The sequence below is a fragment of the Micrococcus sp. GPGPB33 genome, assembly GCF_037853785.1.
Lineage (GTDB): Bacteria > Actinomycetota > Actinomycetes > Actinomycetales > Micrococcaceae > Micrococcus > Micrococcus luteus.
On sequence record NZ_JAQMWO010000002.1, the window covers coordinates 113,569 to 169,540 of the forward strand.

Below are 55,972 nucleotides of genomic sequence, written 5' to 3' on the forward strand. Positions count from 1 at the left end.
GTGTCCAGGTAACCGCCGGCCCGTAGCGCCACGGTGGGCACGCCCCACGCGCTCGCCTCGAGCGGGGTGATGCCGAAGTCCTCGTGGCTCGCTGCGATCAGTGCCGTCGCGTGCGCGTACGCCCAGCGCAGCTGCGCGTCGGTGAGGTCCTGGCCAAACACCACGTCCTCCCCCGCCATCGCGCGCAGCCGTGCCTCCTCCGGGCCCTTGCCGATCACCACGAGCGGCCGCCCCGCGCGGGCCGCTGCCTCGATCGCCACGTCCACGTGCTTGTACGGCATGAGTCGCGCGACCGACAGCAGGAAGCCGTCCTCCGCCAGCCGCTCCGCACCGGGGATCGGCTCCTGCGGGCCGTCCGTGCTCACGGAGTGCGGCGGGAACACGAGGTCCACGCCCTCGAGCCTGTAGACGTCTTCGATCCGCTTCTTCACCACCGTGGAGTTGGCCACATAGCGCGATCGACGCCGGACGGCCGCGCGGTCCCACCTGCGCAGACCCGGGCGCAGCACGCGGGCGATCCGCCCCTTGATGCTGTTCCGACCGTCCTCGCCCAGGTAGTCCTCCAGCAGGTAGACCCAGCGCGCCGGGGTGTGGCAGTAGACGAGCGTGGCGCCGTCGTAACGGAATCCGTGCGCCCAGCCCGAGGTCGAGACGACGGCGATCGGCTCCTTCACGTGCATCAGCGAGGAGGCCAGGGGCAGCAGCGGCAGTGCCCGCCGCGGGTCCTTCCGCAGCAGCCCCACCCGGTTCAGGGGTGAGGTGATGATGCGTGCGTCCTTGAACTCCGGGAAGGTTCCCTCGGGGTCGTAGAACGTCGTGTAGATGGGCGCGTCCGGCCACATCCGGTGCAGGGCGAGCACCACCCGCTCCGCCCCGCCCTTCTGGGTGAGGTAGTCGTGGGCGATGGCGATCTTTGCGGGGGTCTGTTCCGACATCGTGTCTCCTCAGATGGCCCGTTGCGCACGGTGGGGGTGGGCCCGTCCTGCCTCGGCCGCACCCTCCACCTGGAGGGCGATGAGTCGACGGGCGAGCCCCCGAGGCAGGTGGTCCGCGACGGCGTCGATCAGCGCACTGGAGCGCGTGAGAGTGGCTTCGGTGGCGCCCAACGCCACCAGGCGCACGGCAGCACCCCACACGCCTCGCGGAGCACCGATAGTGCCGAGCGGTGCCGCCCCGTGCTTGCTCACGAACAGGTTCCGCGCGGCCGTGCCGTGCAAGGCCCGCACCGCCTTCGAGTGCGTTGTCACGGCGGCAGCGTGGTGCCGCGTCTCCAGCTCGGGACGGATCACCACCGGGTAGCCTGCCGCGTGCAGCCGGTAGCCGTAGTCGATGTCCTCCCACCCGTACTGTCGGTAGTCCGGGTCGTAGCCGCCGATCTGCTGGTGCAGGGCACGGGGAACGGACACGTTGCCTGCCCAGTGTCGCCACTGTTGATCCGCCGGCAGCGCATACGCGTGCTCGCGGTGCAGGACGTCCTGGGTGTCACCGTAGGCGCGCTGATACGGGGTGGGCTCCAGGACGTTCAGACAGAGTCCGATCGCTCCGCCGGGCTCCCCCGAGTGCGCGGCCACGTGGTCCCGGATGTAGTGGGGTCCGGGCTCCAGATCGTCGTCGGTGCGGATGAGGATGCGGCCGGACGTCGCGTCGGCGCCGGCGTTGAGCCCGGCGACCCGTCCGCGGTTCTCGCCGAAGACGGTCCAACTCAGGTCCAGGCCCGGATGTTCCGCGGCCAACTGGGCGAGCACCGCCTCCGACCCGTCCACATCCCCGTCCACGACCACGTGGACCTCGAACGGCGGGGCGTCCTCCTGCGCGGCGAGGGCGCCGATCAGGCGCGGCAGCCGCTGGGCTCCGCCCCGGCTGGGGACGATCACGCTGGCCTCGGGGGTCAGGGGCGTCTCGGTCATGAGTCCTCCGCGGGGATCATAGGGACAGGTCATTCAGGAGCTCGGCGACGGCGGCGCGGCCGGCCTCGGGTGAGAACAGCGACGCCCAGCGGCGCCGCTGGGAGTGGGCCACCGCCCCCAGATCGACCGCGCGTACCGCCCGCAAGCAATTCGCGAGTGCGGCGGCGTCGCGCTGCGGAACAACGAAGGGGTGATCGCTGCCGACCACCTCGGGAACGGCCCCCGCATCGGAAGCCACCACCGGAACGCCCGCCGCCATCGCCTCGGCCGTCACCAGGCCGAAGACCTCGGCGCACTGCGACGGCACGGCCAGCACGTCCACGGTGGCCAGGAACTGGGCGGTGTCCTGCCAGCCGAGCACCTGGACGTCCTCACCGGCTGCCTTCAGGGCGGTGGCGAGCCGCTCGGCCTCGTCCTCCGCCACGAATCGACTCTCCCCCGCGACCCGGAACACGAAGGCGCGCGGGTCGGTCCTCCGCAGCAGCGCCGCGGCCTCCAGCAGGGTGAGGATGCCCTTGTCCTCGGACAGGCGGCCAAGGAATCCCACGGTCACCGGCTCATCGGCACCGCGGGCCCGCCGTGTCTGTGGCGCCGTCGGGCCCGGAACCCAGTTGTGGAGCACGCGGGCCCCGCGGATGCGGTCCGCCGCGAACCGGGAGGGCACGAGAACCGCGAGCGCACCGGGACGCGCCAGGGCGGAGAACACGCGCAGAACCGGCTTCTCGGGCACCTGGTGCAGGTGAACGATCCGGCGCGGCCGACCGGCCAGCGCCGCGGCCGGCAGCAGCCCGTTGCACCACGCGACATCGTCCTTGCCTCGGCCACGGTCCCAGGCCCGGAGAGCACGCATGTACCCCAGTCGTCCGGGCCCACCCACGCGGACCACGTCGAAACCGTCCGCGTCGAGGCGATCGGCGGTCTCGGCCGGGTGCGCCGGGGCGACGACGCCCACGTCCCGCCCCAGCTCGCGCAGGGCCGTGGCGAGGTGGTGCAGCATCACCTCGCCGCCGCCCACTTCGCCCTGGTTCGCCAGGATCCAGATGCGTCCGGTCATCGGGCCGGCTCCAGGGATCGGGGTTGTCCGGTCCGCGCTTCCACGACGGAGCGGACGCGGGTCAGCCCCCGCTTGGCCGCACGGCCGAGGTGCTCCTCGCCGTACTTCTGCAGGGCCCAGGCGAGCACGGAGACCACGGCCAAGGCCACGAGCATGGCCATGTTTCGGCCCACGTATGGCCATAGAGCATGGATGACCAGATAACCGGGAATGACGTGGATGATGTACAGGGAGTAGCTGATCCGGCCGTAGAACTGGAAGGGCGGCGTTGTGAGGAGCCACGTCCTTCGTCGGAGGGCCACAGCAGTGAACAGGGTCGCTGCTGCCAGCACCCAGAGACCAAGGGTCATGTCGCGCAGGACGAAGGGGCTCACGACAGCCGATGCATAGGCTGCGGCCACCGCTCGTCGGTGGCGACCCGTCTCCCGTGCCAGGAACACCACCATGCCCAGGACGAACATGGGCGCATACTCGGCAACAGTGATGTTGTTGACGAGTTTGACCCACGTGGGGTCCCCCGCTGGGCGTGGCGCCGCGGCCTGTGACGTCACAGCCACCACCGTCCAGGACAACACAGACCAACCCAGGCATGCCCACAGGACCAGACGGCCCGACAGGCGACACCGGCTGAGGATGAGGAGGGTCAAGACGAGTGCGTAGAACTGCATCTCGACCGCCAGGGTCCAGTAGACGTCGACCACATCGTCGACCAGCAACCATCGTTGGACCATCGTGAGGTTGACGATGATCTGCCCCGGACTCAGCGAGTACCCCGGCACCTGAACGAGGGCGAGGATCACCACGGCGAATGCAAGCGAGAGCCAGTACGGCGGGTACAGCCGGGCGGCTCGGGAGATGACGAAATCGCTGGGACGCGAGGCCCGGCGCGCGGTCATGAGGATCACGAAACCGCTGATCATGAAGAACAGCTGGACCCCCGTGCCACCCCAGACGAAGTCATGAAAAGCGGGGGGATCGTCGCGGTAGTGGAAATTGTGCGTACCGCCGAAGTGCGAGAACACCACGGCCAGCGCGGCAAGGCCGCGGAGACCGTCCAGCTCCCGGAACCGGGGTCCCGGCACTCGCTTCTCAGCCGGGGCCACCGAGGCCGCCCCCGGCTCGTTCGGGCTCGCCGCGGTCATCGGGTACCCACCTTCCCCACCCGGCGCCCGAGCACCTCGAGGGTCGCCTCGGCGGTCGCCCGGGCCATCGTCTCCACGTCGCCCACGCGCACCTCGCCCGGGCCCTCGGCGGCGGCACGCATGACGGCGTCGGCGATGGCCGCCGGCGTGGTCTCGTGGACCAGCCGCTCGGGGAGCAGGATCTCCCCGTTGCCGCCCACGTCCGTGGCGACGGCGGGCAGGCCCGCGGCCGCGGCGTCGAGCAGGGTGTAGCTGAGGTTCTCCCACGCGGAGAGCTGCACCAGCACGTCGTGCTCGGCCATGGTGCCCCACGGCTCCACGAAGCCGGGCAGGTCGACCGCATCCGCGACACCGAGCGCCTCGGCCTGGGCGCGCAGCTCCCCCTCCAGGGGGCCAGCGCCGGCCAGCGTCAACCGCGTCCCGGGGTCCCGCTCCAGCAGGGCCGGCAGCGCGGCGATCAGCCGGTCGAGGTTCTTCTCGGGCGCCAGCCGGGACAGGGAGAGGATCCGCAGCCCCTCCCCCGGTGCGCGCCGCTGCCCCGCGGCCGCGGCCCGCACCGCGGGCACGTCCACCCCGTTGCGCACCACGGTGAGAGGCGCCCCCGCACCCCACTTGCGCCGGAGCACGTCCGCGGTGGACTGCGCCACCGCGATCACGAGGTCCGTGCCGCGCAACCGGGCCCGGTGCGCGGCGTTCTTCACCCGGGCCGCCGCGGCGCGGTTGTACAGCCCGTCGTCCGGGGCGATCCCATGCTCGGTGCTGAGCAGCGCCGGCGCACCGGCCCGCTGCCGGGCCCGCCCCGGGCCGAGCGCGGTGAACGCCGCGAGGTCGGCGTAGGCCAGGTGCGTGTGGACCGCGGCCGGACGCAGGGTGCGCACCGCCGTCCGGAGCGTGCGCACCGAGGCGGCCAGGCCGGCGTCGGGACCGACGTCCCCGGTGAACACCGCCGCACCCTGCTCGCGCAGGCGCTCGGCGAGCGGTCCCTCGGGGCACAGCACCGCCAGACGCAGACCGGGCAGGCCCACGCGCGCGACGTCGAGGACGTGCCGGGCCACGCCGCCGAGGTCGGCGACGGGCACCACCCAGAGCGTCAGCGGGGCCGGGGTGCTCGTCGCCGCCTCGGGGATCACAGCCACTGCTCCAAGCGGTCCAGGGCCGTCCAGAAGCCCTCACCGTTGTTGATGTGGCCCTGCCAGATCTCCGGGATGAAGCTCACCCCGGGGGCCAGGCGGTCCAGCTGCTCGCACAGCACGGGCCAGTCCACGTCACCCTCTCCGATCTGCGGCCCCTCCCCGTCCACACCGGTGGCGTCCACCAGGTGCAGGTGGATGGTGTGCGGGGCCAGCTTCTCCACCATCTCCGAGAAGGGGATCCCCAGGAACGTGGCCGAGAGCTTGGAGTGGGAGATGTCCAGGCACAGGGGCACGCCCGTGGCCTCCACGAAGGCCACGGTGTCGTCCGGGTCCATGAAGAGGTTGTGGTACTGCTGACCGCCCATCAGCCACGGGAACGGCGGCAGCGTCTGCGCGGCGATCCGGATGCCGGAGGTGTCCAGACGCTGCACGGCCTCGGCGATGCGCTCGTACTTCGGCCGCCGCTCCTCCGGGCGGATGTGCCGGTCCAGGGTGAACCCGCCCATGGTGATGACCATGATGGGCGCCTCCTCGGACGGGAACCAGCGCTTCAGGTCCCGGGTGATGTCGATCGTGCGCTGCACCTCGGCGATCGAGCGCTCCCACACGGCGTCGTCGTCGCTGGCCAGGTCCACAAGGAAGTCGCCGGAGAAGATGTCCGGCAGGTGGGTGGTGAAGCCCATCGGCATGGGCTCGGTGAACACCGAGTCGATGTCGATCTCGAGGTCCTTGTAGGAGAAGTGGAACTCCAGGAAGTCCGGGGTGCAGTCCTTCGTCAGCGCCTCGACGTCGTGGTAGCGCACCGGCAGGCCCCAGGGGCGCCGGAACTGGAACTGGCGCCCGGTGGGCACCGTGTCCGTGAGGTCACCGGCGAAGAAGAAGTCGCCCTCGGCCATCTCGCGGTGCAGCGTGCGGCCGACCAGGCGCGGCAGCTCGTTGGGCTGCAGGCCACGGCCCGGGGACTTCACGGTCACGTCGTCGGCGGTGATCGTGGCGCCGGCCCGCAGCGGACGGGCCGCCACCAGGGACTTGGCCAGGTTGATGCGGTTCATCGCCTCACCGGTGGAGACCACGCGCTCGGTCCCGACGCCGATCGACTCCTCGATGTCCCGGGTCTGCCGGACCATCTGCGTGAACTCCTCCGGCAGCAGGGAGACCTTGTGGTCGTTGCCCTCGAGCCCGCGGTCCACGGTGAAGTGCTTCTCGATGATCGCAGCGCCCCGGGCCACCGCGGCCAGCGCCACGTGGAAGCCGCGCTCGTGGCCCGAGTAGCCCACCGGCGTCTGCGCGATCTCCGCGAGCCGGTCCAGGTAGGCCAGGTTCACGTCCTTGTAGGGGGCGGGGTACGTGGACTGGGCGTGCAGCATCGCGAAGGGGACGCCGAAGGAGCGCACCAAGGCCACCGACTCGCGGATCTCCTCCTCCCGGGACATGCCGGTGGAGAGCACCATCGGCAGGCCGGAGGCGGCCGCGTCCCGCAGCAGACCGTGGTTCGTCAGGTCCGCCGAGGCGATCTTCACGCCGTCCACCGGGTACTCGCGCAGCACCCGCATGGACGGGGCGTCCCACGGGGTGCACATCAGGGCGACGCCGGCGTCCCGGACGTGGTCGAACACCCGCACCATGTCCTCGGCGGAGAGCGAGAACTTGGCCAGCTCGTCCAGGGTGCGCTGGGCCCCCAGGTCCTCGCCGGCGGTGGCCGCGCCGGACTGCCGGTACAGGGCGTCCATGTCCCGCAGCTGGAACTTCACGGCGTCCGCGCCCGCCTCGACGGCCAGGTCCACGAGACGGCGGGCCAGGTCCACATCGCCCTGGTGGTTGTTGCCGATCTCCGCGATCAGGAACGCCGGGTGGCCCTCCCCGATCCGGTGCCCGCCGATCCGCAGCTCCGCCTCCCGGTTGATCGCCAGGGCCGTCAGGCGGCCGCGCTCGTCCAACAGCGGCAGGTGCAGCGCCCCGGCGGGCAGGGCCTCGCGCATCTCGGCCGGGGAGGCGCCCAGGGGCGCCGTCGCCGGGTCGCGATGGGCGACGTCGACCGCGGCCACGTCCAGCGACGCCTCCGGATGCGCCACGAGCCAGCGGCGCACGTCCCCGTCCGTCAGCGAGCCGACGAGGAAGCCGTGGGAGTCCACCACGAACACGGTGCGCTCGCGGTTGTCGGTCATCTTCTGCAGGGCGGCCAGGAGCGAGTCCTCGGGGAAGACGAGGTAGGGGGTGAGCCTGCGTTCGATGATCACTGCGCGCCTCCGGGGGTGCGGTTCGGGCCGGTGGTGGGGGGCTCGTCGGTGCGCGGGGCACCGAGGTCGGGGCGGTGCTGGAGCACCTTCTGGACCGCCAGGTACTGGTCCATCTGCTGCTCGGCCAGGGCGAAGTCCAGCTCGGTGTCGATGTCCACGCCCTCGAGGTCGTCGAGCTCCAGCAGGCCGATCCGGCCGCCGAGCCGGTTGTGCAGCCGGTCGTAGACCCAGGGGCGCGTCACGTACAGCGAGCCGTTCTCGCGAAACCGCAGGTCGGTACGCGTCATGTCCTGCCGGCGCTTGCGCGCCGTGACGTCGAAGTCCGGGATCGGCTCCCCGTCGGGGTCCTCGGCGTGGCGCCACAGGAACGGGGACACCGGGACGACGCCGACCAGCGAGTCCATCCCCGTGTCCCGGAACTGCCGCACGGCGCGGTCCAGGGTGCCGGGCAGGCGCAGCGGGCTGGTGGCCTGGAGCAGCATCACGCCCTCCGGTTCGACGCCGGCGGCCCGCTCGGCCGCGAGCACGTGCTCGATCACGGGCTCGGTGGGGGTCGAGTCCTGGGCCAGGTGGGCCGGGCGCAGGCCCGGCACGTCCGCGCCGTAGCGGAGGGCGACCTCGGCGATCTCGGCCGAGTCCGTGGAGACCACCACGTGCAGGTCCTCCTCCGCTTCGAGGGCGGCCTGGATGGTCCAGGCGACGAGCGGGTGGCCGCCCAGGAGGCGGATGTTCTTGCCGGGCAGCCCCCGGGACCCGCCGCGCACGGGGATGACGCACAGGATGCTCACGCGGTCTCCTTCCAGACGTGCTCGGCGATCGCGGCCGCGGGGTCCGCGGTCGGCGAGGCAAGGGGCGGGGTGGGCTCCGGGGTGCGGCCGGGCCGCCATCGGGTCATGCCGTAGCGCCGCCAGAACCCCTCGAGCCAGGCGGGCGGGTCCGGGTGGACGGCCCACGCGGGTCTGCCGGCCTGTGCGGCCTCGAGGATCCCGGTGGAGAAGACGGCGGCCACGGGCCCGCGCGTGGCGACGAGGGGCGCCCCGGCGTCGTCGATCCGCACACCGGCCCTGCGCCAGGCCGCGTGCTGGCCGCGGGAGAGGCGGTCCCGCTCGGCCGGGTGGGGGCGGTAGCCGGCGCCGGTGGCCCGCACGTACTGTTCGGCGGCCGCGGCGAAGTCCCGGCGGGGCAGCTCGGCGCCGTGCAGCTGACCGAGGAACACCCCGGGGCCGTCGTCCCCGGCACCCGAGAGCGCGGGCGCGGCCCGGCGGGCCTGCTCGAGCAGGGCCGAGCCCACCGCGACGGCCTCCACATCGGCGCGGCCCTGGGTCCACCAGTCCGCGTCCGCGCTCGTGAAGGCGTACAGGGTGGCGTCCCGCGGGACGGGCGGCGTGGACACGGCCAGCAGCCCGTGCTGGACAACGCCGATCCGCGCCCCCCGCTGCCGGGCCCAGCGCACGGCGGCGCGACCCGAGGGCAGGTACTCCCCCGCCACCAGGACGCGGCGGAGCCCGGACAGGCGATCCCTCACGACGTCGGCGGTGGCGGCGTGCTCCCGGTGGCCCGCGGCCCCGGGCAGGGCGGGTGCGTCACCGGCGGGCAGCACCCAGCCGACCCCGGCGGCTGCCTCCGGCCGCACCGTGGCCAGGGCGGCCACGGGCGAGGCCAGCGCGGCCAGCTGCGTGGGGCCGAAGGACTCCAGGGCGACGAGGGTGTGCACGTCCCCCGCCGGCAGGAGCAGGCGCGGGACGTCGTCGCCGGTGAACCGGCGGCGTGTCAGGGCGCCGGCCACGCCGCGCACGGTCGAGCGCGCGGTGTCCGCGGCCCGCCGGGTCAGTGGCCACTGGGCGCGCTGCCACGCGTGCCAGCGCGGCAGGTCCTCGGAGCGCCAGAAGAGGGGCGCGTCGGTCATGCCCACCACCCCTGGGCCATGGCCGCCCGGTGCGCGAACGTGTGCTCCGCGTGCGACCGGCGGCGGCCGGCCTCCCGGATGCGCGCTCCCCAGGCGGGATCCGCGACGACCCGGCGGCCCAGCTCGATGAGGTGGTCCGCGTCCTCGAAGACGAGCACCTCCTCGTCCGGGACGTAGAACTCGGCCACGTCGGCCCGATCGACCAGCTGGAGACCGCCCATGCCGGGCACCTCGAAGGTCCGCATCGCGTGGCCGGCCTGCAACCCGTGGATGTTGATGGCGCCCGCGGCGGCCGCCTGCACGGCGTACGCCTCCTCGAGGGGGATGTCCCGTTCGGCCGGCAGGTCCGGCCGGGTCAGCTCCCACGTGCGCAGGCGGTCCACCGGGTGGTGGCTCCACTGACGCCCGTAGGCGCGCACCGGCACCCCGGCCGCGGCCAGGCGGGTGAGCAGTTCCACGCGATTCGGGTAGCGCGAGCCCACGAAGACGAGTTCGTCGCGCCGCGGCACCTGGGGCAGCACCATCGCCGGGTCGAAACCATTGGGCATGTAGTGGGCGTCCACGCCCTCGCCGGCCAGCAGCTCGGCCTCGGAGCGGGCGTAGCTGAGCACCGGCCCGACGGAGCGCAGGAACTCCATCGAGTAGTCGTGCCGCGCGAGGTCGTCGTACAGCCAGAGCATGCGGGGCAGGCCCGCTTCGAGGATCTCGGACCAGAAGGCCTCGCCCAGCGAGTCCCCCTTGATGACGAGCACGCGGTCCGGCCGGGCCTCCCGCAGCGCGGCCACGGCCCGCCCGGTGTCCCAGACGACCCGCGCGGCCGTGCGGTCCACGCCCGCCTTCTGCGGCAGCTCGAGCAGCCCCTTGTTCCGCAGCTTCATGCCGAGCGTGGCGTAGGCGTCGTAGCAGTGCACCGTGACGTCGAAGCACTGGGCCGCCCACGCCGCCGCGATGGAGCGGTGGTAGCCGTGGAACGCCGGCGAGACGAGGAACAGCCGTTCCGGTGAGCGGCCGCCCCGCGCGTCGGGCGGCGCGGGCACGGTGTAGCCGGTGGCGCTCATCGGCGCTGCCCCTTCCAGACCAGCGCGTGCTCGTCCCGGAGCACGGCGCGGGCGTCCACGTCCACACCCCGGGCCTGCCGGAGCGCGTTCACGGCGAAGTTCGCCCCCGTCGCCGCGGTGAGCGCGGCCTTGAGGACCCGGGGGTGACCGAACTTCCGGGCGTAGCGGTACCGGGAGTCCACCAGCCAGCCGCGCCGGCGCAGCGGGTCCGAGGAGCCGTGCAGCCCATGCGGCACACGGACGGCCGGGACCACGATCGACGGCACGCCGCGCTCGCGCAGGCGGCGCTGCAGGTCGACCTCCTCGGAGTTCATGAAGTACTCCTCGTCGAACCCGCCGACGGCGCGGACCTGCGCCATCGGCAGGAGCAGCACGGCGCCCATCACCCAGTCGACCGCCACGGGCGAGGCGGACCGGGCCGCCGCGACGTCGTGCCCCACGGCCTCGTGAAGCACGTCCAGGTGACGGAAGCGGGCCAGCGGAGTCAGCCACTCGACGGTCTGGTGCAGGACCGTGGGGAAGTGCCGCCCGGACCACTGCGGCGTGCCGTCCTCGTTGACGACCTGCGGACTGACCACGGCCGGCTGGTACGGAGCGGCCGCAACCACCAGCGCGTCGATCTGCGCCCCCGTGATCTCGGCGTCCGAGTTGAGGACCAGGGCCAGCTCGGTGGTGACCGCGGCCAGGCCGGTGTTCACGTTCGCCCCGAAGCCGCCGTTGCGCTCGCGGCGCACGACGGTCAGACGCGGATCGTGCGCCTCGGGGTACGGGGTGGGCGAGGCGTCGTCCGAGACCACGACGGCGGCCAGCGCGTCTCCGGGATCGGTCAGCAGGCGGTCGACGAGGGCGAGGGTGGGGGCCGCATCGCCGTAGTGCGGGATCACCACGGTCACCGCCGCCGTGGGCGACTGGGCTGCCATGCGGGCTCCTCCCTCGGCTCGGATGGAGGGCGCACCCAGCGCCCGAGAACCTGTGACGAGTATAGAGAGCGTCTGGCGAGGACCCGTGCCAGCCGGTGGGGCGGCCTCGTGGCCGTCGGCACGGCGCTCAGTACACTGACCGGACGGCCACGGGACGGAAAGGGTGAGCCATGCCCGGCGCCCAGGGGGAGGACGAAGCCATGAGCGAGACCACCGCGTTGCGCATCGGCACCGGTCTCGATGCCGTGACGGTGAGCGGCCTCACAGGAGACGAGCGCGCGGAGGTCATCGCGTCCTGGGCCCGGTGCGGTGTGGAGGTCGTGCAGCCGCCCGCCCACACCGATGCGCACCGGGGCGCCGACACCGCGTCTCCGTGGCTCCAGTGGCACGAGGACCTGGTGTTCCTGGCGACCTCACGGACGATCGAGTCCGCCCGCGGCACCCACCTGCTGTTCCATGCCGCGTGCCTCGCCGCACCGGACTCTGGGGCGGCGATGGTCCTGGTGGCGGCGTCCGGGACGGGCAAGACGACGGCCACGCGCCGGCTGGGACCCCATTTCGCCTACCTCACCGACGAGACGGCGATCATCGCACCAGACGGCCTGACCGTCACGCCCTACCCCAAACCGCTGTCCCTGCTGGGGTCACGGGGGGTGCGCCCGAAGACCCAGCGAGGCCCGGACGACCTGGGTCTCGGTCCGACCCTCCCCGACGCCCGGCTGGCCCGGATCGCCGTGCTGGACCGCGTGCGGGATCCGGCAGGCCCGGTGACGCCGCGGGCGGAGGCCATGGAGCTCGTGGCCGCGCTCGAGGCGCTCGTCCCCCAGACCTCCTCCCTCTCCCTGCTCCCCCGCGGTCTCGTGACGCTCTGCCGCGTCCTCGACGCGGTCGGCGGCGCCCAACGCCTGGTCTACGCCGAAGCCGAGGACCTGCGGGGCGTCGTCGACGGCCTGCTGGCGGCCCCGCCCACGCCCGTCACCCCCGCCTGGGAGGCACTCACCGAGGAAGAGCTCTCGGCCTCCGTCGGAGTGGCAACCCCGGGCGCGGTGTCCCGCTGCGCCGTCGACGACGGCATCCTGACCGACCACGGCCGCCTGGTCCTGCTCGCCTCGGACCGCCTGGTCGTGCTCGAAGGTCTGGGCCCGTCCGTCTGGCTCCTGCTGGACGAGCCGCGGACGGCCGCCGACGTGGTGGCCTGCCTCCGCACCGAAGGACCCGTGCCCGAGGACGCCGAGGCCCGGGTGCAGGAGGCGATGGAGGCCCTGATCGCCGTGCAGCTGGCCACGACCGGCTGAGCCGGCACGGGCCGCCGTCGCCCAGGAGGCCCCGCGCCTCAGGAGATCAGTGCCCGCCCCAGTGCGTGGGCGGCCACACCGTCACGAAGACCTCGCCCACGATGTCCTCGCGGGTGACGAAGCGCGCGCAGTCCCCGGCCTGGTCGGCGGGGATGCCGCGGCACGCGATCACGGAGTCGGCCGAGTTCGAGCGGTGGTCGCCGAGCACGAGCATCGAGTCGTCCGGCACGGTGACCGGGCCGAAGCAGCGCGCGGACATCACCTCGGACTCGCAGTCCAGCTCGTCCCGGATGAACGGCAGATCGTTGTGGATGTACGGCTCGTCCACGGGCTCCCCGTCCACCGTCACCGCGCCCTCGGCGGTGCAGCACTCCACGGTCTGCCCCGCGGTGCCGACCACGCGCTTGACCAACGCCTGCTCGTGCGAGCGGCCGATGCCGGTGAGGTCGCCGAACGTGCGGACGGCGTTCTCCACGGCCCCCTCCGACGACGCGGGAGTCGCCCAATCCTCGTTCGCCGTGAAGACCACCACGTCCTGGGAGTCGGCCATCCCGTCCGGATAGGCGGTGCGGTTGACCAGCATGCGGTCCCCCACCTCGAGGGTGTTCTCCATCGAGCCGGACGGCACCGAATACACCTTCACCCACAGGGCCTGCACCACGGCGACGACCGCGATGGCCACCACCACATTCACCAGCAGGGAGGCCCAGAACGGCAGGCGCGGACGGCGAGGCTGCGGCGCGGCCACCGCGCCGCCGTCGTCCCCGTGGGCCGGCTCGACGCGCTCGGCCATGGTCAGGCGACGCCGTCGAACAGGCTGGTGACCGAGCCGTCCTCGAAGACCTCGCGGATCGCGCGGGCGATCAGCGGGGCGATCGACAGCACCGTGAGGGTCTCGAAGCGCTTCTCCTCCGGGATGGGCAGGGTGTTGGTCACCACGACCTCACGGGCGCCGCACTCGCCGAGCCGCTGGGCGGCCGGATCCGAGAACACCGCGTGCGTGGCGGCGATGATGACGTCCTTCGCGCCGGCGTCCTTGAGGATCTGCACGGCGCCGGCGATGGTGCCGCCGGTGTCGATCATGTCGTCGATCAGCACGCAGACGCGGCCCTCGACGTCCCCGACCACGGTCTTGGACTCGGCCTTGTTCGGAACGGTCAGGTCCCGGCTCTTGTGCACGAAGCCCAGCGGCACGCCGCCCAGGCGGTCCGCCCACTGCTCCGCCACGCGCACGCGACCGGTGTCCGGGGAGACGACCGTGACCTCCTCGCCCGCCACGCTGGAGCGGATGTGGTCCGCCAGCAGCGGGATGGCGAACAGGTGGTCCACCGGGCCGTCGAAGAAGCCCTGGATCTGGGCGGTGTGCAGGTCCACGCTCATCACGCGGGAGGCGCCGGCGGTCTTGTACAGGTCCGCCACGAGACGGGCCGAGATCGGCTCGCGGCCGCGGCCCTTCTTGTCCTGGCGGGCGTACGGGTAGAACGGCGAGACCACCGTGATGCGGCGGGCGGAGGCGCGCTTCATGGAGTCCACCATGATCAGCTGCTCCATGAGGTGGTTGTTCAGCGGCGCCGGGTGCGACTGGATGATGAACACGTCCTTGCCGCGCACCGACTCGCCCGAGCGCACGTAGATCTCGCCGTTGGCGAAGTCGTAGGCGCTCATGGGGAGCAGCTCGGTGCCCAGCTCCTCGGCGATCTCCTGCGCGAGCTCGGGGTGGGCGCGGCCCGTGGCCAGCACCAGTCGCTTGTCCTCGCTGCGGCTCAGCTCCGTCATGACGTCCTCAACATCCTTCGTGGTCTCGCGTTCCAGGGCCGACGGCGTCCGGCGTCGGTGTCGGCCGCCCGGGGCGGCCCGGTCCTCACACCCATCCTAGGGCGCGAGGGATCAGCCCTCGGCGTCCGCGACCGTCGCCCCGGCCGCCTCAGCGGCCTGCGCGGACGTGCTGCCGGGGCGCTTGGCGGGCACCCAGCCCTCGATGGTGCGCTGCGCCACGGCGTTCAGCGCCAGGGCGCCGGCCGGGACGTCGTCGCGGACCACCGCGCCGGCACCGGTGTAGGCGCCATCGCCCACCGAGACCGGGGCCGTGAACACCGTGTTCGAGCCGGTGCGCACGTGGGCCCCGATCACGGTGCGGTGCTTGGCGACGCCGTCGTAGTTGGCGGTGATGTTGCCGCAGCCGATGTTGGTGTACTCGCCGATCTCGGCGTCCCCGGCGTAGCCCAGGTGGGAGAGCTTGGCGCCGCGGCCCACGGTCACGTTCTTGGTCTCGTAGAACGCGCCGATCTTGCCGTCCTCCCCCAGCACCGTGCCCGGGCGCAGGTAGGTGAACGGGCCGACGGTCGCGCCCGCGCCGATCACGGCCTCCGTGGCGTCGGTGCGCTTCACCACGGCGCCCTCCCCCACCTGCGTGTCCGTGAGCGTGGAGTCCGGGCCGACGACGGCGCCCGTGGCCACCGACGTCACCCCATGCAGCTGGGTGCCGGGCTTGAGCCTGACGTCCGAGGCGAGGGAGACGGTGACGTCCACCCACGTGGAGGACGGGTCGACGACCGTGACACCCTCCTTCATCCAGCCGCGCAGCACGCGGTCGTTGAGCTGGCGGCCCAGGTCGGAGAGCTGCCGGCGGTCATTGGCACCCTCGACCTCCCACACGTCGTCCGTGCCCACCGAGGCGACGCGGCCGCCCTCGGCACGGGCCATGCCGAGCACGTCCGTGAGGTACTTCTCACCCTGCACGTTGTCCGTGGAGATCTCCGGCAGGGTGCGGCGCAGCAGGGCGGCGTCGAAGGCGTAGATGCCGGAGTTGACCTCGCGGATCGCCACGAAGGAGTCATCCCCCGTGGCCTCGGCGTGGGCGAGGGCGTCCTTGTGCTCCATGATCCGCTCCACGAGGCCCTCGGCGTCGCGGACGATGCGGCCGTAGCCCGTGGCGTCCTCGAGGGTGGCGGTGAGCACGGTGACGGCGTTGCCGCCCGCCTCGTGGTCCGCGACGAGGCGGGCGAGGGTCTCCGGGGTCAGCAGCGGGACGTCGCCGTAGGTCACCACGACGGTGCCCTCCAGGTCCGCGGGCAGGGCGGCCAGGCCCAGCTCGACGGCGCGGCCGGTGCCCGGCACGTCGTCCTGGTCGGCGATCGCCAGCGCGTCGATGCCCAGCTGGTCCGCCACCGTCTCGATGTGCTCGGCCACGCGGGCCCGCTCGTGCCGGACCACGGCCACGAGGTGCTCCGGCGCGAGCGACCAGGCCGCCGCGAGCGCGTGGCCCACGAGGGAGCGCCCCCCGATCGCGTGCATGATCTTCGGCGTCGTCGACTTCATGCGGGTGCCCTGGCCCGCGGCCAGGACGATCACGGCGGAGGGACGGGCGGACGGCTGGGACATGGGGACTCCTGCACCGGTGGGGGTCAGCGGACGGGGGTTCCGCCCCTAGGATTCGAACCTAGACCGCACGGCTCCAAAGGCCGGCGTGCTGCCATTACACCAGGGCGGAGCGCCGGACCCCAGGGGGCGGCGACGACGGCCCATTCTTCCACACAGGTCGCGCGGATCCGGGGTCAATAGGCGCCGTCGGCGGCGATCACGGCCTTGACGGTCCGGCCCAGGATCACGAGGTCGCCCAGGATGGACCAGTTCTCCACGTAGTAGAGGTCCAGGCGGACCGCCTCCTCCCACGGGAGGTCGGAGCGGCCGGAGACCTGCCACAGGCCCGTGATGCCGGGCTGCACCAGGAAGCGGCGGTGCACGTACTGCCCGTAGGCTTCGACCTCGTGCGGCAGGTGGGGCCGCGGACCCACGAGGGACATGTCCCCCCGCAGCACGTTCACGAGCTGGGGCAGCTCGTCGATGCTGGTGCGGCGGATGAGCCTGCCGACCCGGGTGATGCGCGGGTCGTCCTTCATCTTGAACAGCACGTCCGCATCCCCGCCGTCCGAGACGAGCCGCTGCCGGATCTCCTCGGCGTCCACCACCATGGAACGGAACTTGAGCATGGTGAACGGCCTGCCGCCGAGACCGATGCGCTCCTGCCGGAACAGCACCGGCCCGCCGTCCGTGGCCTTGACCGCGATCGCGACGGCGATCAGCAGCGGCGAGATGGCGATCAGGCCCAGCCCCGACGCGACGACGTCGAACGCCCGCTTGGCGAACGCCTTGCCCTCGGAGAGGCGCGGGGTGGAGAGGTGGATGAGCGGCAGACCCGCGAGGGGCTGCGTGTGGAGGCGGGGTCCGGCGACGTCCACGAGGGCGGGTGCCATGATCAGGGAGACGCCGCGCTCCTGCAGCTCCCAGCCCAGCCGGCGGACGTCCGAGGGGACGAACGAGTGGCCCGAGGTGATCACCACGGCTTCGACGTCGCGCTCCTCCACGTGGGCGACCACGTCCTCCACGGTGTCCAGGTCCGTGGAGACCGGTATCGGGAGGTAGTCCTCCTGCCGGGTCTTGTATCCGGGGAGGGCCGCGGCCACGGGGGCGTAGCCGGCGCCGGCCTCGGAGTCGAGGGCCTCGAAGATGTGCCGGACGGCCTTCGGGCCGCCGACGAGCAGGAGCCGCCGCCGGAACCTGCCGCGGTGTCGCTGCCGCGCCACCCACCCGCGCACGAGGAACCGGCCCAGCAGGAGCAGGAGCACGCCCAGCGGCAGAGCCAGGCCCACGTAGCCGCGCGCCACTTCGAGACCTGCCGCATAGGCGAGGATCGCGACGGTGCCGAAGAGGTACAGGGTGGCCTGCAGGACCCGCTTGTACTCCTCGGTGCCCACCCCCAAGATCCGGATGTCCCGGGAGCCTTGGATGGTCAGCGCGAGCACCCAGGCCGCGCTCAGCGCGAGGCTGATGACGCTGTAGTCGACGAGTGCGGCGCCCGGGAGGGTGGTGCGCCGCGGTCCGCCGAAGCGGAGCTGGGCCGACACGAAGGTGGCGAGCAGGACCGCGACCACGTCCACGACCAGGACGAGTCGTGGAAGGCCTCGCTCCCAGGGCCGGCCCAGGACACGACCGCGGGCGGTCGAGCCCATGCGAAGCGTGGTCGACTCGTCACCGGGGCTCGCGAACACGCTCTGCTCCTCCGTCCTGACGCGGGGGGATGGTCCACGTCATGTGGGCCGGGCATGGTGCTGTGCCCCAACCCTCGATTATAGGGCGGAGACAGCAGCCGGCTGTGACACCTGCCGCATTCTCCTGTGAGCCCCCGCCGGTCAGTCCCCTTCGGCGAGTTCGGCAGCCTGCAGCCACTCCTCCTCCAGGACGTCCAGCTGTGCGTCGAGGTCCTTCAGGTCGGCGGAGGCCGCGGTGAGGGCGTCGAAGTCCTGCGCCTGCCCCAGCTCGGCCATCCGCGCCTCGAGGCCGGACCTGCGGTCCCGGAGCCGGGTCATCTGCTTCTCGAGCCGGGCCATCTCCTTGCGGGCCAGCCGACGCTCCGCCTCGGTGGGCCCGGTGTCCTCCTCCGGCCCGCCCATGCCCGCGCACGTCCCGACGACGTCGTTGCGGCCCCGGGCTGCGCCGGCTCCCCGGGCCGGGCCGCCGGCGTCGTCCATCGCGGCGCGCAGCTCGAGATACTGGCCCACCCCGCCGGGCAGGCCGCGGACCTTGCCGTCCCCGAGCAGGGCGACCTGGTGGTCGGTGACGCGCTCGAGCAGGTAACGGTCATGGGAGACCACCACGAGGGTCCCGGGCCACCCGTCCAGCACGTCCTCGACGGCAGCCAGGGTGTCCGTGTCCAGGTCGTTGGTCGGCTCGTCGAGCATGAGGACGTTGGGCTCGCCCACGAGCAGGCGCAGCAGCTGCAGGCGCCGGCGCTCGCCGCCCGAGAGCTCGGAGACCTGAGTCCACTGCCGGGAGGTGCCGAAGCCGAGCATCTCGAGCAGCTGGCCGGAGGACATCTCGCGGCCACCGACCTGGAAGGACGAGCCTTCGCGGGCCATGACTTCGGCGACGCGCAGGTGGGTGACGTCGTCGAGCTCCTTCACGTCCTGGGTGAGGGTGGCCGAGACCACCGTCTTGCCGCGCTTCACCCGCCCCGAGTCCGGGGCGATGCGGCCGTCGAGCAGGCGCAGCAGGGTCGACTTGCCCGCACCGTTGACGCCGACCACGCCGAGCCGCTCGCCGGGCGCCAGGCGCAGGGTGACGTCGTCGAGGATCGGCTTCTCCCCCAGCGTCAGGCTCACGTGCTCGAGGTCGAGGACGTCCTTGCCCAGCCGGGCCGTGGCCATCTTCGCCAGGGACACCGAGTCACGCGGGGCGGGGACGTCCTCGATGATGGCGTTGGCCGCCTCGATGCGGAACTTCGGCTTCGACGTGCGCGCCGGGGCGCCACGGCGCAGCCAGGCGAGTTCCTTCTTCACCAGCTGCTGACGCTTCTGCTCCGTCACCGCCGCCTGCCGGGAGCGCTCCGCGCGCGCGAGCACCCACGCCGCGTAGCCGCCGTCGAACGGGTCCACCGTGGCGTCGTGCACCTCCCACGTGCGCGTGCAGACCTCGTCGAGGAACCACCGGTCGTGGGTGACCACCACGAGGCCGCCGTCGGTGGGGCGCCAGCGCTGCTTCAGGTGGCGGGCGAGCCACGCGACGCCCTCGACGTCCAGGTGGTTGGTGGGCTCGTCGAGGAAGAGGACGTCGTCGTCCCCGGCGAGCAGACGGGCCAGGGCCACGCGACGGCGCTGGCCGCCGGAGAGGCCCCGCACGGACTGCTCCAGGTCGAAGCCGTCGAGGAGACCGCCCAGGACGTCCCGGACCTTGGGGTCTGAGGCCCACACGTGGTCGTCCACGTCCCCGACCACGGCCTGACGCACGGTGTGCTCCGGGTCGAGCCGGTCCTGCTGGTCCAGCACGCCCACGCGGACGCCGCCGCGGCGGGTGACGCGGCCCGTGTCGGGCTCCTGGAGGCCGGCGAGGATGCGCATGAGCGTGGATTTGCCGTCGCCGTTGCGGCCCACGAGTCCGATCCGGTCCCCCTCATCCACACCGAGGGAGAGGCCCTCGAGGACGGTGCGGGTTCCGAAGGCGATGCCGATGTTCTCGGCGCCGAGCAGGTGGGCCATGGAGGAGGTGGTCCTTTCCGGACGGAGGAGGGGTGGTCGGGTGCGGCGGGGTGCGCCGCCTGGTCTCACAGCACGTGGGCGCCGGGCACGGGGCCGTGGACGGGGAGGGCGCGCACGCCCGTGCGCTCCTCGATGGCCGAGGCCAGCCGCAGCGCGGAGGCCTCGTCCTGCGCCACGAAGAGCAGGGTGGGGCCGGAGCCGGAGACCATGCCGCGCAGCGCGCCTTCGTCCATACCGAGGTCGAGGACGTCCGAGAGCTCGGGGAACAGGACGACGGCCGGGGTCTGCAGGTCGTTGTCCATGGCGGTGGCGAGTTCGAGCGGGTCGGCCGCGGTGAGGGCCCGCAGGACGGCCTCGTTCACCTCCGGGCGCGCCGGCCCGTCGGGCAGGTGGCCCTCCCGGCGCAGCTCGTCCAGGGTCTGGAACACCACGGGGGTGGACAGCCCGGCGTCCGCCGGGACGAGGACGAGGTGCACCGGGGTGCGGGCCGCGACGGGGGTCAGCTCCGCCCCGGTCCCGAGCCCGACGGCGGCCCCGCCCAGCACGCTGAAGGGCACGTCCGCGCCCAGCGGGGCGGCCAGCTCGGCGAGCTCGGCGCGGGTGTGCCCGGTCTCCCACAGGACGCTGCACGCGAGCAGCGCGGCGGCCGCGTCGGCGGAGCCGCCGCCCATGCCGCCAGCGACCGGGACCTGCTTGGCGACCTCGAGGTGGACGCCGTGGGTGTCAGGATCGAGCCTGAGGGTGCGCCGCAGGTGCGCGGCGGCGCGGTGCGCGAGGTTGCGCTCGTCCCAGGGCACGTCTTCGGTGTCCACCAGACTGATGTGGCGGCCCGACGGGCCGACGGTGATCCTCCCGTCCGTGCGCGCGATCGCCGTGACGGTCTCCCGCAGGCTGACGGCCAGGTACACGGTGGCCACGGGGTGGTAGCCGTCTGCGCCGGGCGGCCCCACCCGCAGGGACAGGTTCACCTTGCCGGGGGCGCTGACCGTGACGTGCCGGGCCGTGGGGTCGAGGCCGAGGTCCTCCGTCGTCATGCGCTCACCTCCTCCGCCGCACGCCGCGGGCCGTGCTCGGCGATCCGCGCGAAGGCCGCGATGTCCAGGGCCTCGCCGCGGGCGCGCGGGTCCACGCCGGCGGCCACCAGGGCGTCCTCCGCCGCCTGCGGCGACCCCGCCCAGGAGGCGAGCGCGGCGCGCAGGGTCTTGCGGCGCTGGGCGAAGGCGGCGTCCACCACGGCGAAGACCTCCCGGCGGGACGCGCCGCCCGCCGGCGGCTCGCGCCGGGTGAAGGCGACCAGCCCGGAGTGGATGCGCGGAGCCGGCCAGAACACCTGGGTGCCGATGGTGCCCGCCTTGCGCACGTCCGCGTACCACGCCGCCTTGGCGGACGGCACGCCGTAGACCCTGGAACCGGGCCCGGCCGCGAGACGGTCCGCGACCTCCTCCTGCACCATCACCAGGCCGTGCCGCAGCCCCGGCAGGACCGCGAGCGCGTGCAGCAGCACGGGCACGGCCACGTTGTAGGGCAGGTTCGCCACGAGCGCGGTGGGGCCGCCGGCCGCGGCAGCGGGCCGGACCTCAGCCAGGGACTGCTCGTTCAGCGTCATGGCGTCCGCGTGCAGCACGGCCAGGGCGTCCTCGGCCCCGGGGCGGAACTCGGCGGCGGTGCGCGGCAGGCGGGCGGCGGTGACCGGGTCGATCTCGACGGCGGTGACGGCGGCGGCCGCGTCCAGCAGGCCGAGGGTGAGCGAGCCCAGACCGGGGCCGATCTCCAGCACGTGCTCGTCCACGGTCACGTCCGCGGCCTGCACGATGCGTCGGATCGTGTTCGGGTCGATCACGAAGTTCTGGCCCCACTGCTTGGTGGGACGCAGGTCCAGCTCGGCGGCGATGCGCCGCACGTCCGCGGCGCTCAGCAGCGGGGCGGGAACGGGGTGCGGGGAGGGCTGGACCATGCCCGCGAGTCTATCGGGGCGCCGGACAGGGTAGCCGGGACGCAGCGGCGCGGGCTCCGCTCAGGTGGAGAGGTCACCGAGCCGGACGAGCTCGCGGAACTCGGGGCTCGTCTCCTGCAGCCCGGCGAACGTGCCCTGGCCGATGATCCGCCCCTGGTCCATCAGCACGATCTGATCGCAGCGCTTGACCGTGGAGAGACGGTGGGCGACCACGATGACCGTGATCCGTCCGCGCAGCGACTCGATCACCTCGGTGACCCGGCGTTCCGTGAGGTTGTCGAGGGCCGACGTCGCCTCGTCGAGCACGAGGAGGCGGGGGCGCCGGAAGAGCGCGCGCGCGATGCCCAGGCGCTGGCGCTGGCCGCCGGAGACGCCCACGGCCCCTTCGCCGATCACGGTGTCCAGGCCGTCGGGGAGCTCGTCCAGCCACTGGCCCAGCTGGGCTTCGCGCAGCACGCGCTCCACCTCGGCCCGGTCCGCCGTCTGGGTGGCCTCGACGTCCAGGAGCACGTTGTGCAGCACCGTTCCGTTGACCACGGTGACGGACTGCGGGACGAACGCCACGTTGTCCCACCAGCCGCGCGGGTTGGCCTCGAGCTCCACCCCGTCCACGTAGACCCCACCGCGCTGGGCGTGGTGGAAGCCGATGACCAGGTCCACCAGGGTGGTCTTGCCGGCACCGCTGCCGCCCACGAAGGCGTACGAGGAGCCGAAGGGGATGCGCAGGTCGATGTCGCGCAGGACCGGTTCGGCCTTGCCGGGGTAGGTGAAGGACGCGTCCCGCACCTCGATGGACTCCTCGAACGTGATGCGCTCGTAGGGCCGGTCCGCCGCGTGCAGGACCGGCTGCGCGGCGGCGAGTTCCGCCGTCGTGCGCTCGAAGGCCGGCCAGGCGGTGCGGATCTCATTGGTGGTGGCCATGAGCGCGGCCATGGACGGCAGCACGCGGAAGCCGGCCATCGCGAGCAGGGCGAGCGAGCCGAACGCCTCCCCGCCGCGACCCTGGATGAAGGCCACGGCCACGAGCGCCGCGATAGCGGCCACGAAGGCGACCTCGAGCACGTAGCGCGGCATCATCGTGAGGATCATCTTGAGCCGCGTGGCTTCGGCGCTCTCCGCGCGGGCGGCCCGGTACTCCTCCATGAAGGCCGAGTCGTTGCCGCGGATCTTCACGTCCTTGTAGTTCTCCAGGCCCTGCAGCGCCGCCGTGTTGGCCCGCTCCCCCGTGGTCACCAGGGTCCAGCCCAGGCGGGAGGCCGGGCGGCGGATCACGGTCTTGATCACCCAGGCGACGGCGAGGAAGTACAGGGCCATCCCGAGCCCCGTCAGCGGCATGGAGACGCCCACCACGACCGCCACCGCGACGAGCGTCACGGCCTCCGTGAGGAACGTGACGGACGCGTTCACCACGCCCGTGTAGGCCATGCTGGAGGTGCCGGTGACGTTGTTGACCAGGGTGCCCACGGTGCGCGTCAGGTGCAGGCCGTAGTCGGCCCGCAGGTAGTAGCGCAGCAGCGTGGCGGACGTGCGGATGAGGTTCTGGTTGGTGAACCCCATGGTCCACCAACGGAACGCGAGCACCAGGATCGCCTTGAGCAGGAAGGCCACCACGATCACGACGGCGAAGGCCACCGTCTGCTCCGGCACCGTCACGGCCCCGAACCGGGCCAGCAGCCCCTCGAGCGCCGGGGAGCCCAGCTCACCCGAGGTCAGCAGGCTGACCAGCGGGATGATCGAGGCGAGCGCCACCATCTCGAGGCCGGCCACGAGGACGGACCCGAGGACCACGAACACGAGGCGGATCCGCATGGGGCGGTCCACCAGGTACTGCGTTCCCTCGGGCAGCCGGGCTTTGAGGAGTCGGGTCAGCACGTCGTCCATCCTAGGGGCCGGGTCTGGATCGGCTTAGAACGCCCCGTACACCCGGGCGGTGTTCTCGCTCACCGCGCGGGCGAGGGCCGCCACGTCGTCTCCGCGCGTCTCCGCCATGCCCCGCAGCGTCAGCGGGATCAGGTAGGGCGCGTTGGGGCGGCCCCGATGCGGATGCGGCGTGAGGAAGGGCGCGTCCGTCTCCACGAGCAGCAGCTCGGCCGGAGCGATCCGCAGCGCCTCGCGCAGCTCGTCGTTGGCCTTGAAGGTGACGGGACCGGCGAAGGACATGTGCCAGCCGTGCTCGGCGCACGTGCGGGCCAGATCGGGCCCGCCGGAGAAGCAGTGGAACACCACGTGCGGGGGCAGCCCGCCGTCGGCCGCCTCCTCGAGCAGGATCCGGACGACGTCGTCGTGCGCGTCCCGGTCGTGGATCTGCAGGGCCGTGCCGAGTTCGCGGGCGAGCCGGATGTGCCGGCGGAAGGACTCCTGCTGCGCCGCGTGGCCGGCCTCGTCCTGCGTCCGGAAGTAGTCGAGGCCCGTCTCGCCCACCGCACGCACGCGGGGGTGGCGGGCGAGCTCGGCGATCTCCGCGAACGCGTCCTCGAACTCGTCGCGCTCGGCCAGGCGGGCCGCGTCGTTGGGGTGCAGCGCCACGGCGCCGAGCAGGCGGGGCTCGGCCTCGATCGCCGCGATCGTGAACCGGGCCGAGGCGACGTCGCAGCCCACCTGGACCGCACCGACCACGCCCACGGCCTCCGCCGCGTCCATCGCCTGGTGGACGTCCACGCGGACCAAGCCGTCGCGGAAGTCGAGGTGCGTGTGGTTGTCCACGACGGGCACCGGCAGCGGCTCCGGCGCGGGCGGGTACTCGAGACGACGCTTGCGGCCCGACTTCTCGTCGTGGGCGTCCCGGCGCGGGCCGCCGTCGTCGTCCGGCTGCTGGGCGGGGGCGCGGTAGGCGAGCGGGGTCTCGGATGCGTGGGCCATACACCCCACTCTAGGGAGCCGAGCCCGGGGCCCCCGACACGCCTCGGGGGCGGTATCGGGTGGTATCCACGTCGGATACCACCCGATACCGCCCCCGGAGGACACGGCGCGGCGAAGAGGTCAGGCCTTCGTGGCCGCCCACGGGTCGGCGATGCCGATGTACTGCACCGAGGTGTACTCCTCGATGCCCTCGGCGCCGCCCTCGCGGCCCAGGCCCGACTGCTTCACGCCGCCGAACGGCGCGGCCGGGTTGGAGATGACGCCCACGTTGTAGCCCATGAGGCCGAACTCGATGCTCTCGGCCACGCGGTACATCCGGGCCTGATCCTTCGTGAACACGTAGGAGGCGAGGCCGTACTCGGTGTCGTTGGCCATCTCGATGGCCTCCTCCTCGGAGGAGAAGGTCACGATCGGGGCCACGGGGCCGAAGATCTCCTGCTGGAGGATCGGGTTGCCCTTCTCCACCTTGATCGCGGTCGGCGCGTAGAAGTAGCCGTCGCCCTCGATCTTGTGGCCGCCGGTGAGCACCTCGCCGCCGGCCGCCACGGCGTCCTGGACGAGCTGGTCGATGTCGTCGCGCGCGCCCTCGTCCACGATCGGGCCGAGGGTGGACTCCGGGTCGGTGCCGCGCAGGGGCTTGAGCGCCTCGAGCTTGGCCACGAACTTCTGCGTGAACTCCTCGGCCACGTCCTCGTGCACGAGGAAGCGGTTGGCGGCGGTGCAGGCCTCGCCCATGTTGCGCATCTTCGCGGCGAAGGCGCCCTCGACGGCGGCGTCCAGGTCCGCGTCCTCGAAGACGATGAGCGGGGCGTTGCCGCCGAGCTCCATGGAGGTGCGCAGCACGTTGTCCGCCGCGTCCTTCATGAGGCGCACACCGACCGGGGTGGAACCGGTGAAGGACACCTTGCGCAGGCGCCGGTCCTGCAGGATCGGGCTGGAGATCGACGAGGCGGAGGAGCCCGCGACGACGTTGAGCACGCCCTTGGGCAGGCCGGCCTCCTGCATCACCTGCGCGAACAGCTGGGTGGTCAGCGGGGTCAGCTTGGCGGCCTTGAGGACCATGGTGCAGCCGGCGGCGACGGCGGGGCCCACCTTGCGGGTGGCCATGGCCAGCGGGAAGTTCCACGGGGTGATCAGCAGGCACGGGCCCACCGGGCGATGGTGCACCTGCATGCGCAGCGTGCCCTCGGGCACGGTGAGGGTGCGGCCGTAGTGGCGGCCGGCCTCCTCGGAGAACCAGCGCAGAAAGCCGTTGCCGTACGTGACCTCGCCGCGGGCCTCGGCGAGCGGCTTGCCCATCTCGAGGGTCATCAGCAGCGCGAAGTCCTCGGCGCGCTCGTTGATCAGGTCGTAGGCGCGGCGCAGGATGTCGGCGCGCTCCTTGGCCGGGGTGCGGGCCCAGTCGGCCTGCGCGGCGCAGGCGGCGTCGAAGGCGGCCATGGCGTCGTCGGAGTTCGCGTCCTGCAGGCTCGCGATGACCTTGCCGGTGGCCGGGTCCTTCACGTCGAAGGTCTTGCCGGAGGAGGCATCGCGCCACTCGCCGTCGATCAGCAGGCCGGTGGGGACGGACTCCAGCAGCGCCTTCTCGCGCTCAGCGGTCACGGTCATGATGCACCTCTTTCGGGGTCGGTGGTCGGAGGCGGCACGCCCCGCGTCCCTCAGGGGAACGGGTGGTCGGCCACGGGTATTCCGACGCCGTCCGGCGGCGGTCGGCAGCGGCTCCACGGCTGATCCTAGCCAGGCCCCGGGGCCGCGCCCCCGCGCATGAGCATCTGTGTAGCCGGGGACGTGTCAGCCCCGGGCCGCGAGCACCGCCTGGTAGAGCTCCCGGCTCCGCATCCCGTGGGCTCCGGCCACCGCGGCCACGGCCTCCTTCAACCGGGTGCCGGACTCCACCAGCACCGCTACCTCGGCGACGGCGTCCGCCTCGGACGCCTCGCCCTCGGCGCCGGGTGCGGGCGGCCCGATCACCAGCACGATCTCCCCGCGGATCCCCTCCCCTGCGTGCCGCTCCGCAGCCCAGGCATGCACCTCGGCCGCGGTGCCGCGCACCACCTCCTCGTGCAGCTTGGTGAGCTCGCGGGCCACGCACACCGGCCGCTCCGCACCGAGGACCTCCACGACGACGGCCAGCGCGTCCGCCAGGCGCTGCGGCGACTCGAAGGCGACCACAGTGCGGGCCTCGGTCAGCAGGGAGGTGAGCCATCGCCGTCGTTCCCCGTCCTTGCGGGGGACGAAGCCGTCGAAGGCGAACCGGTCCGTCGGCAGGCCGGAGAGGGCGAGCGCGGTGGTCACGGCGGAGGGGCCGGGCGCGCAGGTCACGGGCAGCCCTGCGGACACCGCGGCCGCCACGAGCCGGTACCCCGGGTCCGAGACCGTGGGCATGCCCGCGTCCGAGACCACCGCCACCGTGGCACCGCCCCGCACCTGGTCCAGCAGCCCCTGGGTCGAGGCCGCCTCGTTGTGCTCGTGATGGGCCACCACCCTGCCCGCCGGGGTGACGCCCAGACCGGCGCACAGGCGCCGCGCGGTCCGGGTGTCCTCGGCGGCGATCACGTCCGCCTCCGCCAGCAGCTCACGCAGGCGCGCGGACGCGTCCCCGAGGTTGCCGATGGGGGTGGCGGCCAGGACGATGCGGCCCTCGGGCATGGGACGACCTTTCGACGGACGGACGGCTGCCCCGAGCCTACGGCCCCGGCCACCGTGCACGTCTCGCCGTCCACCCGTCCCCCTAGCATGGAGCCCGTGCCCGCCACCGCCCTCGCCTCCCGCCCCGCCGCCGTCGCGGTCGACGACGGCCCCTTCGGCGTCGCCGCCCTGCGCGCCCGCCTCGGGGTGAGTGCGGCGCCCCTGACGCGGTGGCACTGGATCCTGCCGCTGCTGGTCACGGCGATCGCCGGCGTCCTGCGGTTCACGAACCTGGCCCACCCGGACCAGCTGATCTTCGACGAGACCTACTACCCCAAGGACGCCTACTCCCTCCTGGAGTCCGGCTACGAGCGGCGGTGGGACGAGGACGTCAACGACGCGTTCGCGCGCGGCGAGGCGGAGCCGCTCGAGGGGGCCGCCTACGTGGTGCACCCGCCGCTGGGCAAGTGGCTGATCGGCCTGGGCATGCTCGCGTTCGGCCCGGACAACGGGGTGGGCTGGCGATTCAGTGCCGCGGTGGCCGGCACGCTGTCCGTCCTGCTGGTCGCCCTCGCCACGCAGCACCTGCTGCGCTCGGTGTCCCTGGGCGCGGTCGCCGGGCTGCTGCTGGCCGTGGAGGGCCACCACCTGGTGATGTCCCGCATCGGGCTGCTGGACATCTTCCTCTCGTTCTTCGTGCTCGCGGCCTTCGCCGCGCTCCTGGCGGACCGCGTCCACGGGCGGCGGCTGCTCGCGGAGCGGCTGGCCCACGACGTCGCCCGGTTAGGACGCGACGCCCTGGCCAGCGGGCCGTGGCTCGGCTGGCGCCCGTGGCGACTGCTGGCGGGCGTGCTGCTGGGCGCCGGCTGCGCCGTGAAGCTCTCCGGGCTGGCGTTCATGGCGGCCTTCGGCCTGCTCACGGTCCTGTGGGACATGTCCGCGCGCCGGACCGCCGGGGTGCGGCACTGGGCGTGGGCCGGCGTCGAGAAGGACGGCCTGTACGCGTTCGTGGCCGTGGTGGGCGGCGGCCTGGTCGCCTACCTGGCCTCGTGGACCGGCTGGTTCGTCACGGAGGGCGGCTACTACCGGGACTGGCACCGGGACAACCCGCCGGAGGGCCTGCTCGCCGGGCTGGTCCCCGGCCCGCTGCGCTCCCTGTGGCACTACCACGTGGAGTCCACGACCTTCCACCAGGGCCTCACCAGCCCCCACGACTACGCCGCCAACCCGTGGACCTGGCCGTTCATGGGCCGGCCCGTGAGCTACTACTACGAGGGCGCAGAGCCCGGCGAGGGGATCTGCCCGGCGGACGCCGCGGGCGCGTGCTCGTCGGCCATCACGGACATCGCCAACCCGTTCGTGTGGTGGACGGGCCTGGCCGCCGTCCTCGTGTGCGTGTGGCTGCTGGTGCGCCACCGGGACTGGCGGGCCGGCGCCCTGCTCGGCGCCTACGCGGCCGGGCAGCTGGTGTGGTTCCTGTGGCCTGAGCGGACCATGTTCTTCTTCTACACGATCGCCTACGAGCCCTTCCTCGTGATGATGATCGCCCTGGCGCTCTCGCTGCTGCTGCGGCCGGGCCGCCGGCCCGGGCCCCGCTGGGGCTCGGTCCTGGTGCTGGCGTACGTGACGATCGCCGTCGCCGTGTCCCTGTTCTTCCTGCCCGTCTGGATCGGCGACGTCATCTCGTACGACCAGTGGCGCTGGCGGATGTGGTTCAGCAGCTGGATCTGACGGCCGCGTCCCGGGCGCGGGTGTGCCGACCGCGCGCCGCACGCCCGGAAATGGATACGCTCGGACCGTGCAGAACCAGAGCCCCGTCCATGAGTCCGCCACCGAGCTCGTCGGCATGCCGCCGGCGGATTCCAACATCACGGACCTGATCGTCGCCTCCTGTGCCGACCGGCCGGACGCCCCCGTGTACGCCCTGCGCAACGGCGCGGGCGGCTGGGTGGACGTCCACTTCACCGCGTTCCTGACCCAGGTGCGCGCCGTGGCGGCCGGCCTCATCGCCCGCGGCGTCCAGCCCGGGGACCGGGTGGGCCTGTTCTCCCCCACCTCCTACGCGTGGGCCGTCCTCGACCAGGCCGTGTGGTTCGCCGGCGCCGTCTCCGTGCCGATCTACGAGACCTCCTCGGCCCACCAGGTGGAGCACATCGTCACGGACTCGGGGCTGCGGGTGGTCGCCGTCGGCAGCGAGGAGCTCGGCGAGCGCGTCGCCGAGGCCGCCGGGCACGCGGGCGTGGACGTGGCGACGTTCCTGCTGACGGACGCGGGGCTGGCGGAGCTGGCCGAGGCCGGCGCGTTCGTGTCGGACGACGCGGTCGAGCACGCCCGCTCCCTGGCGACCCTCGCCAGCCCCGCCTCGATCGTCTACACCTCCGGCACCACCGGACGGCCGAAGGGCGCCGTCATCACGCACGGCAACTTCGTGGGCGCGGCCATCAACGTGCTGCACTTCGCGCGCGAGGTGGTCCAGTGGTCCCCGGAGACGACGACGTCGCGCACCCTGCTCTTCCTCCCGCTGGCCCACGTGCTCGCCCACGCCGTCCAGGTCATCTGCCTGTACGCCCGCATCCAGGTGGCCCACTCCGGTTCCCCGGCCACGCTGCTCGGCGACCTCGCCTCCTTCCACCCCACGTGGCTGCTGGCCGTGCCGCGCGTGTTCGAGAAGGTCGAGGCCGGCATCGAGGCCAAGGCCCAGAAGGGCGGCACCGGGCCGATCTACGCGGCCGCCAAGCGCACCGCCATCGAGTGGTCCACGGCCGTGGACGAGGCCGAGTTCGGGGACGGCCCCGGGCCTTCGGCCCTGCTGCGCGCCCGGCGCGCGCTGTTCGACCGGCTGGTCTACCGCAAGATCCGGGAGGCTCTCGGCGGCGAGGTGATCTCGTGCGTGTCCGGCGCGTCCGCCCTCTCCCCGGAGCTGGTGCACTTCTTCCGCGGCGCCGGCATTCCGATCGTGGAGGGCTACGGCCTCACGGAGACCACCGCGCCGGCCACCGTGAACATCCCCGGCGCGCACCGCGTGGGCACCGTGGGCCTGCCCGTGGCCGGGGTGACGGTGAAGATCGCCGAGGACGGCGAGATCCTCATCCGCGGCCCCGTGGTGTTCGACGGCTACCACGGCATGCCGAAGGCGTCGGCGGAGGCGATGGAGGACGACTTCTTCCGCACCGGGGACATCGGCGCGCTGGACGAGCACGGCTTCCTGCGGATCACCGGCCGCAAGAAGGACCTGATCATCACCGCCGGCGGCAAGAACGTGTACCCCACGCCCATGGAGGAGGCGCTGCGCCAGCACCGGCTCATCGAGCACGTCGTGGTGGTCGGCGAGAACCGCCCGTTCGTGGGCGCCCTCATCACCCTGGACACCGAGGCCTTCACCCAGTGGGCCCTGGACCGCGAGCTCAGCCTCACGCCGGCCGAGGCCGCGACGGACCCCACCGTGCTGGCCTCGATCCAGGAGGCGGTGGACCAGGTCAACGCGGGCGTCTCCCGCGCCGAGTCCATCCGCCGCTTCCGCATCCTGGACCACCCGTTCACCGAGGACTCCGGGCACGTCACCCAGTCCCAGAAGCTCAAGCGGGCCCAGGTGATCGAGGACCACGCCGAGGACGTCGAGGCCCTCTACCGTCGCTGACCCCGCGCCCCCGGACGACGACGGGCCGGGAGGACGCCTCGTCCTCCCGGCCCGTTCCCGGTGCCATCCGGCGGCGGTCAGCGCACCACGGCGTCGTCCTCCCGAGCCCAGCGCAGGCGGGTGCGCAGCAGCTGCTCGCGGCGGTCCGCGCTCAGCTCACGACGGCGGCGCGTGGGCCACGTGAGCACGAGCGTCACGAGGGACGCCAGCAGGGTCACCAGCCCGACCACCACGGCCGCGTCCACCCAGAACTGCTGGGGGTAGAGGCGGATGAGAGCGTCCCGCACGGAGAACGTCCACGTGCCGTCCGCGAAGAACAGCGAGTGGAAGCCAGCGAAGAACGTCTCCCAGCCCAGCACCGCCAGGACCGCGAGCGCGATCACCGCGAGCGGCAGCCACACGGCACCGGCGAACAGGGCGCGGCGCACCCCGCCGGGGCTGGTGCGCAGCAGGGACGCGATGAGCAGGGCGCACACCACCAGGAGCACCACGAGCGCCGCGGCGGCGATCCACAGCACGGTCTTCACATCCGTCATGTGGTCGACCTCGACCTCGGTGAAGAGCGGCGCGCCCTGGTGCGTGAGGCTGCTGAGATACCGCGGCCCGGCCAGGTTGGTCACGTAGTCCAGCCCGGCGGAGCCGTAGTGCATGCGGTCGGCGAGGGTGAAGCCGAACCGGTCCGCGGGGAACCCGGGCCGGTGGTACTCCAGCCACAGGAACACCGGGCTCGCCACGAGGCGGACGGTGGCCAGCAGCAGGGCGAGCGGGGCGAGGATCGCCAGCAGCACCTGCGCCAGGCGCGGGCCCGCCTTGGGCAGGCGCGCGCGTTCCTCCGGCGTGGGGCCCTGCAGGGCCGCCGCCTGGGCCACGGGGGCGGCCGTGCCGTCCTCGGGGTAGCGGTCGACCGGGGCGGCGGCGCTCGACCCCGCCGCGCGGGCCCCGACGGCGGCGCTCAGCGGGCCGAGCTCGTCGGCGCCGGGCAGCGGCCGCCGGCCGCCCTCGGGCACGGCCCGGGAGGCGACGATGTCGCGGTCGGCGTCCGCGGCCGGGCGGCCGGCGTCGCGTCGGTCCGCGGCCGCCGCGTCCCCGCCGCGCAGCGCGGCGAGGTCCTCGGGGCTGAGCGCCGAGGTGTGCTGGGCGCCGCCGTCGTCGTCCCGGCCCATGGCGGGCAGCGCCTGGGTGCGGTTCGGGTCGTCCGCGGCGTCGTCCTCGACGAACGCGCCGTAGTCCAGCCCGGATTCGAAGTCCTCCGCCCCGGCGCGCTCGTCGCGCCCGCGGCCGGCCTGATGGGAAGCCATGCTCGTGCCTCTCTCGAGTGGGTCCGTCCGCCCGCGGGCGCCGGGGATCAGTAGCGGTAGTGGTCGGCCTTGTAGGGGCCGGCCACGTCCACGCCGAGGTACTCGGCCTGGGCCTTGGTCAGCTCGGTCAGCCCGACGCCGAGGGCGTCCAGGTGCAGGCGGGCGACCTTCTCGTCCAGCACCTTGGGCAGCGTGTAGACGCGCTTCTCGTAGTGCTCGCCGGTCAGGGCGCCGGTGCCCGTGGAGCCGCCGAAGAGCTCGATCTGCGCCATCACCTGGTTGGTGAAGGACGCGCTCATCACGAACGAGGGGTGGCCGGTGGCGTTGCCGAGGTTCAGCAGGCGACCCTCGGAGAGCACGATGATGCTGCGCTCGGCCTCCGTGCCGCCGTCCAGGGTCCACTCGTGGACCTGCGGCTTGATCTCCGTCTTCACGACGCCGGGGATGCGGGCCAGGCCGGCCATGTCGATCTCGTTGTCGAAGTGGCCGACGTTGCCCACGATGGCCTTGTCCTTCATGGCGGCCATGTGCTCGGCCATGATGATGTCCTTGCCGCCGGTGGTGGTGACGAAGATGTCGCCCTCGCCCACCACGTCCTCGAGGCGGGCCACCTGGTAGCCGTCCATCGCGGCCTGCAGCGCGCAGATCGGGTCGATCTCCGTGACGATCACGCGGGCACCCTGGCCGCGCAGGGCCTCGGCGGCACCCTTGCCGACGTCGCCGTAGCCGCAGACCACGGCGACCTTGCCGCCGATCAGCACGTCCGTGGCGCGCATGATGCCGTCCGGCAGGGAGTGGCGGATGCCGTACTTGTTGTCGAACTTGGACTTGGTCACGGCGTCGTTCACGTTGATCGCCGGGAAGAGCAGGCGGCCCTCCTGCGCCAGCTGGTAGAGGCGCAGCACGCCCGTGGTGGTCTCCTCGGAGACGCCGCGCAGGCTGCCGGCGGTGCGGGTCCAGTGCTGCGGGTCGCGGGCCAGCGAGCGGCGCAGCGTCTCGAGGATGATCCGGTACTCCTCGGGATCGTCCTCGGTGGCGCTGGGCACGGCGCCCGCGGCCTCGAACTCGACGCCCTTGTGCACCAGCAGGGTGGCGTCGCCGCCGTCGTCCAGGATCATGTTGGGGCCGCGCTCCGGATCCTCGTCCGCGCCCGGCCAGGTGAGGATCTGCGAGGCGGTCCACCAGTAGTCCTCGAGGGACTCGTTCTTCCAGGCGAACACGGGCACGCCCTGCGGGTCCTCGGGGGTGCCCGAGCCCACGACGACGGCGGCCGCGGCCTCGTCCTGCGTGGAGAAGATGTTGCAGGAGGCCCACCGGACCTCGGCGCCGAGGGCGATGAGGGTCTCGATGAGCACGGCGGTCTGCACGGTCATGTGCAGGGAGCCGGCGATGCGGGCGCCCTTGAGCGGCTGGGCCTCCCCGTACTCCTCGCGCAGGGACATCAGCCCCGGCATCTCGTGCTCGGCCAGGCGGATCTGGTGGCGGCCCGCCTCGGCCAGGGACAGGTCCCGGACCGTGAAGTCGAACGAGGCACCGGGCACGGTGGTGCGGTTGGCGAAGGCCGGGTCGACGTCGGGGGTGCGGAACTCTGCGGAGGTCTCAGTCATGCCCTCCAGCCTAGCGAGGCCCCGGGCGGCACGACACGTGCCGCGTCAGTCCCCGTCACGCACCACGCGCAGCCCGGGGCGGGCCGGCGGGACGGCCATGGGCCGGGTGGGGACCGTGCGCACGCCGCCGTCCGCGTCGACGGCCTCGTAGTGCTCGGGCAGCTCCAGCCGCAGCACCTCCCAGCCGCGCGGGGCCGTGGTGCGTCGAGCGTGCTCGCCGCAGAGGTCGTACGTGTGCGGCTCCGCCCGGCGCGACAGGGGCCCGATGACCACCTGCGAGTCCGCGTAGTTGTACGTCAGCGTGGCCAGGGCAGGGCTCTGGCATCCGGTCTTGCTGCAGCGTCGCATGGGTCCCACGCCCGCCACCCTACTCGGCGGACGGCCCGGAGCGGTGGCCTACCATGGCGCGCATGACCGCGTCCGCCTCCTCCGATCCCCTCGACCCCCTGCCGTTCCGGGCGGGCGACGCCGCGGGGGCCGAGCCGGGCGTCGAGGGCGGCCCGGCCGAGGCCGGCGTCTCCTCCCCCGCGGGGCGCGGCGTCCGGGACCGCCGTGGCCGAGGACTGCGGCATCCGCGCCCGTTCGGTGCGCGCTCGGAGCGGGGCCGGGGCGAGGCGCTGCTGACCGCCGTCGAGAAGGCGGTGGACCGGCTGGGCTCCCTGGACGCGCCCGGGCTGCGGCACGTGACCGCGCGGGTGGAGCGCATCCCGGACCGGCTCGACGAGCGGCTGCGCGAGCTGCACGCCGGCCGGGAACGGGATGAGGAGGCGCTGTTCGCGCGGGCCGAGCGGCAGGGCCGGGACGGGGTGCTGATCACCCTGTTCGAGCGGCCGCTGCGGGACGCGGCCGACCCGGCCGACCTCGAGGGGGCCGTCTACGGGGTGGCGCTGAGCCGTTGCGCCGACGCGCTGGGCGTGGACCCGCAGGTGCTCGACCCCAGCTGGGGCCGCGGCTGAGCCCGGACCGGGTGGTCCGCGCCGGGCACCGCGCCCGGCGGATGAGCGCGGTGCGTCAGGCGCGGGCGCGGCGCAGGCGGCGACGCTCGCGCTCGGAGAGCCCGCCCCAGATGCCGAAGCGCTCGTCGTTCGCCATGGCGTACTCCAGGCAGGCGTCCTTGACGGTGCAGGCCTCGCACACGCGCTTGGCGTCCCGCGTGGAGCCGCCCTTCTCCGGGAAGAACGCCTCGGGGTCCGTCTGCGCGCACAGGGCGTCCGCCTGCCAGGCCAGCTCGCCCTCGACGGGCTCGGTGGTCACGCCCGGGATGGCGGCCCAGTCCTGGGAGACGGGCACGGCCTCGACCGGACGCGCGTCACCGGGGAAGAGGGCGGTGACGGTGGCGGCCGGGGTGCCGGTCTCGCCGTCGAGGTCGTGGGCGGTGAGGAAGGCGGTCGCCTGGTCCTCGAGGCTCACGCCGGAGACGTCGGCCTGCGGGTCGGCGGGGTCGAGGAACCAGTCGCTGGGGACGCTCCGCGGACGAGGCGCCGGCGCCTGCGCGGGATCGGCCCGGTGCGTGTCCTCGACTCGCTGGGTCTGCTCCATGTGTGACGCCTCTTCCCGGGATCGACGTGGCGGGTGTGGGCCGGGTGATCCTGCGGTCCGCGCGGGTGCCGGGCAATCCGGCGGGCCCCTCCTGGCGGGACCGTTGGCCCGGGTTCATTACATCGGTGTGATTCATGCCGAGTCAAACCGAGCGGGTGCCACACTGGGCCCATGGTCTCCCTCTCCGCACCCCGGTCCACCGGCCCCCTCCTGCTCCGCCTCGCCTCCTCCCCGCGGCCCGCGCTCGTCCAGGAGCCGGGGGCCCCGGACGAGCCCGGCGCGGTGGACCAGCGCATCGAGCTCTCGGGCCGTGTGACCGTGAACTGGGCCGCCAAGTTCGCGGGCCTGCTCGGCGCCGAGGGCATCGGCGCGGGCGACGCCGTCGCCCTGGACCTGCCCGTCCACTGGCTGTCGCACGCCCTCGCCCTCGGCGTGCTCTGCGCCGAGGCCGAGCCCGCCCTCGAGGGCGACTCCCCCGCCGCCGTCCTCACGGACCGGCCCGAGGCGTGGCCGGACCCGTCCGTGACCGTCTTCGCCGTGGCCCTGCCGCGCGGCCTCGAGCCCGAGTTCGACGGCCCGGCCGCCGATCCGGCCGTCGTGGACGTGGCCGCCGAGATCCGCGCCCAGCCGGATGCCCTGCCCGGCCCCGTGGACCACGTGCGGCCCGCGTCGATCCCGGCCGGGGTCGACGTCGCCCCGGACGACGACGGCCCGCGCCCCCGCCTGACGTGGGCGGGAGTGCGGGCCGCGCTGGAGGCGTGGGACGCGGGTCGGGCGGTGACCGTGCGCCCCTGACGGGGCGGCGGGGTCAGGCCGGGGCGCTCAGACCCCGGCGTCGGGGGTACGGTGCCGGCCGCGCGGACGCAGCTGGTCCTCGCGCAGCACGGGCATCTGGCCGGTGATGATCGCGAGGTCGTTGGCGAAGCCGGGCTCCACGTCCAGCTTCTCCTTGAACACCCAGAACCGGTAGGCGAAGTAGCGGAACACGGTGCCGAAGAACAGGCCGATCACGTTGCCGGCGATGAACAGGCCGGTCGGGTCGGTCACGCCCAGCAGGTACTGCGCGATCGCCACGCAGCCGGCCTGGATGCCCAGCCCGATCGCGTTCATGATCAGGAACATCACGAGCTCGCGCGTCTTGTTCGAGGAGCGCTTGTCCCGGAACGTCCAGTAGCGGTTGGCGACCCAGCTGAACAGGGTGGCGACGACGCCGCCCACGATCTTGGCCTTGACGTTGGACCCCTCGAGCGGGCCGGTCATCATCCACCAGAAGACGAGCGAGTCCACCACGAACGCGGCCGCACCGACGGTGCCGAACTTGGCCACCTCCCGCCACAGCAGGGAGACCATCCCGGTCAGGCGGCCCCAGAGATCGGACAGCATGGGCGTGGACTCCTCGGTTCGGGACGGGGGTGTGCACGCGGGCCGGACCCGCGCAGGGCTGGGGAACACTGTAGCCGCGCCCCCGGCGCGCGACCTCCTCGGATCCGGCGTCAGCCGCCCCTCCGTGACGGAGTTCTCAGCCGGTCCGACTACCCTGTGCGGGTGACTTCCCCTCGACTCGGTGTGATCGGTGGCGGGCAGCTGGCCCGCATGATGGCGGGCGCGGCCGCGGAGCTCGGCGTGCCCTTCCGCGTGCTCGCGGAGGCCCCGGACGCGTCAGCGGCCCAGGTCGCCCCCCACGTGGTCGGCGACCACACGGACCTGGCGGACCTGCGCGCGTTCGCGGCCACGGTGGACGTAGTCACCTTCGACCACGAGCACGTGCCCACCGAGCACCTGCGGGCCCTGCAGGAGGCCGGCGTCGCCGTGCGCCCCGGCCCCGAGGCGCTGCAGCACGCCCAGGACAAGCTGGTCATGCGCGCCGCCGTCGAGCGGCTGGGCCTGCCGAACCCGGCGTGGGCGCCGGTCGACGACCTCGAGGCCGTCCTCGCCTTCGGCGACGAGCACGGCTGGCCGATGATCCTCAAGACCGCCCGCGGCGGCTACGACGGCAAGGGCGTGCTCAAGCTCGACGACGCCGACGACGCCCGCGCCTCCGCCGCGGACGGCACCCTGGCCGCGTGGCTCGGCGCCGGCTTCACCCCGCTGCTGGCCGAGGCCCTCGTCCCCTTCTCCCGTGAGCTCTCCGCGCAGGTGGCGCGCACCCCTCCGGTGAGGTGGCCGTCTACCCCGTCGTCGACTCGGTCCAGGTGGCCGGCGTGTGCGACCTCGTGGTCGCCCCGGCCCAGGACCTCGACCCGGCCGTCGCCGCGGCCGCGACCGCCGCGGCCGTCCGCCTCGCCGAGGAGCTGGACGTCACCGGCATGCTCGCGGTCGAGCTGTTCGAGACGCCGGGGGTCGGCCCGGGCTTCCAGGTGAACGAGCTGGCCATGCGCCCCCACAACTCCGGCCACTGGTCCATGGACGGCGCCGTCACCGGCCAGTTCGAGCAGCACGTCCGCGCCGTGCTCGACCTGCCGCTGGGCGAGACGACCCCCCGCGGGGCCGGCGTCGTGATGAAGAACGTCCTCGGCGGCGCCCGCGAGGACCTGCACGCCGGCAGCGTCGCGGCCCTCGCCGCCCACCCGCAGGCCAAGGTCCACCTCTACGGCAAGGACGTGCGCCCGGGCCGCAAGGTCGGTCACGTCAACGTCGTCGCGGACCACGGCCTCAGCCTCGAGGAGGCCGTGCGGACCGCCGAGTCCGCCGCCGCACTCCTGCGCGACGACGCCCCCACCACCGGCACCGAGACGGAGGCCCGCCCATGACCGCCACGCCCCAGACCCCCGCCCAGCCCCTCCAGGACGACGCCCCGGTCGTCTCCGTCGTGATGGGCTCCGACTCCGACTGGCCCGTGATGAGCGCGGCCGCCGAGGCCCTGCGCGAGCTCGACGTGCCCGTCGAGGTCGGCGTGGTCTCCGCGCACCGCATGCCCCACGAGATGGTGGAGTTCGGCGCCCGCGCGCACGAGCGCGGCATCCGCGTGATCGTGGCCGGCGCGGGCGGCGCAGCCCACCTGCCCGGGATGCTCGCCGCCGTCACCCCCCTGCCCGTGATCGGCGTGCCCGTGAAGCTCAAGAGCCTGGACGGGATGGACTCCCTGCTCTCGATCGTCCAGATGCCCGCCGGTGTGCCGGTGGCCACCGTCTCCATCGACGGCGCCCGCAACGCCGGCCTGCTGGCCGCCCGCATCCTCGCCTCGGCCGACACCGCGGAAGGCGACCGCCTGCGCGCCGCCCTCGCCGAGCACGCCGACGAGCTCAACGCCCAGGCCCGGGCCAAGGGGGCCCGCCTGCGCGAGCGGATGGCCGCCGACCGCTGATGTCGCCCGCCACCGGATCCGTGCCCGCCGGTCACGCGCAGCCCGACCCGCTCCGGGATCCGCGCGTCGCCTCCCCCACCGAGCGCACCCGCCGGGCGCTGATCCTCACCGCCCTGACCCTGCTGGTCCCCGGCGGCGCCCAGCTCGTCGCCGGCAGCCGCCGGCTCGGCCGCGTGGCGCTGCGGGTCACCGTCACCGTGTGGGCCGTGCTGATCCTCGGGCTGCTGTGGTGGCTGGTCTCCCGCGCGAGCCTGATCTCGCTCATGGCCCGGGACGGCGTGCTGCTCGGGCTGGCGGTGGTCCTGGCGGCGTTGGCGGTGGGCTGGGCGGTGCTGTGGGTGGACACGTTCCGGCTGATCCGGCTGCACCTGCTCGCCCCCGGCCCGCGGAAGATCACGGCGACGGTCACCGCGCTCGCGCTCGTGCTCACCAGCGGCGCCCTGCTCTACGGCGGCTGGGCGGCGAACACGAGCCGCGGGGCGCTCGGCGAGGTCTTCCAGGAGGGGCCGGCCGTCCCGGAGGCCGAGGGCCGCTACAACATCCTGGTCCTGGGCGCGGACGCCGGCGAGGGCCGCCAGGGGCTGCGCCCGGACTCCATGCACGTGGTCTCCGTGGACGCCCGCACCGGCGCCATCGTGATGTTCTCCCTGCCCCGCAACCTCCAGAACGCGCCGTTCGTCGAGGGCTCCCCGCTGTGGGACGTGTACCCGAACGGCTTCGACTGCGGCGACGAGTGCATCCTCAACGCCCTCTACACGGACGTGGAGGAGCATCACGCAGACCTCTACCCGGACGCCGAACACCCCGGCGCCGAGGCCATGAAGGACGCCGCCGGCGGCATCCTCGGCCTGGACGTCTCCGGCTACGCCCTCATGGACATGGGCGGCTTCGCCCAGCTGATCGACGCCATGGGCGGGGTGGACGTCGTCAGCGGCGGCTACGTGGTGCACCGCGGCGTCCGACCCGACGGCGCCTGGGGCAACATCTGGTGGGAGCCGGGCACCCACCACTTCAACGGCGACGACGCCCTCGCCTTCGCCCGCTCCCGGCACTGGTCCACCGACTACGCCCGCATCCGCCGGCAGCAGTGCATGCAGGCGGCGATGCTGGAGCAGTTCAGCCCTGCCACCGTGCTCACCCGCTTCGAGGGGATCCTCGCGGCGGGCCAGCAGATCGTGACCACCGACCTGCCGCAGTCCCAGCTCGGCACGTTCGTGGACCTCGCCGAGCGCTCGCGCGGCCAGAAGATGCGGCGGCTGACCATCGGCCCGCCCGACTTCGGCGACACGGGCACCCACTTCACCACCTACCCCGACTACGACCTCGTCCACCGCCGCGTGGACGAGATGCTGGCCGATAAGTCCGTGACCGCCGGATCGGAGCCGACCGGGGTCTCGGCGACGCCGCTGCTCACCGTGCTGGCCGTCGTCGCGCAGGAGACGCAGGCCCCCGACGTCGACGAGGACGACCCGGCCACGTGGCCGGCCCCGCCGACCCGCACCGACGGCGAGCCCTTCACCGCTGAGGACCTGATGACGGCCGAGGACCTGGGCCAGGAGGACGTGCTGAACCACGCGTCCTCGACGAACGGGCTGTGCGTCCCCGCCCCGTGAGGCGCGGCGCGCGGGCCGACGGGCTGACCTAGGCTGGGGCGCATGCACGTCCTGAAGCCCGTGATCCGTGACTACGCCTGGGGCTCCCCCACGCTCCTCGCCGACCTGCAGGGACGCGAGCCCACCGGCCGCCCCGAGGCCGAGCTGTGGCTGGGCGACCATCCGGGCGCCCCGTGCGTCGCCGTCGTGGCGGACGGCGCCCGTGTCGGCCTGGACGAGGTGGTGGCCGCGGACCCGGAGCGCTGCCTCGGGCCCGCCGCGCCGGAGGGCCGTCTGCCCTTCCTCATGAAGCTGCTCGCCGCGGGCGCCCCGCTGTCCATCCAGGCGCACCCCACCCTGGAGCAGGCCCGCGCGGGCTTCGCCGCGGAGGAGGCCGCCGGCGTGCCGGTCGACGCCCCGGAGCGCAACTACAGGGACGCGAACCACAAGCCGGAGATGCTGCTCGCGCTGACCCCCTTCTCGGCGATGTGCGGCTTCCGCTCCCCCGAGGTCTCCTCGGACAGCTTCGAGGCCCTGGCCCGTGCCCTCACGGAGCGGGCGGACGGGGACACGTCCGCCGTCGCCATCGCCGCCGCCCGGATCAGCCAGGCCCTCGCCGCCGGGGACCTCGAGGACGCGTTCACCTCGATCCTCGACCCGGACTCCGTGTGGGGCGCCCCCGGCGCCGTGGCGCAGGTCGTGGACGTGCTGCGGGCTGCGCCGGACCTGGCCGAGCGCGACCCCTCGCTGGCCACGGCCCTCGAGGCCGCCCAGCACCACCCGGACGACCCCGGCGTGGTGGTGGCCATCCTGCTCAACCGCGTGGACCTGGCCCCGGGTCAGGCCATCCATCTGCCCGCCGGCAACGTGCACGCGTACCTGCACGGGCTGGGCGTGGAGGTCATGGCGGCCTCGGACAACGTGCTGCGCGGCGGGCTCACCCCGAAGCACATGGACGTGCCCGAGCTGCGCCGCGTGGTCACCTTCGAGGCGCTGCCGGTGCCCTCCACCGAGCCCGAGCGCGTGGCCGACTCCGTGGTGGCCTTCCGCCCGCCGTTCGAGGAGTTCGAGCTGCTCCAGGCCACGCTCGAGGACGACGCCGTCCACGGGCTCGACGTGCACGGGCCCGGGATCGCGGTGGTCACCCGCGGCACGGCAAGCCTGGCCCTGGCAGGCCAGGAGATCGAGCTGGGCCCGGGCGAGGCCGTGTTCCTGCCCGCCGCGGAGACGGCGTCCGGCCCGCTGGCCGTCCGCGCCGCGGCCGGCGCCCCGGCGACGGTGCACGTGGCCGGCCTGCCGCGGGGCTGAGCCCGGCAGACCGGCCCGCGGGCTCAGCGGGCGTCGCGGTCCCCCAGCCACTTGGACCACTTCTTCACGTCGTGCTCGGCGTCCACGGTGCGGACCGTGCCGGACGACGAGCGCATCACGATGGACTGCGTGTGCACGCGGCCGTCGGCGAAGCGCACACCGCGCAGCAGGTCGCCGTCGGTGATGCCGGTGGCCGCGAAGTAGCAGTGGTCGGAGGTGACCAGCTCGTTCGTGGTCAGCACCGCGTCGAGGTCGAGGCCGGCGTCGAGGGCCTTCTGCTTCTCGGCGTCGTCGGTGGGGGCCAGGCGACCCTGGATGATGCCGCCGGTGGCCTTGATCGCGCACGCGGTGACGATGCCCTCGGGGGTGCCGCCGATGCCCATCATCATGTCCACGCCGGTGTCCGGGCGGGCGGCGGCGATGGCGCCGGCGACGTCGCCGTCCAGGATGAACTTCACGCGGGCGCCGGCCTGGCGGATCTCCTTGACCAGGCCCTCGTGGCGGGGGCGGTCCAGCACGCACACGGTCACCTGCGAGACGGGCTTGTCCAGGGCCTTGGCCACGAGGTTCACGTTCTGCTTCACCGGCAGGCGCATGTCCACGAAGTCGGCGGCCTCGGGGCCCACCACGAGCTTGTCCATGTAGAACACGGCCGACGGGTCGAACATGGTGCCGCGCTCGGCCACCGCGAAGACGGAGAGCGCGTTGTTGTAGCCCATGGCGGTCAGGCGGGTGCCGTCGATCGGGTCCACGGCCACGTCCACGGCGGCGCCGGAGCCGTCGCCGACCTGCTCGCCGTTGAACAGCATGGGGGCCTCGTCCTTCTCGCCCTCGCCGATCACCACGGTGCCGTCCATGGCCACGGTGTCCATGAACGCGCGCATCGCGTCCACCGCGGCGCCGTCCGCCTTGTTCTTGTCCCCGTAGCCCACCCAGGGGCTCGCGGCGATGGCCGCCGCCTCGGTCACCCGCACCAACTCCATGGCCAGGTTGCGGTCCGGGACGTGATTCTCGTAGCCGGTCTTCTCCGAGGACGCGCTGGTCATCGCTGCTCCGATCCTTGCTCGCGGCGCTCCGTCCGCACGGGACGGGGCGTGAGGGCGGCTCTGCCCCGGTCCTCATCCTACGGGGGTGGTCTCCCGCGGGTGGCACAATGCTGACCGTGAGCTCCGCCGACCCCCACTCCCCCGCCCCCGCCCCGTCCTGACCGCCACGCAGGCGCAGCGGGCCCGGCAGCCGTGGATGGCCATGGTGCTCTCCCTGGTGGCTCTGCTGGCGATCGTGGCCGTGGTCCTCCTGCTCAATCCGGAGCCGCCGCAGCGGCCCCGCGAGGACCGCGTCGACGTCGCCGCCGAGGCCGCCACGGTCCCCCACGACGACGGCGACCTGCCGGCCCTGGCGCCCGAGGTGCCGGAGTCCTGGTACGCCAACTACGCCCGCCTGCAGAAGCTGGACGGCGTCTCCACGTGGGACGTCGGCTGGGTGGTCACGGACACGGTGTTCGCGGGCCTGCAGCAGGCCGAGGACGTCGACCCCACCTGGGTGAGCCTGCGGGTGGACCAGGTCCCGACGTCGGAGACGATCGAGATCGACGGGATCGCGTGGGACCTCCACGCCGATCCGAAGAAACCGGAGCGACGGCTCGTGGCGGAGGTGGACGGCAGCACCGTGGTGCTGACCACCACCGGCGACCGCGCCGTCCTCGAAGACCTGGCGCACGGCGTCGCGAAGGAGACCCGATGACCCCCCACACCCGCCCCGAGACGACGCCGGCCCCCGACGTCGTCGTCCCCACCTCCGACCTGACCCCCGCCGAGGCGTGGGAGGTCCTCGTCGAGGGCAACCGCCGCTTCGTGGCGGGCGAGCCGAGCCACCCGAACCAGAACGCCGAGCGCCGCAGCGGGCTGACGGCCGGCCAGGCCCCGGTCGCCGTGATCTTCGGCTGCGCCGACTCGCGCCTGGCGGCCGAGATCATCTTCGACCTGGGCCTCGGCGACGTGTTCGTGGTGCGCACGGCCGGCCACGTGATCGACGACGCCGTGCTGGGCTCCATCGAGTACGGCGTGGATGTGCTGGAGATCCCGCTCGTCATCGTCCTGGGCCACAACTCGTGCGGCGCCGTCACGGCGACGGTCGAGTCCTACATCTCCGGCACCATGCCGCGCGGCTTCGTGCGCCCCCTCGTGGAGCGCATCATCCCGTCCGTGCTGGCCGGGCGCCGCCGCGGTCTGGAGGAGGTCGACGAGTTCGTGGCCGAGCACGTGGACCAGACCTGCGACCACCTCCTGGAGACCTCGCAGTCCGTCCGCGCGGCCGTCGAGTCGGGGCGCACCGCCGTCGTCGGGCTCACCTACTCGCTGTCCGAGGGCACCGCGCGACCGGGCCGCGTGCACGGCGACCTGGCGGTCTGACGACGTCGGGCGTCCGGTGCGGCACCGGGCGCCCACGCCGTCCTAGGATGTGACCATGACCGCAGAGAACACCGATCAGCAGTTCCGCATCGAGCACGACACCATGGGCGAGGTGAAGGTGCCGGTGAACGCGCTCTACCGTGCACAGACCCAGCGCGCCGTGGAGAACTTCCCGATCTCCGGCAAGGGCCTCGAGCCCGCCCACATCCACGCCCTCGCGCAGGTCAAGAAGGCCGCGGCCAAGGCGAACGCCGAGCTGGGCATCATCTCGCAGGAGCGCGCGGACGCCATCGTCGCCGCCGCGGACCAGGTCATCGCCGGCGACCACGACGACCAGTACCCGATCGACGTGTTCCAGACCGGCTCCGGCACCTCCTCCAACATGAACACCAACGAGGTGCTCGCCACCCTCGCCACCCGCGCACTGAAGGAGGCCGGCTCCGAGGACGAGGTGCACCCCAACGACCACGTCAACGCCTCCCAGTCCTCGAACGACGTGTTCCCGACCTCCGTGCACGTGGCCGTCACCGCCGCCCTCGTGAACGACCTCGTCCCGGCGCTGGACCACCTGGCCGTCTCCCTCGAGAAGAAGGCGGAGGCCTTCGCCGGCGTCGTGAAGTCCGGCCGCACCCACCTCATGGACGCCACTCCGGTGACCCTGGGCCAGGAGTTCGGCGGCTACGCCGCGCAGGTCCGCTACGGCATCGAGCGCATCCAGTCCGCGCTGCCGCGCGTGGCCGAGGTCCCGCTCGGCGGCACCGCCGTGGGCACCGGCATCAACACCCCGAAGGGCTTCTCCGCCCGCGTGATCGAGCTGCTCGCCGAGGAGACCGGTCTGCCGCTGACCGAGGCCCGCAACCACTTCGAGGCCCAGGCCAACCGTGACGGCCTCGTGGAGGCCTCCGGCCAGCTGCGGAACATCGCGTTCTCGCTCATGAAGATCAACAACGACCTGCGCTGGATGGGCTCCGGCCCGAACACCGGCCTCGGCGAGATCGCCATCCCGGACCTGCAGCCGGGCTCCTCGATCATGCCGGGCAAGGTCAACCCCGTGATCTGCGAGGCCGCGATCATGGTGTGCGCCCAGGTGATCGGCAACGACACCACCGTCGCCCTGTCCTCCACCAACGGCGCGTTCGAGCTCAACGTGGGCATCCCCGTGATGGCCGCCAACCTGCTCGAGTCCATCCGCCTGCTGGCCAACACGACGCGCGTCATGGCGGACAAGATGATCGACGGCATCGAGGCCAACGAGGAGCGCTGCGCCTTCCTCGCCGGCGCCTCGCCGTCCATCGTGACCCCGCTGAACAAGGTGATCGGCTACGAGGCCGCCGCCAAGATCGCCAAGCACGCCGTCGCGAACAAGATGACCGTGCGCGAGGCCGTCGTGGACCTCGGCTACGTCGAGCGCGGCGAGATCACCGAGGAGCAGCTGGACAAGGCCCTGGACACCATGTCCATGACCCACCCGGAGTGATCCGGCGGATTCGGTGAGCGGCGCGACGCCGCCTCCCGGGCCACGACGCCGAGCGGCCGTCCTCCCGTGCGGAGGGCGGCCGCTCGTCGTTCACGCCAGCACCAGCACTCCGGCGGCCGCCGCCACCATCGCCGGCCCGAACGGCAGCGCCGTTCGCCCCGTCGCCCGGCCCGCGAGGACCAGCAGCCCCGCCACGACGCCGCCGAGCAGGATCGCGCCCACCCCGGCGGCGAGCACCGCCGTCGGACCGAGCACCCCCGTGTACACGCCCAGGCCGCCGGCCAGCTTCACGTCCCCCATCCCGAGGCCGCCGCGGCTGAGCACGTGCAGCGCGAGCATCGCCACGGTGTAGCCGAGACCGCCCAGCAGGCTGCAGAGGGCCAGGTCACCCCGGCCCGCCAGCAGCGCTCCCCCGGTCATCATCGCCAACCCGCCCAGCGCCAGCCGCAGCGTCCATCGGTTCGACAGCCGATGCTCCCGCAGGTCCGTGCGCACGAGCACGCCCGAGCACACCGCGAACCACGCCAGCCCCAGGGTCCACAGCACCGCCGTCGCCGGCGCGCCGTGCGTCCACGCCCATCCCACTCCGCTCATGCGCCCAGCCTAGGCCGGGCGGCGCACCCGCCGGGCCGCCGTCCACAGGCGATCAGGCCACCTCGCGTTCACGGTCCGGCCACCCGGTGTTCTGCCGACAGCGCAACCGGGGCCGCCCATTGCGACGACCCCGGGCACGGGTCTACTCTGAAGTCACGAGCTTCCAGCCGTCTCATGGACGTACGGGGCTCACACAGACCCCATGGCCTCAATCCCGTTTCAAAGGGGCCATGGTGGCGGGCTTCCTCGGTCCCCCATCCCCCCTCCGCGGGGCCGAGCACCCCCGCCGGGGGCCGCTGCTTCGGCAGCGGCCCCTTTTTCATGACCGACCCCGCCGCCCGGCTCAGGCCCGGCCCTCCTCCAGCAGGTCCGTGACCAGCGCGGCGATCGGGGAACGCTCGGAACGGGTCAGCGTCACGTGTCCGAACAGCGGGTGGCCCTTGAGGCGCTCCACCACGGCCGCGATGCCGTCGTGCCGGCCCACGCGCAGGTTGTCCCGCTGGGCGACGTCGTGGGTCAGCACGACCTTCGAGTTGCGGCCCATCCGGCTCAGCACCGTGAGCAGCACGTTCCGCTCGAGCGACTGCGCCTCGTCCACGATCACCCACGCATCGTGCAGCGAGCGGCCGCGGATGTGCGTCAGCGGCAGGATCTCCAGCATCCCGCGGTCCACCACCTCGTCCACCACGGACGGGGAGACCAGCGCACCCAGGGTGTCGAACACGGCCTGCGCCCACGGGCCCATCTTGTCGCCCTCGGAGCCGGGCAGGTAGCCGAGGTCCTGGCCGCCGACGGCGTACAGCGGGCGGAACACGACCACCCTGCGGTGCTCGCGGCGCTCCATCACGGCGTCGAGGCCCGCGCACAGCGCCAGCGCGGACTTGCCGGTGCCCGCGCGGCCGCCGAGGGAGACGATGCCCACGCTCGGATCCGTCAGCAGCTCGATGGCCAGCCGCTGCTCGGCGGAACGGCCGTGCAGGCCGAACACGTCGCGGTCCCCGCGCACCAGGCAGGCTCGGCCGCCCTCGCCGACCCGGGCCAGGGCGGAGCCCCGGGGCGCGGTGAGCACCAGCCCCGTGTTGACCGGCAGGCGGTCCGCCTCGGCCGGGGCCTCCTCCGGCCCGGTCTCGACGCCCGTGCCGGTCAGGGTCCCCAGCGGGACGCCGGCCAGGTCGACCTCGCCGTCGTCGTAGAGGGCGTCCAGCCGCTCCTGCGCCACGCTGAGGGAGACGGTGCCGCGCCAGCCCGAGTCACGCACGAGCTCGTGGCGGTACTCGTCCGCGGCGAGGCCCATGGCCGCCGCCTTCACGCGCATCGGCAGGTCCTTGGACACGACCGTGACCGTGGCGCCCTCGTCCGCGAGCGCCTTCGCGACGGCGAGGATGCGGGAGTCGTTGTCCGTGCCGCGGATGCCCAGGGGCAGCACGTCCACGGACACGTGGTTCAGTTCGATCCGCAGCGTGCCGCCCTCGGGGGTGATCGGCACGGGCTGGTCCAGCGCGCCGTGGCGGCCGCGCAGGTCGTCGAGCAGGCGCAGGGCCGTGCGCGCGTAGTAGCCGAGGTCGGGGTCGGCGCGCTTGGCCTCGAGCTCCGAGACCACCACGAGCGGCAGGACCACCTCGTGCTCGGCGAAGTGCAGCAGGGCGCGCGGGTCCGAGAGCAGCACGGACGTGTCCACCACGTAGGTCCGCAGGCCGGTCGCCTCCGCCGCCCCCGCCTCGGCACGCGCCTGGCCCGGCCGGCTCGACGGCTCCTGCCGGGTCTGCGCGTGCTCCACGAGCTCTGCCACCATGTCTGCCTCCTGTGCCGGTGAACCGTGCGGGCGGGGGTCCGCCCACGGGCCACGCTAGGAAGCGGCGTCGTCCGCCGGGGCCCGGCACGGTGAACCCGGGATGAAGTCGCGGTGACGGTCCGTCCGGGCCCCGCCACGGCCCCGGCGTCCCGCGCTCCCTACACTGGAGACGCGCCGCCGACGTCCCGACGGCCGCCCGCTCCCCGTCCCCAGGAGGGCCCTTGAGCATGCACCGCCCGTCCCCCGGCCTGCCCGATCTGCCGGGCGGCCCAGCCCCCGCCCCGACCCTGGCCGAGCGCGCCGGCGGCCGCCTGCTGGGCGCCGTCGCGCCCACCGCCGTGCTGATCGCGGCCATGTGGGTCGCGCAGGTCGTGCTGATCTTCCTCGGCCGGGTGATCATCCCCGGCGTGGGCCTGATCCCGCGACGCCTCGGCGGCCTCGACGGGGTCCTGTTCTCCCCCGTGCTGCACGCCGGCTGGGCCCACCTGATCGGCAACACGACGGCGCTGCTCGTCCTCGGTCCGCTGGCCGCCCTGGTCTCGCGTCGGCCGGTGGCCCTGCTCGTCTGCGCCTGGCTGGGCTCGGGCCTGCTGACCTGGGTGATCGGCACCCCGGGCGTGCACATCGGCGCCTCCGGGATCGTGTACGTGCTGATCGCGTTCCTGATCGTCTACGGGATCGCGGTGCGGCGGATCGGGGCGGTCGTCGTCTCCGTGCTCGTCGCGCTCACGCACCTGGGCTCGAGCCTGATCGGCCTGCTGCCGGCACCCGGCATCTCGTGGACCGGCCACCTGGCCGGGGCCGTCGTCGGGGTGCTGCTGGGCCTGTGGTGGGGCCGCGCCGACCGTCAGGTGCCGAACCGGCGCTGACGGCTGCCGTAGTCGCGCAGGGCACGCAGGAAGTCGACCTTGCGGAACGCGGGCCACATGGCCTCGCAGAAGTAGAACTCCGAGTACGCGGACTGCCAGAGCAGGAACCCGGAGAGCCGCTGCTCCCCGGACGTGCGGATGACCAGGTCCGGGTCCGGCTGGCCGCGCGTGTAGAGCCGGTCCGCGATCTGCTCGACGGTGACGGACTCGGCCACCTCCGCCGCGCTGTGGCCCAGGGCGTGCTCGTCCCGCAGCAGCTCGCGCACGGCGTCGAGGATCTCCTGGCGGCCCCCGTAGCCCACGGCCACGTTCACGTGCACGCCGTCGTGGCCCTTGGTCTGCTCGGCGACCTCGGCGAGCCGTCGCGCCATGGGCTCGGGGAGCAGGTCCACCGCGCCGACCGGCTGCACGCAGACGGGGGCGCGGCCCTCGGCCGGCTGGGCGAGGCGCTCCGCCGTCGTCTGGATGATCTCCAGGAGCGGGGCGAGCTCCTCCGCCGGGCGCCGCAGGTTCTCGGTGGAGAGCATGTAGAGCGTGACCACGGGGATGCCGGCCTCGTCGCACCAGCCGATGAAGTCGAGGATGCGCTCGGCGCCGGCCTGGTGGCCCTGCTGCGTGGACGCCCCGAACGCGCGGGCCCAGCGACGGTTGCCGTCCACCAGCACGCCGATGTGCCGAGGCAGGCGCTCCGGGTCCAGGCCACGCGTCAGCCGCCGCTCGTACAGGCGGTAGAAGGCCTCGGGTCGACCCACGGCGCGCTCCCCTCTCGGACGGTCCTGCGAGCCTCCAGGATACGCGCGCGGCACACAGCGACCATCCCGTGCCCCGGCCCCGGGCCGACCGACGACAATGGAGGCATGGACCCTGTGACACCCCTCCGCGAGACCGACGCCGCCCGTCGCCTGCGCTGGCGCATCGAGCGCATCCGCGACCCCGACCATCCGCTGTACAAGCCCCGACTGCGCGGTTGGATCCACGCGGTCATGGCGCCGCTGACGCTGGCGGCCGGCATCGTGCTCATCGTGCTCGCGCCGACCGCGACGCTGCGGTGGGCCAGCGCGGTCTACACCGTGACGGGCCTGCTGCTGTTCGCGGTCTCGGCGACGTACCACCTGGTGCAGTGGAACGAGGTGGTCTCCCGTGTCCTCAAGCGGCTGGACCACACGAACATCATGCTGGTCATCGCCGGCACCTACACGCCGCTCTCCCTGGCCCTGCTGCCTCCGGACCGGGCGCGGGTGCTGCTCACCCTGGTGTGGGTGGGGGCCGTGGCCGGCGTCGCGTTCCGGGTGCTGTGGACGGACGCGCCGCGCTGGCTCTACACGCCGGTGTACGTGGTGCTCGGGCTGGCGGCGCTGCTCTACCTGGGCGACTTCTTCGCCGCGGATGCGGCGGCGGGGTGGCTGATCGTGGCCGGTGGGATCGCGTACATCACGGGCGCGGTCTGCTACGCGCTGCAGGCCCCCACGATCCACCGCGAGTGGTTCGGCTTCCACGAGCTGTTCCACGCCTTCACGGTGGCCGGCTTCGTGTGCCACGCCGTCGCCATCTACCGGGCGGTGCTCGTCGTCGCCTGAGCGTGTCGAGGAAGGGGGTCTGCGCCCCGCCGGGCAGCGCCGAGGCCCGCAGACGCGCCGCTACGGTCATGCCGTAGCGGCGCGTCTGCGGGCCTCAAGGGTTCGGGCGTGGAGTCTCCGGCGTCGAGTCTCGGGCGTGCACGGGCCCGACGACGGTCAGTCGCGTCCGGTGTCCGGGGCCTGGGGCTCCGGGGCCGGCTCCTGGAGGTAGCCGGGGTACTTCTCCTGCAGGCGGCGCAGCCGGTCCTCCGAGTCCGCGTCCAGGTGCTCACCGCCCGCGCGGACCTCGTCCGGCAGGTGCTGCTGATGGCGCTCCACGAGCATGGCCTCGGCCTCCGGGGAACGCTGCTGGACGCGGCGCACCGAGCGGACCATGACGCGGAAGACGATGATCGCCATGACCACCATGAGCGCGGTGAACAGGAACCCCTCGATGCCGGGGGTGACCTCCGCCTCCTCGAGCCCGGGGCGCAGCGTCGGCTCCGGGACGGCGGGCACCGGCGCGGGGCTCGCGGCCGCGAGCGCGGTGAGGACGAGGGGAAGGCCAGACAGGGGTGTCACGCCGCCCCACTCTACCGGCCCCGGCCGCACGGACCGAGCCGGGTCGGCTCAGCGCAGGCCGGCGAAGAGGTCGTGCTCCGGCAGCTCGGAGGGCACCCGCGAGTCGATCAGCGCGAAGTCCTCCCACGGCCAGGCGCGCCGCTGCAGATCATGGGGGGCGTCGAAGAACATGCCGTCGGGGTCGATCTGCGTGCGGTGCGCCCGCAGGGCGGCGTCGCGCTCGTCGAGGAAGCCGGTGACGTCCACCTGCGTGGTGACGTCGTGGTCCGCGGTGACCCACGGCGGGATGACCTCCGGGTCGGGCACGTCCTCCCCGGCTTCACGGCGGCGCAGCACCTCGCGCATCGCGTCCATCGCATCGAACATCATCAGGCGTCGGGCGAACGGCACGTCCTCGCCGTCGGCCTCGGCCACCGCGGCCATCGTGCGGAACTTCCGCGGGTTGAAGCCGCAGTCGTAGTAGACCTTCGAGACCTCCCACGCGGGCCCGGCCTCGGGGTACTCGTCCGCGAGGCCGGCGGCCCGGTAGGCCTCCATCGTCACGGCGTGGGCCTGCAGGTGGTCCGGGTGCGGGTAGCCGCCGACCTCGTCGTAGGAGATGAGCACGTGCGGGCGGAACCGGCGCACGAGCGAGATCAGCGGGGTCGCCGCATCCTGGAGCGGGACCTCGGCGAAGCAGTTCGCCGGGAGGGCGGGCAGCGGATCCCCCTCGGGCAGGCCCGAGTCGAGGAAGCCGAGCCAGGCGTGCCGGATGCCGAGGATGCGCGCGGCCTCGGCCATCTCCTCGCGGCGCACGGCCGCGATGTCCCGGTCCGCCCGGGTGGTGTCCCCGAACGACGGGTTGAGCAGGGTGCCGGCCTCGCCGCCCGTGCACGTGACGACCATGACCTCGGCCCCGGCCGCCGCGTAGGCGGCCATCGTGCCGGCCCCCTTCGAGGACTCGTCGTCCGGGTGGGCGTGCACCGCCATGAGACGCAGCCCGGTGGAGGGCGGCAGGGCGGTGCCTGCGGCGGGCTGGGCCTGGGGGGTCTGATCGGTCACGGGGATCGCACACTCCTGTCCGGATGGCGGGGCCGCCGCGGGGGCGGCGGCGTGAGGGGTCCAGGCCGACGTCGTCATCGGCCTCCGGCGGCGGGCAGCGGCTAGGGTGGAGGGGATGTCTCACCACGCCCCCGCGGTCCGCGCGCAGGACCCCACATTAGCCAACCGGTACGGCACGGACCACACGCGTCCGGGCCGTCGTCGGCTGTGGGCGGGCCTCGGCGGGCTCGGGCTGGTCGTGGCCGTGCTGCTGTCCGTGTGGATCGGCCTGAACATGTCCGTGGGCGCCATCGAGTACAAGGACGTCGGCTTCACCATCGAGGACGACGGCCACGCGACCGTCACCTTCCAGGCCTCCGTCCCGGAGGGCGTGCAGGCCGAGTGCGATGTGCTCGTCACCGACTCCCACGCCGCCCCCGTCGGCTTCCGCACCGTCCGCCTGGAGACCCTGCCGGCCGACCGGCGGGACTCCCCCTCGGACGCGCAGCAGCGCTACACCGTGGACGTGCGCACCGTGGTGCGGGGCGACTCCGGCGTCGTCGAGACCTGCCGCAAGGTCTGAGCCCTCCCGGCCGCTCCGCCCTCGGCGTAGCGGCCGCCTTTGGTGTGACGCACGCCGCCCGGATAGACTCGTCGGAGCATTCCCGCCCCGCCGGTGAGTCAGGCAGGCGTCGCACGGAGCCCTCGGGTCACGCGCGTCCTCCTGATCGGCGGGGTCTTTCGCATGCGGGCGCGTCCGCCGGACGCGGATCGCGCACCGGATACGGTGCGCCGCGCCCCGGACTCCGCATCACCCGAGACAGAAAGGCGGAACAGAGCATGACCACCAGCCAGTCCGACGCCCCGTGGCTGACCCAGGAGGCGTACGACCGCCTCTCCAAGGAGCTCGAGTACATCTCCGGCCCCGGCCGCCAGGAGATCATCGAGCGCATCGAGGCCGCGCGCGATGAGGGCGACCTCAAGGAGAACGGCGGCTACCACGCCGCCCGCGAGGAGCAGTCCAAGAACGAGGGCCGCATCGCCGAGCTGAAGCACCTGCTCGAGACCGCCCGCGTCGGCGAGGCCGCCGAGAACGACGGCGCCGTGCACCCGGGCACCGTGGTGACCGCCGTCGTCGCCGGCGACGAGATGACGTTCCTCTTCGGCAACCGCGAGATCGCCGCGGACGACGAGTCGCTCGAGGTCTACTCCGAGCGCTCCCCGCTCGGCGAGGCCATCAACGGTGCCAAGAAGGGCGACAAGGTCTCCTACACCGCCCCGAACGGCAAGGACATCAAGGTCGAGATCAAGGACGTCCAGCCCTACTCCGGCTGACCGACCCCGGCTCCGACGACGGCCGCGGTCCCCTCCAGGGGCCGCGGCCGTCGTCCGTCCCGGGTCCCACCGCGCCCCCGTTGCTACTCTGGCCCCATGCTGACCGTCGAGAAGGCGCACCTGCTGCTCACCCGCGAGGACGGGCTCTCCGAGAGCCCCTCCCACCACCGCGTGGCCCTTGCGGCCGCCGCGCTGGCCGACCACCGCTCCGCCGGGATCGTGACCCTCGAGGACGTCCCCGTGGACCGGGCCCGCGTGCTCGTGACCGCGGCCGGCACCACCGGCGACCCCGTCCTGGACTCCTCCCTCGCACAGGTCGACGCCCTGGCCGGCCGACCGCTCGTGTCCACCGTGGCGGCCGGCAAGCCGGATCTGCGCAAGGCCGTCGTCGCCCATCTGACCGAGACCGGCTGCCTCACCGAGCGCAAGGCCTTCCTGGCCACCCGGCACGTCCCCCGGGGCACCGAGCGCACCGAGCTGCTGGCGCACCTGACCGCCGTGGTCCTCGACGAGGCCGAGCCCTCCGACGAGGACGTGCTCCTGCTCGGCGTGCTGCAGCACCTCAACCTCGCCCGACGCCTGCTGCCGGGCGCCCACGAGCGCTACGACCGCCGCGAGATGGTCCGCCGCATCGAGGCGCTGACGCGCGAGGACCTCCTGGTCCAGGCCGTGCGCCGCGCGGTGGGCGGGACCTGTGGCACCGTCACCGCGGCCGCCGCCGGCTCCGCGGCCTGAGCCGGCCCGGTCAGGGCAGCGGGGCCGGGCTGTAGCCGGCCGCGCGCAGCGCCTCCAGGACCTGGGCGGAGTGCTCGGCGCCGCGGGTCTCCATGTCGATCGTGATGTGCACGCCGCCCATGGACAGCTCCGGGCCGACGCGGGTGTGGTCCACGCGCACCACGTTGGCGTCCGTGTCCGCGATGATCCGTGAGATCGTGGCCAGCTCGCCCGGGCGGTCCCGCAGCGGGATACGCACGGTCATGTAGCGCCCCGCGGCCGACAGTCCGGCCTGGATGGACTTCAGCATGAGCATCGGATCGATGTTCCCGCCGGAGAGGATCACGGCGGTGGTGCCGAGCTCGAAGCCCAGGTCCGCCGTGCGGCCCGCCAGCAGGGCGGCCACCCCGACGGCGCCCGCCGGTTCCACCACGAGCTTGGAGCGCTCGAGGAGGTGGACGAGGGCCGCGGCGATCTCGTCGTCCGTGACGGTCACGACGGCGTCCACCAGCTCGGCGGCGATCCGCAGCGGCAGGGCCCCGGGCCTGCCGACGGCGATGCCGTCCGCGATGGTGGACACGCTCTCCAGCACCTGGACGCGGCCCTCCTCGAGGGAGCCGGGGAACGCGGCGGCGGTGGCCGCCTGCACGCCGATGACGCGCACCGTGCGCCCACGACGCCGGGCGGCCTCCTTGAGGGCCACGGCCGTGCCGGCGATGAGCCCCCCGCCGCCGATGCCCATGATCACGGTGTCCACGTCCGGCAGCACGTCGAGGATCTCGAGGCCGACGGTGCCCTGGCCCGCGATGACGGCCGGGTCGTCGAACGGCGGGATGAACACGGCACCGGTCTCCGTGGCCCACCGCTGCGCCTCGGCGAGGGACTCGTCCACGGTGGAGCCGTGCAGGACGACCTCGGCGCCGTGGTCCCGGGTGGCCTGCAGCTTGGGCAGGGCCACGCCGTGCGGCATGAAGATGCGGGCGCGGATGCCGAGCTTGGCGGCCGCGAGGGCGACGCCCTGGGCGTGGTTGCCTGCCGAGGCGGCCACGACGCCGCGGCCGCGTTCCTCCTCGCTCAGCTGCGCCATCCGCACGTAGGCGCCGCGGACCTTGAACGAGCCGGCCCGCTGCAGGTTCTCGCACTTCAGGTGCACGTCCGTGCCCACGGCACGGGAGAGCGCCCGGGAGTGCTGCAGCGGGGAGAGCTCGGCGATCCCGCGCAGCGTCGCGCGCGCCCGCTCGATCTCCTCGAGGGTGACGGGCAGCTCCGCCGGGGCCGGTGGGCCGCCGGCGGGCCGCACCCACCGGGGCGACGGCGTCGGGACGGTCCGGTCCGGGGTGTCCGTGGCCTGCGCCGCGCCCATCAGGCGTCGTCCCCGTGCCGGGTGCCCGCGTCGGCCTCGGAGGCGAGGGCGGCGTCGTCGTGCGCCGAGGGGCGGTACCGGTGGGAGCCGGCCGCCTCGTCCTCCGCGCCGCCCGGTTCGAGGGCGTGGCCCGTCCGCTCCGTGAGCTCCTCGGGGGTGTCGGCGGTGAGGGCGCGGACGAAGCTGTTCACGAAGGCCAGCACCGGCACGGCGAACACGGCGCCCGCCAGACCGAGGACGGTGGAGCCGGCGGCGACGGCCAGGAACACGGCCAGCGGGTGCAGCGCGACGGCTTTGCCCATCACGAGCGGCTGCAGGACGTTCGACTCGATCTGCTGCACGAGCAGCACCACGCCCAGCATGAGCAGCGCGTTGACCAGGCCGTTGGACATCAGCGCCAGGAGCACCGCCATCGCGCCGGTCAGGGTGGCGCCGATCATCGGGATGAACGAGGCCAGGAACACGAGCACGGCCAGCGGGATGGCCAGCGGCACCCCGAGGATCAGGGCGCCGATGCCGATGCCGACGGCGTCGATGAACGCCACGAAGATCTGGACCCGCACGTAGGAGCCGAGCGACTGCCAGCCCGAGCGGCCCGCGCGGCCCACGGTGGCCCGGTGCGCCTTCGGCACGAAGATCAGCAGGAAGCGCCAGATGCGGTCGCCGTCGTAGAGGAAGAAGATCAGGGAGAACAGGGCGATGAACAGGCCCGCACCGATGTTGACGGCCGTGGAGCCGAACGAGACGGCGCTGTTCACGACCGTGGCGGAGTTGTCCCGCAGCGTCTGCCACAGGCCCTCCAGCCCGGCACCGGAACGGGGGATCTCCACGCCCACGCCGGCCAGCCAGG

The 55,972-nt window shown here is 73.4% G+C and carries 50 protein-coding genes, 1 tRNA gene and 1 pseudogene (2 of these 52 running past the window's edge); 17 read left to right on the forward strand and 35 right to left on the reverse strand.

The window, feature by feature from the left end; translation table 11 throughout:
• The 10 genes in view from POD19_RS00590 to POD19_RS00635 are tightly spaced (at most 16 nt apart) and all read right to left on the reverse strand, a layout consistent with a single transcriptional unit that may run on beyond the window.
• Positions 1-935 carry the 5' portion of a glycosyltransferase gene (locus POD19_RS00590; RefSeq protein ID WP_340309246.1) on the reverse strand. It extends 199 nt beyond the left edge of the window, so only the first 935 of its 1,134 coding nucleotides appear in the window; the start codon lies at positions 933-935; the stop codon falls past the left edge of the window.
• A gap of 9 nt (positions 936-944) precedes the next feature.
• Entirely contained in the window at positions 945-1,907 is a 963-nt protein-coding gene (locus tag POD19_RS00595) for a glycosyltransferase (protein ID WP_340309247.1), read from the reverse strand.
• A 16-nt stretch (positions 1,908-1,923) separates the two neighbouring features.
• The gene (locus POD19_RS00600; RefSeq protein ID WP_340309248.1) at positions 1,924-2,961 is read right to left on the reverse strand and encodes a glycosyltransferase family 4 protein; all 1,038 of its coding nucleotides are present in this window, start codon (positions 2,959-2,961) and stop codon (positions 1,924-1,926) included.
• Positions 2,958-4,103: an acyltransferase family protein gene (locus POD19_RS00605; RefSeq protein WP_340309249.1), complete on the reverse strand. Its 1,146-nt coding sequence runs from the start codon at positions 4,101-4,103 to the stop codon at positions 2,958-2,960. Before POD19_RS00605 ends, POD19_RS00600 begins: the two co-directional genes overlap by 4 nt.
• Entirely contained in the window at positions 4,100-5,239 is a 1,140-nt protein-coding gene (locus POD19_RS00610; protein ID WP_340309250.1) for a glycosyltransferase, read from the reverse strand. Before POD19_RS00610 ends, POD19_RS00605 begins: the two co-directional genes overlap by 4 nt.
• Complete coding sequence (locus POD19_RS00615) at positions 5,230-7,473, reverse strand: N-acetylneuraminate synthase family protein (RefSeq protein WP_340309251.1); 2,244 nt, start codon at positions 7,471-7,473, stop codon at positions 5,230-5,232. The genes POD19_RS00610 and POD19_RS00615 overlap by 10 nt, the downstream gene beginning before the upstream one ends.
• Positions 7,470-8,261: an acylneuraminate cytidylyltransferase family protein gene (locus POD19_RS00620; protein ID WP_340309252.1), complete on the reverse strand. Its 792-nt coding sequence runs from the start codon at positions 8,259-8,261 to the stop codon at positions 7,470-7,472. Before POD19_RS00620 ends, POD19_RS00615 begins: the two co-directional genes overlap by 4 nt.
• The gene (locus POD19_RS00625) at positions 8,258-9,379 is read right to left on the reverse strand and encodes an RNA-binding protein (protein WP_340309253.1); all 1,122 of its coding nucleotides are present in this window, start codon (positions 9,377-9,379) and stop codon (positions 8,258-8,260) included. The genes POD19_RS00620 and POD19_RS00625 overlap by 4 nt, the downstream gene beginning before the upstream one ends.
• Positions 9,376-10,437 (reverse strand): CgeB family protein, encoded by a 1,062-nt coding sequence (locus POD19_RS00630; protein WP_340309254.1) that lies wholly within the window; start codon positions 10,435-10,437, stop codon positions 9,376-9,378. The genes POD19_RS00625 and POD19_RS00630 overlap by 4 nt, the downstream gene beginning before the upstream one ends.
• Entirely contained in the window at positions 10,434-11,357 is a 924-nt protein-coding gene (locus POD19_RS00635; protein WP_340309255.1) for a glycosyltransferase family 2 protein, read from the reverse strand. The genes POD19_RS00630 and POD19_RS00635 overlap by 4 nt, the downstream gene beginning before the upstream one ends.
• Positions 11,358-11,557: 200 nt before the next feature.
• On the opposite strand from POD19_RS00635, the gene POD19_RS00640 reads away from it, so the two are divergent.
• On the forward strand, positions 11,558-12,652 hold the full coding sequence (locus POD19_RS00640) for a PqqD family peptide modification chaperone (protein WP_340309256.1): 1,095 nt from the start codon (positions 11,558-11,560) through the stop codon (positions 12,650-12,652).
• A 46-nt stretch (positions 12,653-12,698) separates the two neighbouring features.
• Here POD19_RS00640 and lepB read toward each other — a convergent pair whose 3' ends face one another.
• The 12 genes from lepB to rsmI form a co-directional block, all read right to left on the reverse strand.
• Positions 12,699-13,445, reverse strand: coding sequence for a signal peptidase I (gene lepB, locus POD19_RS00645; RefSeq protein ID WP_340309257.1), 747 nt, complete (start codon positions 13,443-13,445; stop codon positions 12,699-12,701).
• Positions 13,446-13,447: 2 nt separating this feature from the next.
• Positions 13,448-14,428 (reverse strand): ribose-phosphate diphosphokinase, encoded by a 981-nt coding sequence (locus POD19_RS00650; RefSeq protein WP_061867435.1) that lies wholly within the window; start codon positions 14,426-14,428, stop codon positions 13,448-13,450.
• Between the two features lie 111 nt (positions 14,429-14,539).
• On the reverse strand, positions 14,540-16,033 hold the full coding sequence (glmU, locus tag POD19_RS00655) for a bifunctional UDP-N-acetylglucosamine diphosphorylase/glucosamine-1-phosphate N-acetyltransferase GlmU (RefSeq protein ID WP_340309258.1): 1,494 nt from the start codon (positions 16,031-16,033) through the stop codon (positions 14,540-14,542).
• A gap of 37 nt (positions 16,034-16,070) precedes the next feature.
• A tRNA-Gln gene (locus POD19_RS00660) sits at positions 16,071-16,142 on the reverse strand.
• A gap of 64 nt (positions 16,143-16,206) precedes the next feature.
• Positions 16,207-17,700, reverse strand: a complete 1,494-nt coding sequence (locus tag POD19_RS00665) for a sugar transferase (RefSeq protein ID WP_340309259.1) — start codon at positions 17,698-17,700, stop codon at positions 16,207-16,209.
• A 141-nt stretch (positions 17,701-17,841) separates the two neighbouring features.
• The gene (locus POD19_RS00670; RefSeq protein WP_340309260.1) at positions 17,842-19,683 is read right to left on the reverse strand and encodes an ABC-F family ATP-binding cassette domain-containing protein; all 1,842 of its coding nucleotides are present in this window, start codon (positions 19,681-19,683) and stop codon (positions 17,842-17,844) included.
• Positions 19,684-19,748: 65 nt separating this feature from the next.
• Positions 19,749-20,717 carry a 4-(cytidine 5'-diphospho)-2-C-methyl-D-erythritol kinase gene (locus POD19_RS00675; protein ID WP_041104575.1) on the reverse strand — a complete coding sequence of 323 codons (969 nt, stop codon included), beginning with the start codon at positions 20,715-20,717 and terminating at the stop codon, positions 19,749-19,751.
• On the reverse strand, positions 20,714-21,637 hold the full coding sequence (gene rsmA, locus POD19_RS00680; protein ID WP_340309261.1) for a 16S rRNA (adenine(1518)-N(6)/adenine(1519)-N(6))-dimethyltransferase RsmA: 924 nt from the start codon (positions 21,635-21,637) through the stop codon (positions 20,714-20,716). Before rsmA ends, POD19_RS00675 begins: the two co-directional genes overlap by 4 nt.
• A gap of 60 nt (positions 21,638-21,697) precedes the next feature.
• Positions 21,698-23,509: an ABC transporter ATP-binding protein gene (locus POD19_RS00685; protein WP_252411400.1), complete on the reverse strand. Its 1,812-nt coding sequence runs from the start codon at positions 23,507-23,509 to the stop codon at positions 21,698-21,700.
• A 33-nt stretch (positions 23,510-23,542) separates the two neighbouring features.
• Complete coding sequence (locus tag POD19_RS00690) at positions 23,543-24,496, reverse strand: TatD family hydrolase (protein WP_252411401.1); 954 nt, start codon at positions 24,494-24,496, stop codon at positions 23,543-23,545.
• A 120-nt stretch (positions 24,497-24,616) separates the two neighbouring features.
• A complete protein-coding gene (locus POD19_RS00695) occupies positions 24,617-26,104 on the reverse strand; it encodes an NAD-dependent succinate-semialdehyde dehydrogenase (RefSeq protein WP_036316357.1) in 1,488 nt (495 codons plus the stop codon).
• A 183-nt stretch (positions 26,105-26,287) separates the two neighbouring features.
• The gene (gene rsmI, locus POD19_RS00700; protein ID WP_100057674.1) at positions 26,288-27,145 is read right to left on the reverse strand and encodes a 16S rRNA (cytidine(1402)-2'-O)-methyltransferase; all 858 of its coding nucleotides are present in this window, start codon (positions 27,143-27,145) and stop codon (positions 26,288-26,290) included.
• Positions 27,146-27,241: 96 nt separating this feature from the next.
• On the opposite strand from rsmI, the gene POD19_RS00705 reads away from it, so the two are divergent.
• Positions 27,242-28,855 (forward strand): dolichyl-phosphate-mannose--protein mannosyltransferase, encoded by a 1,614-nt coding sequence (locus POD19_RS00705; protein WP_206495770.1) that lies wholly within the window; start codon positions 27,242-27,244, stop codon positions 28,853-28,855.
• A gap of 67 nt (positions 28,856-28,922) precedes the next feature.
• Positions 28,923-30,761 carry an AMP-dependent synthetase/ligase gene (locus tag POD19_RS00710; protein WP_340309262.1) on the forward strand — a complete coding sequence of 613 codons (1,839 nt, stop codon included), beginning with the start codon at positions 28,923-28,925 and terminating at the stop codon, positions 30,759-30,761.
• Positions 30,762-30,838: 77 nt separating this feature from the next.
• Here POD19_RS00710 and POD19_RS00715 read toward each other — a convergent pair whose 3' ends face one another.
• Genes POD19_RS00715 through POD19_RS00725 form a run of 3 tightly spaced genes read right to left on the reverse strand, consistent with a single transcriptional unit; the run spans position 30,839 to position 34,014 of the window.
• On the reverse strand, positions 30,839-32,059 hold the full coding sequence (locus POD19_RS00715; RefSeq protein WP_144862091.1) for a TIGR01906 family membrane protein: 1,221 nt from the start codon (positions 32,057-32,059) through the stop codon (positions 30,839-30,841).
• Between the two features lie 47 nt (positions 32,060-32,106).
• Entirely contained in the window at positions 32,107-33,666 is a 1,560-nt protein-coding gene (gene ahcY / locus POD19_RS00720) for an adenosylhomocysteinase (protein ID WP_230282266.1), read from the reverse strand.
• Between the two features lie 45 nt (positions 33,667-33,711).
• A complete protein-coding gene (locus POD19_RS00725) occupies positions 33,712-34,014 on the reverse strand; it encodes a DUF3499 family protein (RefSeq protein WP_020628239.1) in 303 nt (100 codons plus the stop codon).
• 62 nt (positions 34,015-34,076) lie between these two features.
• Between POD19_RS00725 and POD19_RS00730 the strand changes: the two genes are divergently transcribed.
• Positions 34,077-34,622 carry a hypothetical protein gene (locus POD19_RS00730; protein ID WP_230277879.1) on the forward strand — a complete coding sequence of 182 codons (546 nt, stop codon included), beginning with the start codon at positions 34,077-34,079 and terminating at the stop codon, positions 34,620-34,622.
• 55 nt (positions 34,623-34,677) lie between these two features.
• Here POD19_RS00730 and POD19_RS00735 read toward each other — a convergent pair whose 3' ends face one another.
• Entirely contained in the window at positions 34,678-35,205 is a 528-nt protein-coding gene (locus POD19_RS00735) for a WhiB family transcriptional regulator (RefSeq protein ID WP_145015640.1), read from the reverse strand.
• Positions 35,206-35,376: 171 nt separating this feature from the next.
• Between POD19_RS00735 and POD19_RS00740 the strand changes: the two genes are divergently transcribed.
• Entirely contained in the window at positions 35,377-36,000 is a 624-nt protein-coding gene (locus POD19_RS00740; RefSeq protein WP_340309263.1) for a hypothetical protein, read from the forward strand.
• A 27-nt stretch (positions 36,001-36,027) separates the two neighbouring features.
• Here POD19_RS00740 and POD19_RS00745 read toward each other — a convergent pair whose 3' ends face one another.
• Positions 36,028-36,588 carry a GtrA family protein gene (locus POD19_RS00745; RefSeq protein ID WP_340309264.1) on the reverse strand — a complete coding sequence of 187 codons (561 nt, stop codon included), beginning with the start codon at positions 36,586-36,588 and terminating at the stop codon, positions 36,028-36,030.
• 210 nt (positions 36,589-36,798) lie between these two features.
• Between POD19_RS00745 and POD19_RS00750 the strand changes: the two are divergent.
• The 4 genes and pseudogenes from POD19_RS00750 to manA all read left to right on the forward strand — a co-directional run bounded on the left by POD19_RS00750 (position 36,799) and on the right by manA (position 41,409).
• A pseudogene (locus tag POD19_RS00750) lies at positions 36,799-37,955 on the forward strand (5-(carboxyamino)imidazole ribonucleotide synthase).
• Complete coding sequence (gene purE / locus POD19_RS00755) at positions 37,952-38,509, forward strand: 5-(carboxyamino)imidazole ribonucleotide mutase (protein ID WP_002854497.1); 558 nt, start codon at positions 37,952-37,954, stop codon at positions 38,507-38,509. The pseudogene POD19_RS00750 and the gene purE overlap by 4 nt, the downstream one beginning before the upstream one ends.
• Positions 38,509-40,122, forward strand: coding sequence for an LCP family protein (locus POD19_RS00760; protein ID WP_144819624.1), 1,614 nt, complete (start codon positions 38,509-38,511; stop codon positions 40,120-40,122). The genes purE and POD19_RS00760 overlap by 1 nt, the downstream gene beginning before the upstream one ends.
• A gap of 42 nt (positions 40,123-40,164) precedes the next feature.
• Complete coding sequence (gene manA, locus POD19_RS00765) at positions 40,165-41,409, forward strand: mannose-6-phosphate isomerase, class I (protein ID WP_144819625.1); 1,245 nt, start codon at positions 40,165-40,167, stop codon at positions 41,407-41,409.
• A 23-nt stretch (positions 41,410-41,432) separates the two neighbouring features.
• Here the strand turns inward: manA and glpX are convergent, their stop codons facing one another.
• On the reverse strand, positions 41,433-42,455 hold the full coding sequence (glpX, locus tag POD19_RS00770) for a class II fructose-bisphosphatase (protein ID WP_002854500.1): 1,023 nt from the start codon (positions 42,453-42,455) through the stop codon (positions 41,433-41,435).
• Positions 42,456-42,657: 202 nt separating this feature from the next.
• Between glpX and POD19_RS00775 the strand changes: the two genes are divergently transcribed.
• From POD19_RS00775 to POD19_RS00785, 3 genes are read left to right on the forward strand one after another with little or no spacing between them, the layout of a single operon-like run.
• Complete coding sequence (locus POD19_RS00775) at positions 42,658-43,152, forward strand: DUF4245 domain-containing protein (protein ID WP_241251023.1); 495 nt, start codon at positions 42,658-42,660, stop codon at positions 43,150-43,152.
• On the forward strand, positions 43,149-43,820 hold the full coding sequence (locus POD19_RS00780; RefSeq protein WP_049147417.1) for a carbonic anhydrase: 672 nt from the start codon (positions 43,149-43,151) through the stop codon (positions 43,818-43,820). The genes POD19_RS00775 and POD19_RS00780 overlap by 4 nt, the downstream gene beginning before the upstream one ends.
• A 55-nt stretch (positions 43,821-43,875) precedes the next feature.
• The gene (locus tag POD19_RS00785; RefSeq protein ID WP_044659622.1) at positions 43,876-45,297 is read left to right on the forward strand and encodes a class II fumarate hydratase; all 1,422 of its coding nucleotides are present in this window, start codon (positions 43,876-43,878) and stop codon (positions 45,295-45,297) included.
• A gap of 90 nt (positions 45,298-45,387) precedes the next feature.
• Here POD19_RS00785 and POD19_RS00790 read toward each other — a convergent pair whose 3' ends face one another.
• Both POD19_RS00790 and POD19_RS00795 read right to left on the reverse strand, forming a co-directional pair.
• Positions 45,388-45,891 (reverse strand): prepilin peptidase, encoded by a 504-nt coding sequence (locus POD19_RS00790; RefSeq protein WP_036316321.1) that lies wholly within the window; start codon positions 45,889-45,891, stop codon positions 45,388-45,390.
• Positions 45,892-46,234: 343 nt separating this feature from the next.
• Positions 46,235-47,683 carry a PhoH family protein gene (locus POD19_RS00795; protein ID WP_041105009.1) on the reverse strand — a complete coding sequence of 483 codons (1,449 nt, stop codon included), beginning with the start codon at positions 47,681-47,683 and terminating at the stop codon, positions 46,235-46,237.
• A gap of 227 nt (positions 47,684-47,910) precedes the next feature.
• Between POD19_RS00795 and POD19_RS00800 the strand changes: the two genes are divergently transcribed.
• Positions 47,911-48,552: a rhomboid family intramembrane serine protease gene (locus tag POD19_RS00800; protein WP_258183746.1), complete on the forward strand. Its 642-nt coding sequence runs from the start codon at positions 47,911-47,913 to the stop codon at positions 48,550-48,552.
• Here POD19_RS00800 and POD19_RS00805 read toward each other — a convergent pair.
• Complete coding sequence (locus POD19_RS00805; protein WP_041105013.1) at positions 48,531-49,304, reverse strand: isoprenyl transferase; 774 nt, start codon at positions 49,302-49,304, stop codon at positions 48,531-48,533. The genes POD19_RS00800 and POD19_RS00805 overlap by 22 nt on opposite strands.
• 105 nt (positions 49,305-49,409) lie before the next feature.
• Here POD19_RS00805 and trhA point away from each other — a divergent pair, with 105 nt between their 5' ends.
• Positions 49,410-50,129, forward strand: coding sequence for a PAQR family membrane homeostasis protein TrhA (gene trhA / locus POD19_RS00810; RefSeq protein WP_336630206.1), 720 nt, complete (start codon positions 49,410-49,412; stop codon positions 50,127-50,129).
• Positions 50,130-50,285: 156 nt separating this feature from the next.
• Here the strand turns inward: trhA and POD19_RS00815 are convergent, their stop codons facing one another.
• Together POD19_RS00815 and mca are read right to left on the reverse strand one after the other, a co-directional pair.
• Positions 50,286-50,690, reverse strand: a complete 405-nt coding sequence (locus tag POD19_RS00815; protein WP_036339985.1) for a hypothetical protein — start codon at positions 50,688-50,690, stop codon at positions 50,286-50,288.
• 48 nt (positions 50,691-50,738) lie between these two features.
• Positions 50,739-51,731, reverse strand: a complete 993-nt coding sequence (gene mca, locus POD19_RS00820) for a mycothiol conjugate amidase Mca (RefSeq protein ID WP_078025760.1) — start codon at positions 51,729-51,731, stop codon at positions 50,739-50,741.
• A gap of 115 nt (positions 51,732-51,846) precedes the next feature.
• Here mca and POD19_RS00825 point away from each other — a divergent pair, with 115 nt between their 5' ends.
• From POD19_RS00825 to POD19_RS00835, 3 genes are all read left to right on the forward strand, one after another.
• On the forward strand, positions 51,847-52,293 hold the full coding sequence (locus POD19_RS00825) for a DUF4307 domain-containing protein (protein WP_002856530.1): 447 nt from the start codon (positions 51,847-51,849) through the stop codon (positions 52,291-52,293).
• A gap of 257 nt (positions 52,294-52,550) precedes the next feature.
• Positions 52,551-53,045, forward strand: a complete 495-nt coding sequence (greA, locus tag POD19_RS00830) for a transcription elongation factor GreA (protein ID WP_073115954.1) — start codon at positions 52,551-52,553, stop codon at positions 53,043-53,045.
• Positions 53,046-53,141: 96 nt separating this feature from the next.
• Complete coding sequence (locus tag POD19_RS00835; protein WP_122053978.1) at positions 53,142-53,780, forward strand: GOLPH3/VPS74 family protein; 639 nt, start codon at positions 53,142-53,144, stop codon at positions 53,778-53,780.
• 10 nt (positions 53,781-53,790) lie between these two features.
• Here POD19_RS00835 and ilvA read toward each other — a convergent pair whose 3' ends face one another.
• Both ilvA and POD19_RS00845 read right to left on the reverse strand, forming a co-directional pair.
• Positions 53,791-55,122, reverse strand: coding sequence for a threonine ammonia-lyase (ilvA, locus tag POD19_RS00840; RefSeq protein ID WP_122053975.1), 1,332 nt, complete (start codon positions 55,120-55,122; stop codon positions 53,791-53,793).
• On the reverse strand, positions 55,122-55,972 hold the 3' portion of the coding sequence (locus POD19_RS00845) for an AI-2E family transporter (RefSeq protein WP_144818804.1). 367 nt of this gene lie beyond the right edge of the window; 851 of the gene's 1,218 nt are visible here — the last part of the coding sequence; its start codon lies beyond the right edge, outside the window — the gene reads right to left on this strand; its stop codon occupies positions 55,122-55,124. Before POD19_RS00845 ends, ilvA begins: the two co-directional genes overlap by 1 nt.

Excerpts from the sequence above, each read along its gene's own strand:
- POD19_RS00595 (WP_340309247.1), bottom strand. The coding sequence starts at position 1,907 with ATGACCGAGACGCCCCTGACCCCCGAGGCCAGCGTGATCGTCCCCAGC.
- POD19_RS00600 (WP_340309248.1), bottom strand. The coding sequence starts at position 2,961 with ATGACCGGACGCATCTGGATCCTGGCGAACCAGGGCGAAGTGGGCGGC.
- POD19_RS00605 (WP_340309249.1), bottom strand. The coding sequence starts at position 4,103 with ATGACCGCGGCGAGCCCGAACGAGCCGGGGGCGGCCTCGGTGGCCCCG.
- POD19_RS00625 (WP_340309253.1), bottom strand. The coding sequence starts at position 9,379 with ATGACCGACGCGCCCCTCTTCTGGCGCTCCGAGGACCTGCCGCGCTGG.
- POD19_RS00630 (WP_340309254.1), bottom strand. The coding sequence starts at position 10,437 with ATGAGCGCCACCGGCTACACCGTGCCCGCGCCGCCCGACGCGCGGGGC.
- POD19_RS00635 (WP_340309255.1), bottom strand. The coding sequence starts at position 11,357 with ATGGCAGCCCAGTCGCCCACGGCGGCGGTGACCGTGGTGATCCCGCAC.
- POD19_RS00640 (WP_340309256.1), top strand. The coding sequence starts at position 11,558 with ATGAGCGAGACCACCGCGTTGCGCATCGGCACCGGTCTCGATGCCGTG.
- lepB (WP_340309257.1), bottom strand. The coding sequence starts at position 13,445 with ATGGCCGAGCGCGTCGAGCCGGCCCACGGGGACGACGGCGGCGCGGTG.
- POD19_RS00650 (WP_061867435.1), bottom strand. The coding sequence starts at position 14,428 with ATGACGGAGCTGAGCCGCAGCGAGGACAAGCGACTGGTGCTGGCCACG.
- glmU (WP_340309258.1), bottom strand. The coding sequence starts at position 16,033 with ATGTCCCAGCCGTCCGCCCGTCCCTCCGCCGTGATCGTCCTGGCCGCG.
- POD19_RS00670 (WP_340309260.1), bottom strand. The coding sequence starts at position 19,683 with ATGGCCCACCTGCTCGGCGCCGAGAACATCGGCATCGCCTTCGGAACC.
- POD19_RS00675 (WP_041104575.1), bottom strand. The coding sequence starts at position 20,717 with ATGACGACGGAGGACCTCGGCCTCGACCCCACGGCCCGGCACGTCACG.
- rsmA (WP_340309261.1), bottom strand. The coding sequence starts at position 21,637 with ATGGTCCAGCCCTCCCCGCACCCCGTTCCCGCCCCGCTGCTGAGCGCC.
- POD19_RS00690 (WP_252411401.1), bottom strand. The coding sequence starts at position 24,496 with ATGGCCCACGCATCCGAGACCCCGCTCGCCTACCGCGCCCCCGCCCAG.
- POD19_RS00695 (WP_036316357.1), bottom strand. The coding sequence starts at position 26,104 with ATGACCGTGACCGCTGAGCGCGAGAAGGCGCTGCTGGAGTCCGTCCCC.
- rsmI (WP_100057674.1), bottom strand. The coding sequence starts at position 27,145 with ATGCCCGAGGGCCGCATCGTCCTGGCCGCCACCCCCATCGGCAACCTC.
- POD19_RS00715 (WP_144862091.1), bottom strand. The coding sequence starts at position 32,059 with ATGGCTTCCCATCAGGCCGGCCGCGGGCGCGACGAGCGCGCCGGGGCG.
- ahcY (WP_230282266.1), bottom strand. The coding sequence starts at position 33,666 with ATGACTGAGACCTCCGCAGAGTTCCGCACCCCCGACGTCGACCCGGCC.
- POD19_RS00725 (WP_020628239.1), bottom strand. The coding sequence starts at position 34,014 with ATGCGACGCTGCAGCAAGACCGGATGCCAGAGCCCTGCCCTGGCCACG.
- POD19_RS00730 (WP_230277879.1), top strand. The coding sequence starts at position 34,077 with ATGACCGCGTCCGCCTCCTCCGATCCCCTCGACCCCCTGCCGTTCCGG.
- POD19_RS00735 (WP_145015640.1), bottom strand. The coding sequence starts at position 35,205 with ATGGAGCAGACCCAGCGAGTCGAGGACACGCACCGGGCCGATCCCGCG.
- POD19_RS00740 (WP_340309263.1), top strand. The coding sequence starts at position 35,377 with ATGGTCTCCCTCTCCGCACCCCGGTCCACCGGCCCCCTCCTGCTCCGC.
- POD19_RS00745 (WP_340309264.1), bottom strand. The coding sequence starts at position 36,588 with ATGCTGTCCGATCTCTGGGGCCGCCTGACCGGGATGGTCTCCCTGCTG.
- purE (WP_002854497.1), top strand. The coding sequence starts at position 37,952 with ATGACCGCCACGCCCCAGACCCCCGCCCAGCCCCTCCAGGACGACGCC.
- POD19_RS00760 (WP_144819624.1), top strand. The coding sequence starts at position 38,509 with ATGTCGCCCGCCACCGGATCCGTGCCCGCCGGTCACGCGCAGCCCGAC.
- manA (WP_144819625.1), top strand. The coding sequence starts at position 40,165 with ATGCACGTCCTGAAGCCCGTGATCCGTGACTACGCCTGGGGCTCCCCC.
- glpX (WP_002854500.1), bottom strand. The coding sequence starts at position 42,455 with ATGACCAGCGCGTCCTCGGAGAAGACCGGCTACGAGAATCACGTCCCG.
- POD19_RS00775 (WP_241251023.1), top strand. The coding sequence starts at position 42,658 with ATGGTGCTCTCCCTGGTGGCTCTGCTGGCGATCGTGGCCGTGGTCCTC.
- POD19_RS00780 (WP_049147417.1), top strand. The coding sequence starts at position 43,149 with ATGACCCCCCACACCCGCCCCGAGACGACGCCGGCCCCCGACGTCGTC.
- POD19_RS00785 (WP_044659622.1), top strand. The coding sequence starts at position 43,876 with ATGACCGCAGAGAACACCGATCAGCAGTTCCGCATCGAGCACGACACC.
- POD19_RS00790 (WP_036316321.1), bottom strand. The coding sequence starts at position 45,891 with ATGAGCGGAGTGGGATGGGCGTGGACGCACGGCGCGCCGGCGACGGCG.
- POD19_RS00795 (WP_041105009.1), bottom strand. The coding sequence starts at position 47,683 with ATGGTGGCAGAGCTCGTGGAGCACGCGCAGACCCGGCAGGAGCCGTCG.
- POD19_RS00800 (WP_258183746.1), top strand. The coding sequence starts at position 47,911 with ATGCACCGCCCGTCCCCCGGCCTGCCCGATCTGCCGGGCGGCCCAGCC.
- trhA (WP_336630206.1), top strand. The coding sequence starts at position 49,410 with ATGGACCCTGTGACACCCCTCCGCGAGACCGACGCCGCCCGTCGCCTG.
- POD19_RS00825 (WP_002856530.1), top strand. The coding sequence starts at position 51,847 with ATGTCTCACCACGCCCCCGCGGTCCGCGCGCAGGACCCCACATTAGCC.
- greA (WP_073115954.1), top strand. The coding sequence starts at position 52,551 with ATGACCACCAGCCAGTCCGACGCCCCGTGGCTGACCCAGGAGGCGTAC.
- POD19_RS00835 (WP_122053978.1), top strand. The coding sequence starts at position 53,142 with ATGCTGACCGTCGAGAAGGCGCACCTGCTGCTCACCCGCGAGGACGGG.
- ilvA (WP_122053975.1), bottom strand. The coding sequence starts at position 55,122 with ATGGGCGCGGCGCAGGCCACGGACACCCCGGACCGGACCGTCCCGACG.